59 protein-coding genes, 1 pseudogene and 1 riboswitch (2 of these 61 cut by a window edge) are annotated in these 55,379 nt (G+C 69.7%); of the genes and pseudogenes, 23 read left to right on the top strand and 37 right to left on the bottom strand.

The genetic code is table 11. The features are described from left to right. Window positions 1-559, top strand: the 3' portion of a protein-coding gene (locus tag ACWDU4_RS05080) for an ABC transporter permease (protein ID WP_450112762.1). 182 nt of this gene lie to the left of the window's left edge; only the last 559 of its 741 coding nucleotides appear in the window; its start codon lies beyond the left edge, outside the window; its stop codon occupies window positions 557-559. A gap of 64 nt (window positions 560-623) precedes the next feature. On the opposite strand, the gene ACWDU4_RS05075 is transcribed toward ACWDU4_RS05080, so the two are convergent. Next, window positions 624-2,015 carry a glycine--tRNA ligase gene (locus tag ACWDU4_RS05075; protein WP_450112761.1) on the bottom strand — a complete coding sequence of 464 codons (1,392 nt, stop codon included), beginning with the start codon at window positions 2,013-2,015 and terminating at the stop codon, window positions 624-626. A gap of 121 nt (window positions 2,016-2,136) precedes the next feature. Here ACWDU4_RS05075 and ACWDU4_RS05070 point away from each other — a divergent pair, with 121 nt between their 5' ends. From ACWDU4_RS05070 to ACWDU4_RS05060, 3 genes are read left to right on the top strand one after another with little or no spacing between them, the layout of a single operon-like run. Further along, window positions 2,137-2,568 (top strand): ArsR/SmtB family transcription factor, encoded by a 432-nt coding sequence (locus ACWDU4_RS05070; protein ID WP_450112760.1) that lies wholly within the window; start codon window positions 2,137-2,139, stop codon window positions 2,566-2,568. 1 nt (window position 2,569) lies between these two features. After that, window positions 2,570-2,986: a Fur family transcriptional regulator gene (locus ACWDU4_RS05065; protein ID WP_450112759.1), complete on the top strand. Its 417-nt coding sequence runs from the start codon at window positions 2,570-2,572 to the stop codon at window positions 2,984-2,986. A gap of 55 nt (window positions 2,987-3,041) precedes the next feature. After that, window positions 3,042-3,776 carry a Clp protease N-terminal domain-containing protein gene (locus tag ACWDU4_RS05060; protein ID WP_450112758.1) on the top strand — a complete coding sequence of 245 codons (735 nt, stop codon included), beginning with the start codon at window positions 3,042-3,044 and terminating at the stop codon, window positions 3,774-3,776. Between the two features lie 111 nt (window positions 3,777-3,887). Here ACWDU4_RS05060 and ACWDU4_RS05055 read toward each other — a convergent pair whose 3' ends face one another. The 6 genes from ACWDU4_RS05055 to recO form a co-directional block, all read right to left on the bottom strand. Beyond that, a complete protein-coding gene (locus ACWDU4_RS05055; RefSeq protein WP_450112757.1) occupies window positions 3,888-4,091 on the bottom strand; it encodes a hypothetical protein in 204 nt (67 codons plus the stop codon). Window positions 4,092-4,122: 31 nt separating this feature from the next. Next, window positions 4,123-4,344 (bottom strand): hypothetical protein, encoded by a 222-nt coding sequence (locus ACWDU4_RS05050; RefSeq protein ID WP_450112756.1) that lies wholly within the window; start codon window positions 4,342-4,344, stop codon window positions 4,123-4,125. A gap of 283 nt (window positions 4,345-4,627) precedes the next feature. Continuing rightward, window positions 4,628-5,059 (bottom strand): hypothetical protein, encoded by a 432-nt coding sequence (locus ACWDU4_RS05045; protein WP_450112755.1) that lies wholly within the window; start codon window positions 5,057-5,059, stop codon window positions 4,628-4,630. Between the two features lie 172 nt (window positions 5,060-5,231). Next, on the bottom strand, window positions 5,232-5,633 hold the full coding sequence (locus tag ACWDU4_RS05040) for a hypothetical protein (protein WP_450112754.1): 402 nt from the start codon (window positions 5,631-5,633) through the stop codon (window positions 5,232-5,234). Next, window positions 5,630-6,442: an isoprenyl transferase gene (locus ACWDU4_RS05035; RefSeq protein ID WP_450112753.1), complete on the bottom strand. Its 813-nt coding sequence runs from the start codon at window positions 6,440-6,442 to the stop codon at window positions 5,630-5,632. Before ACWDU4_RS05035 ends, ACWDU4_RS05040 begins: the two co-directional genes overlap by 4 nt. Beyond that, window positions 6,399-7,208, bottom strand: coding sequence for a DNA repair protein RecO (gene recO, locus ACWDU4_RS05030; protein ID WP_450112752.1), 810 nt, complete (start codon window positions 7,206-7,208; stop codon window positions 6,399-6,401). Before recO ends, ACWDU4_RS05035 begins: the two co-directional genes overlap by 44 nt. A gap of 136 nt (window positions 7,209-7,344) precedes the next feature. Between recO and ACWDU4_RS05025 the strand changes: the two genes are divergently transcribed. After that, window positions 7,345-8,805: an amidase gene (locus ACWDU4_RS05025; RefSeq protein WP_450112751.1), complete on the top strand. Its 1,461-nt coding sequence runs from the start codon at window positions 7,345-7,347 to the stop codon at window positions 8,803-8,805. A 1-nt stretch (window position 8,806) separates the two neighbouring features. Next, complete coding sequence (locus ACWDU4_RS05020) at window positions 8,807-9,364, top strand: TetR/AcrR family transcriptional regulator (protein WP_450112750.1); 558 nt, start codon at window positions 8,807-8,809, stop codon at window positions 9,362-9,364. Between the two features lie 19 nt (window positions 9,365-9,383). Here ACWDU4_RS05020 and ACWDU4_RS05015 read toward each other — a convergent pair whose 3' ends face one another. Beyond that, entirely contained in the window at window positions 9,384-10,028 is a 645-nt protein-coding gene (locus ACWDU4_RS05015) for a dihydrofolate reductase family protein (RefSeq protein ID WP_450112749.1), read from the bottom strand. 128 nt (window positions 10,029-10,156) lie between these two features. On the opposite strand from ACWDU4_RS05015, the gene ACWDU4_RS05010 reads away from it, so the two are divergent. Then, entirely contained in the window at window positions 10,157-10,453 is a 297-nt protein-coding gene (locus ACWDU4_RS05010; protein ID WP_450112748.1) for a putative quinol monooxygenase, read from the top strand. A 15-nt stretch (window positions 10,454-10,468) separates the two neighbouring features. On the opposite strand, the gene era is transcribed toward ACWDU4_RS05010, so the two are convergent. The 5 genes from era to ACWDU4_RS04985 form a co-directional block, all read right to left on the bottom strand. Next, a complete protein-coding gene (gene era / locus ACWDU4_RS05005; protein WP_450112747.1) occupies window positions 10,469-11,386 on the bottom strand; it encodes a GTPase Era in 918 nt (305 codons plus the stop codon). Next, the gene (locus tag ACWDU4_RS05000; RefSeq protein ID WP_450112746.1) at window positions 11,383-12,717 is read right to left on the bottom strand and encodes a hemolysin family protein; all 1,335 of its coding nucleotides are present in this window, start codon (window positions 12,715-12,717) and stop codon (window positions 11,383-11,385) included. The genes era and ACWDU4_RS05000 overlap by 4 nt, the downstream gene beginning before the upstream one ends. Window positions 12,718-12,723: 6 nt before the next feature. Next, window positions 12,724-13,266 (bottom strand): rRNA maturation RNase YbeY, encoded by a 543-nt coding sequence (ybeY, locus tag ACWDU4_RS04995; protein ID WP_450112745.1) that lies wholly within the window; start codon window positions 13,264-13,266, stop codon window positions 12,724-12,726. A gap of 63 nt (window positions 13,267-13,329) precedes the next feature. Beyond that, on the bottom strand, window positions 13,330-14,418 hold the full coding sequence (locus ACWDU4_RS04990) for a PhoH family protein (RefSeq protein ID WP_450112861.1): 1,089 nt from the start codon (window positions 14,416-14,418) through the stop codon (window positions 13,330-13,332). Window positions 14,419-14,557: 139 nt separating this feature from the next. Next, complete coding sequence (locus ACWDU4_RS04985; RefSeq protein WP_450112744.1) at window positions 14,558-15,202, bottom strand: TetR/AcrR family transcriptional regulator; 645 nt, start codon at window positions 15,200-15,202, stop codon at window positions 14,558-14,560. A gap of 173 nt (window positions 15,203-15,375) precedes the next feature. On the opposite strand from ACWDU4_RS04985, the gene ACWDU4_RS04980 reads away from it, so the two are divergent. Beyond that, window positions 15,376-16,956 (top strand): MFS transporter, encoded by a 1,581-nt coding sequence (locus ACWDU4_RS04980; protein WP_450112860.1) that lies wholly within the window; start codon window positions 15,376-15,378, stop codon window positions 16,954-16,956. Between the two features lie 13 nt (window positions 16,957-16,969). Further along, window positions 16,970-17,512, top strand: coding sequence for an AAA family ATPase (locus ACWDU4_RS04975; protein WP_450112743.1), 543 nt, complete (start codon window positions 16,970-16,972; stop codon window positions 17,510-17,512). 9 nt (window positions 17,513-17,521) lie between these two features. Here the strand turns inward: ACWDU4_RS04975 and ACWDU4_RS04970 are convergent, their stop codons facing one another. Together ACWDU4_RS04970 and ACWDU4_RS04965 are read right to left on the bottom strand one after the other, a co-directional pair. Then, entirely contained in the window at window positions 17,522-17,890 is a 369-nt protein-coding gene (locus tag ACWDU4_RS04970; protein WP_450112742.1) for an STAS/SEC14 domain-containing protein, read from the bottom strand. Between the two features lie 125 nt (window positions 17,891-18,015). After that, window positions 18,016-18,630, bottom strand: a complete 615-nt coding sequence (locus ACWDU4_RS04965; RefSeq protein ID WP_450112741.1) for a QsdR family transcriptional regulator — start codon at window positions 18,628-18,630, stop codon at window positions 18,016-18,018. Window positions 18,631-18,752: 122 nt separating this feature from the next. Here ACWDU4_RS04965 and ACWDU4_RS04960 point away from each other — a divergent pair, with 122 nt between their 5' ends. From ACWDU4_RS04960 to ACWDU4_RS04950, 3 genes and pseudogenes are all read left to right on the top strand, one after another. Continuing rightward, on the top strand, window positions 18,753-20,153 hold the full coding sequence (locus ACWDU4_RS04960) for a hypothetical protein (RefSeq protein ID WP_450112740.1): 1,401 nt from the start codon (window positions 18,753-18,755) through the stop codon (window positions 20,151-20,153). A 132-nt stretch (window positions 20,154-20,285) separates the two neighbouring features. After that, window positions 20,286-20,432: pseudogene (locus ACWDU4_RS04955) on the top strand (colicin E3/pyocin S6 family cytotoxin); the annotation flags it as partial. A gap of 4 nt (window positions 20,433-20,436) precedes the next feature. Continuing rightward, window positions 20,437-20,694 (top strand): DUF7683 domain-containing protein, encoded by a 258-nt coding sequence (locus tag ACWDU4_RS04950; RefSeq protein ID WP_450112739.1) that lies wholly within the window; start codon window positions 20,437-20,439, stop codon window positions 20,692-20,694. A 116-nt stretch (window positions 20,695-20,810) separates the two neighbouring features. Here the strand turns inward: ACWDU4_RS04950 and ACWDU4_RS04945 are convergent, their stop codons facing one another. The 6 genes from ACWDU4_RS04945 to ACWDU4_RS04920 form a co-directional block, all read right to left on the bottom strand. Next, window positions 20,811-22,952, bottom strand: coding sequence for a DUF222 domain-containing protein (locus ACWDU4_RS04945; RefSeq protein ID WP_450112738.1), 2,142 nt, complete (start codon window positions 22,950-22,952; stop codon window positions 20,811-20,813). Window positions 22,953-23,056: 104 nt separating this feature from the next. Continuing rightward, complete coding sequence (locus ACWDU4_RS04940) at window positions 23,057-23,506, bottom strand: GreA/GreB family elongation factor (RefSeq protein ID WP_450112737.1); 450 nt, start codon at window positions 23,504-23,506, stop codon at window positions 23,057-23,059. A 105-nt stretch (window positions 23,507-23,611) separates the two neighbouring features. Continuing rightward, window positions 23,612-24,385 (bottom strand): PASTA domain-containing protein, encoded by a 774-nt coding sequence (locus ACWDU4_RS04935; RefSeq protein ID WP_450112736.1) that lies wholly within the window; start codon window positions 24,383-24,385, stop codon window positions 23,612-23,614. Window positions 24,386-24,457: 72 nt separating this feature from the next. Further along, a complete protein-coding gene (locus tag ACWDU4_RS04930) occupies window positions 24,458-25,630 on the bottom strand; it encodes an AAA family ATPase (protein ID WP_450112735.1) in 1,173 nt (390 codons plus the stop codon). A gap of 171 nt (window positions 25,631-25,801) precedes the next feature. Then, on the bottom strand, window positions 25,802-26,563 hold the full coding sequence (locus ACWDU4_RS04925) for an alpha/beta hydrolase family protein (RefSeq protein ID WP_450112734.1): 762 nt from the start codon (window positions 26,561-26,563) through the stop codon (window positions 25,802-25,804). Between the two features lie 61 nt (window positions 26,564-26,624). Further along, window positions 26,625-27,305, bottom strand: coding sequence for an SDR family NAD(P)-dependent oxidoreductase (locus ACWDU4_RS04920; protein ID WP_450112733.1), 681 nt, complete (start codon window positions 27,303-27,305; stop codon window positions 26,625-26,627). Between the two features lie 102 nt (window positions 27,306-27,407). On the opposite strand from ACWDU4_RS04920, the gene ACWDU4_RS04915 reads away from it, so the two are divergent. Then, the gene (locus ACWDU4_RS04915) at window positions 27,408-28,286 is read left to right on the top strand and encodes a helix-turn-helix domain-containing protein (protein ID WP_450112732.1); all 879 of its coding nucleotides are present in this window, start codon (window positions 27,408-27,410) and stop codon (window positions 28,284-28,286) included. Between the two features lie 47 nt (window positions 28,287-28,333). Here ACWDU4_RS04915 and ACWDU4_RS04910 read toward each other — a convergent pair whose 3' ends face one another. From ACWDU4_RS04910 to hrcA, 3 genes are all read right to left on the bottom strand, one after another. Further along, window positions 28,334-29,095 (bottom strand): 16S rRNA (uracil(1498)-N(3))-methyltransferase, encoded by a 762-nt coding sequence (locus ACWDU4_RS04910; RefSeq protein ID WP_450112731.1) that lies wholly within the window; start codon window positions 29,093-29,095, stop codon window positions 28,334-28,336. A gap of 18 nt (window positions 29,096-29,113) precedes the next feature. Beyond that, complete coding sequence (gene dnaJ / locus ACWDU4_RS04905) at window positions 29,114-30,265, bottom strand: molecular chaperone DnaJ (RefSeq protein WP_450112730.1); 1,152 nt, start codon at window positions 30,263-30,265, stop codon at window positions 29,114-29,116. Between the two features lie 119 nt (window positions 30,266-30,384). Beyond that, on the bottom strand, window positions 30,385-31,410 hold the full coding sequence (hrcA, locus tag ACWDU4_RS04900) for a heat-inducible transcriptional repressor HrcA (protein WP_450112729.1): 1,026 nt from the start codon (window positions 31,408-31,410) through the stop codon (window positions 30,385-30,387). A 196-nt stretch (window positions 31,411-31,606) separates the two neighbouring features. On the opposite strand from hrcA, the gene ACWDU4_RS04895 reads away from it, so the two are divergent. Then, window positions 31,607-31,909 carry a type II toxin-antitoxin system VapB family antitoxin gene (locus ACWDU4_RS04895; RefSeq protein ID WP_450112728.1) on the top strand — a complete coding sequence of 101 codons (303 nt, stop codon included), beginning with the start codon at window positions 31,607-31,609 and terminating at the stop codon, window positions 31,907-31,909. A gap of 60 nt (window positions 31,910-31,969) precedes the next feature. Here the strand turns inward: ACWDU4_RS04895 and ACWDU4_RS04890 are convergent, their stop codons facing one another. Both ACWDU4_RS04890 and hemW read right to left on the bottom strand, forming a co-directional pair. Further along, on the bottom strand, window positions 31,970-34,867 hold the full coding sequence (locus tag ACWDU4_RS04890) for a UPF0182 family protein (protein ID WP_450112727.1): 2,898 nt from the start codon (window positions 34,865-34,867) through the stop codon (window positions 31,970-31,972). Window positions 34,868-35,221: 354 nt separating this feature from the next. Then, window positions 35,222-36,436, bottom strand: a complete 1,215-nt coding sequence (hemW, locus tag ACWDU4_RS04885) for a radical SAM family heme chaperone HemW (protein ID WP_450112726.1) — start codon at window positions 36,434-36,436, stop codon at window positions 35,222-35,224. Window positions 36,437-36,568: 132 nt separating this feature from the next. Here hemW and ACWDU4_RS04880 point away from each other — a divergent pair, with 132 nt between their 5' ends. The 6 genes from ACWDU4_RS04880 (at window position 36,569) to ACWDU4_RS04855 (ending at window position 42,261) form a co-directional block, all read left to right on the top strand. Then, a complete protein-coding gene (locus ACWDU4_RS04880; protein WP_450112725.1) occupies window positions 36,569-36,658 on the top strand; it encodes an Ms4527A family Cys-rich leader peptide in 90 nt (29 codons plus the stop codon). 136 nt (window positions 36,659-36,794) lie between these two features. After that, on the top strand, window positions 36,795-38,516 hold the full coding sequence (locus ACWDU4_RS04875) for a nitrite/sulfite reductase (protein WP_450112724.1): 1,722 nt from the start codon (window positions 36,795-36,797) through the stop codon (window positions 38,514-38,516). Further along, on the top strand, window positions 38,513-39,262 hold the full coding sequence (locus tag ACWDU4_RS04870; protein ID WP_450112723.1) for a phosphoadenylyl-sulfate reductase: 750 nt from the start codon (window positions 38,513-38,515) through the stop codon (window positions 39,260-39,262). Before ACWDU4_RS04875 ends, ACWDU4_RS04870 begins: the two co-directional genes overlap by 4 nt. Then, window positions 39,259-40,194, top strand: a complete 936-nt coding sequence (cysD, locus tag ACWDU4_RS04865; RefSeq protein WP_450112722.1) for a sulfate adenylyltransferase subunit CysD — start codon at window positions 39,259-39,261, stop codon at window positions 40,192-40,194. The genes ACWDU4_RS04870 and cysD overlap by 4 nt, the downstream gene beginning before the upstream one ends. A gap of 2 nt (window positions 40,195-40,196) precedes the next feature. Further along, complete coding sequence (locus ACWDU4_RS04860; protein ID WP_450112721.1) at window positions 40,197-41,483, top strand: sulfate adenylyltransferase subunit 1; 1,287 nt, start codon at window positions 40,197-40,199, stop codon at window positions 41,481-41,483. A gap of 31 nt (window positions 41,484-41,514) precedes the next feature. Next, window positions 41,515-42,261 carry a sirohydrochlorin chelatase gene (locus tag ACWDU4_RS04855; protein WP_450112859.1) on the top strand — a complete coding sequence of 249 codons (747 nt, stop codon included), beginning with the start codon at window positions 41,515-41,517 and terminating at the stop codon, window positions 42,259-42,261. 33 nt (window positions 42,262-42,294) lie between these two features. Here the strand turns inward: ACWDU4_RS04855 and ACWDU4_RS04850 are convergent, their stop codons facing one another. The 8 genes from ACWDU4_RS04850 to ACWDU4_RS04815 all read right to left on the bottom strand — a co-directional run bounded on the left by ACWDU4_RS04850 (window position 42,295) and on the right by ACWDU4_RS04815 (window position 49,784). Further along, window positions 42,295-43,449: a THUMP-like domain-containing protein gene (locus ACWDU4_RS04850; protein WP_450112720.1), complete on the bottom strand. Its 1,155-nt coding sequence runs from the start codon at window positions 43,447-43,449 to the stop codon at window positions 42,295-42,297. A gap of 7 nt (window positions 43,450-43,456) precedes the next feature. Continuing rightward, window positions 43,457-44,443, bottom strand: coding sequence for a class I SAM-dependent methyltransferase (locus ACWDU4_RS04845; protein ID WP_450112719.1), 987 nt, complete (start codon window positions 44,441-44,443; stop codon window positions 43,457-43,459). A gap of 98 nt (window positions 44,444-44,541) precedes the next feature. Further along, a complete protein-coding gene (locus ACWDU4_RS04840; protein WP_450112718.1) occupies window positions 44,542-45,321 on the bottom strand; it encodes an enoyl-CoA hydratase/isomerase family protein in 780 nt (259 codons plus the stop codon). Between the two features lie 140 nt (window positions 45,322-45,461). Continuing rightward, window positions 45,462-46,271, bottom strand: coding sequence for an NUDIX hydrolase (locus tag ACWDU4_RS04835; protein ID WP_450112717.1), 810 nt, complete (start codon window positions 46,269-46,271; stop codon window positions 45,462-45,464). A gap of 70 nt (window positions 46,272-46,341) precedes the next feature. After that, window positions 46,342-47,172 (bottom strand): ABC transporter ATP-binding protein, encoded by an 831-nt coding sequence (locus ACWDU4_RS04830; RefSeq protein ID WP_450112716.1) that lies wholly within the window; start codon window positions 47,170-47,172, stop codon window positions 46,342-46,344. A gap of 55 nt (window positions 47,173-47,227) precedes the next feature. Beyond that, window positions 47,228-47,842: a thiaminase II/PqqC family protein gene (locus tag ACWDU4_RS04825; RefSeq protein ID WP_450112715.1), complete on the bottom strand. Its 615-nt coding sequence runs from the start codon at window positions 47,840-47,842 to the stop codon at window positions 47,228-47,230. Next, window positions 47,839-48,444 carry a TenA family protein gene (locus ACWDU4_RS04820; RefSeq protein WP_450112714.1) on the bottom strand — a complete coding sequence of 202 codons (606 nt, stop codon included), beginning with the start codon at window positions 48,442-48,444 and terminating at the stop codon, window positions 47,839-47,841. Before ACWDU4_RS04820 ends, ACWDU4_RS04825 begins: the two co-directional genes overlap by 4 nt. Next, on the bottom strand, window positions 48,441-49,784 hold the full coding sequence (locus ACWDU4_RS04815; RefSeq protein ID WP_450112713.1) for a purine-cytosine permease family protein: 1,344 nt from the start codon (window positions 49,782-49,784) through the stop codon (window positions 48,441-48,443). The genes ACWDU4_RS04820 and ACWDU4_RS04815 overlap by 4 nt, the downstream gene beginning before the upstream one ends. After that, window positions 49,776-49,886, bottom strand: a riboswitch (TPP riboswitch). It overlaps the preceding gene by 9 nt. 248 nt (window positions 49,887-50,134) lie before the next feature. On the opposite strand from ACWDU4_RS04815, the gene ACWDU4_RS04810 reads away from it, so the two are divergent. The 3 genes from ACWDU4_RS04810 (at window position 50,135) to ACWDU4_RS04800 (ending at window position 52,773) form a co-directional block, all read left to right on the top strand. Then, entirely contained in the window at window positions 50,135-50,950 is an 816-nt protein-coding gene (locus ACWDU4_RS04810; RefSeq protein ID WP_450112712.1) for an ABC transporter permease, read from the top strand. Window positions 50,951-50,963: 13 nt separating this feature from the next. Then, window positions 50,964-51,704 carry an ABC transporter ATP-binding protein gene (locus ACWDU4_RS04805; protein ID WP_450112711.1) on the top strand — a complete coding sequence of 247 codons (741 nt, stop codon included), beginning with the start codon at window positions 50,964-50,966 and terminating at the stop codon, window positions 51,702-51,704. A gap of 64 nt (window positions 51,705-51,768) precedes the next feature. After that, on the top strand, window positions 51,769-52,773 hold the full coding sequence (locus ACWDU4_RS04800; RefSeq protein WP_450112710.1) for an ABC transporter substrate-binding protein: 1,005 nt from the start codon (window positions 51,769-51,771) through the stop codon (window positions 52,771-52,773). 24 nt (window positions 52,774-52,797) lie between these two features. Here the strand turns inward: ACWDU4_RS04800 and ACWDU4_RS04795 are convergent, their stop codons facing one another. From ACWDU4_RS04795 to ctaD, 3 genes are all read right to left on the bottom strand, one after another. Next, window positions 52,798-53,547: an aminoacyl-tRNA hydrolase gene (locus ACWDU4_RS04795; protein ID WP_450112709.1), complete on the bottom strand. Its 750-nt coding sequence runs from the start codon at window positions 53,545-53,547 to the stop codon at window positions 52,798-52,800. Beyond that, the gene (gene serB / locus ACWDU4_RS04790; RefSeq protein WP_450112858.1) at window positions 53,547-54,767 is read right to left on the bottom strand and encodes a phosphoserine phosphatase SerB; all 1,221 of its coding nucleotides are present in this window, start codon (window positions 54,765-54,767) and stop codon (window positions 53,547-53,549) included. Before serB ends, ACWDU4_RS04795 begins: the two co-directional genes overlap by 1 nt. A 149-nt stretch (window positions 54,768-54,916) precedes the next feature. After that, window positions 54,917-55,379: the 3' portion of an aa3-type cytochrome oxidase subunit I gene (gene ctaD, locus ACWDU4_RS04785; protein WP_450112708.1), read on the bottom strand. 1,268 nt of this gene lie beyond the right edge of the window; 463 of the gene's 1,731 nt are visible here — the last part of the coding sequence; its start codon lies off the right edge, out of view — the gene reads right to left on this strand; it ends in the stop codon at window positions 54,917-54,919.

Raw genomic sequence — 55,379 nt, 5'->3', positions numbered from 1 at the left:
ACATCTGTGGTCGGCGGCGGCGGTGCTGGTCGTGATGTTCGTTGCGGCCTCGGTCACCGCCGCCCGCCGATCGCGGTCCGGCCGATCCGGGATGTGGCTGACCGCGGCACTGGCGACGGGCATGGCGGCGGTCCTGCCCCCGATGCTGCTCAGCGGTGTGGTGCCGTTGGAGGGTGTCGCGCTGATCCCGATCGGCGGCATCGTCCTCGGTAACGCGATGACGTCCACCTCACTGGCCGCCAAACGCGCACTCGACGCGATCGGACAGCGGCGAGGCGAGGTGGAGGCGGCGCTCAGTCTCGGCCTGAGCGAACGGGATTCGCGGATGCTGGTGGTCCACGACAGCGCCGCGGACGCCCTGTTGCCGGGGCTCGATCAGACCCGCACGGTCGGGCTGGTGACGCTGCCGGGCGCCTTCGTGGGTGTCCTGCTCGCGAGCGGATCCGCGGTGCAGGCGGGGGCCGTGCAGATCCTGGTGCTCGTCGGAGTCCTGCTGGCGCAGACCTGCGCGGTCTCGGTGACGATGGAACTCGTCGCCCGCGGGGTGGTCAGGCGCTGACGCACCTGTGCGCGCTTTCGGTGGCTCCCGCCACCCGAAAAGCGCGCACAGGTGCCGGAGGCGCTTACGCGCCGATCAAGCGCTGCGCGAGGTAGCCCTCGACCTTGTCGAGGGAGACCCGCTCCTGCTCCATGGTGTCGCGCTCACGCACGGTGACGGCGTGGTCGTCGAGGGTGTCGAAGTCGACCGTGATGCAGAACGGGGTGCCGATCTCGTCCTGGCGGCGGTAGCGGCGGCCGATCGCGCCGGCGTCGTCGAACTCGACGTTCCAGTTCTTGCGCAGCGTCGCCGCGAGATCCTTGGCCTTCGGGCTCAGTGCCTCGTTGCGGCTCAGCGGCAGCACCGCCGCCTTGACCGGCGCGAGCCGGCGGTCGAGGCGGAGCACGGTGCGCTTGTCGACGCCGCCCTTCGCGTTCGGCGCCTCGTCCTCCTGGTAGGCGTCGACGAGGAAGGCCATCAGCGATCGGGTCAGGCCGGCAGCCGGCTCGATCACGTACGGCGTGTAGCGCTCACCGGTGGCCTGGTCGAAGTACTTCAGGTCCTGGCCCGAGGACTCCTCGTGGACGCGGAGGTCGTAGTCGGTGCGGTTCGCGACACCCTCGAGTTCGCCCCACTCGCTGCCCTGGAACTCGAAGCGGTACTCGATGTCGACGGTGCGCTTGGAGTAGTGCGACAGCTTGGCCTCAGGGTGCTCGTAGAGACGCAGGTTGTCCGGGTTGATGCCGAGGTCGGTGTACCAGGCGAGGCGGGTGTCGATCCAGTACTGGTGCCACTCCTCGTCCTCACCGGGCTTGACGAAGAACTCCATCTCCATCTGCTCGAACTCGCGGGTGCGGAAGATGAAGTTGCCGGGGGTGATCTCGTTGCGGAAGCTCTTGCCGATCTGGCCGATGCCGAACGGCGGCTTCTTGCGGGAGGTGGTGAGCACGTTCGCGAAGTTGACGAAGATGCCCTGCGCGGTCTCCGGGCGGAGGTAGTGCAGGCCCTCCTCGGACTCGACCGGGCCGAGGTAGGTCTTGAGCATCATGTTGAAGTCGCGGGGCTCGGTCCACTGACCGACGGTGCCGCAGTCGGGGCACACGAGGACGTCCATCGCGACGTCGTCGGGGTTGTCGAGACCCTTCTTCTCGGCGTACGCCTCCTGCAGGTGGTCCTGCCGGTGCCGCTTGTGGCAGTTCAGGCATTCGACGAGCGGGTCGTTGAAGACGCCGACGTGGCCGGACGCGACCCACACCTGGCGGGGCAGGATGACCGAGGAGTCCAGGCCGACGACGTCGTCGCGGCTGGTGACCATCGACCGCCACCACTGCTTCTTGATGTTCTCCTTGAGCTCGACGCCGAGCGGCCCGTAATCCCAGGCGGACCGGGTGCCACCGTAGATCTCGCCACAGGGGAAGACGAGACCTCGACGCTTGGCGAGGTTGGCGACGGTTTCGACCTTGGACTTGGGTGCCACTGGGGAAGCTCTCCATCTGGGTAATAGATGCTGTGTGGATAGGGACGTGCGTTCCCAGCCTATCGGCAGGCGCGAGCACACCCCAATTCACCGTTTGACATGCATACTCGTGCATATCAAAATGGATACGGTTTGCAATAAGGTCATCGTGAGCCCGAGCACGACACCCCGGACATCCACCGCGAAGGAGTACGCCGAAGTGAGCATCACCGACGCCGACGGTCTGCACAGCCCCGGCGCCGAAGCCGCTCCCCCCGCACAACTGCCGGGTCGCGAGACCATGGACGCCGCGGGCGACCTCCTGCGAGCCCTGGCCGCGCCGGTGCGGATCGCGATCGTCCTGCAACTCCACGAGGCTCCGCGGTGCGTGCACGAACTCGTCGACGCACTGGCGGTCACACAGCCGCTGATCAGCCAGCACCTGCGAGTCCTCAAGTCCGCGGGCGTGGTTCGCGGCGACCGCTCCGGGCGCGAGGTGGTCTACCGCCTCGTCGACGACCATCTCGCCCACATCGTGATCGACGCCGTCGCCCACGCCGAGGAAGGACACTGACGTGACCGACAAGCCCCGCATCCCGGTGGTGGTCGGCGTGCGCGCGACCAAGCAGCGCAGCGCGATCTCGGCGCTCCTGGACGAGATCGACGAGTTCCGGTCCGCCCAGGATCTGCACGACGAGTTACGCAAGCGCGGCGAGGGCATCGGCCTGACCACCGTGTACCGCACCCTGCAGACCCTCGCCGAGGCCGGCACCGTCGACATGCTCCGCACCGACACCGGGGAGTCGGTGTACCGCCGCTGCTCGTCGGGCCACCACCATCACCTGGTGTGCCGGTCGTGCGGGTTCACCGTCGAGGTCGACGGTCCGGAGGTCGAGCGGTGGTCACAGTCGATCGCGGAGGCCAACGGGTTCACCGACGCCAGTCACACCGTGGAGATCTTCGGCACCTGCCGCACCTGCGCCACCGCGTGACGACTCTCGTCAACCAATGGTTGACGATTTGCCATCGTCAACTTAGAGTTGACGCATGTCGGAACCCACACAACTCACCCCCAAGATCCGGCTCGACGACCTGATCGACGCGATCAAGAAGGTCCACGCCGATCCGCTCGAACAGCTCTCCGATGCGGTGCTCGCCGCCGACCACCTCGGCGATGTCGCCGACCACCTGATCGGCCACTTCGTCGACCAGGCCCGCCGCACCGGCGCCTCCTGGACCGACATCGGCCGCAGTATGGGCGTCAGCAAGCAGGCCGTGCAGAAGCGGTTCACCCCGAAGGATCCCGGCACGGCCGCCGACCTCGATCCGAACCAGGGCTTCAACCGGTTCACCCCGCGGGCACGCAACGTCGTCGCCGCGGCGCACAACGAGGCCAAGGCCGCCGGCTCAGTCGAGGTCACGCCCGCTCATCTGACCCTCGGCCTGCTCGCCGAACCCGAGTCGCTGGCCCTGCTGCTCCTCGGCAGGCAGTCCGTGACCGTGGACGCCGTCCGCGAGGGCGTCACCGCCACCCTGCCCGCGCCTGCCGACGAGACACCCGAACTGATCCCCTACGACACCGCCGCACGCAAAGCACTGGAACTGACCTTCCGTCACGCACTTCGACTGGGCCACAACTACATCGGCACCGAGCACGTTCTCCTCGCACTGCTCGAGGTCGAGGACGGCAACGGTCCGCTGTCGGGCCTGGGCGTCGACCGCGACCGACTCGAGGCGGACCTCACCGCTGCCCTCGCCGCACTCACACCGAAGGAGTCCTGAGCGGACGCCAACGGATCGGTCGGAACATCCGCCGCATCACCGCCTGCGCGCGGTCGGTGTACGGCGGGTAGGCGAACCTCGGGCCGGACTGCCCGACCACCGGCAGCGGGGTCAGCGGTAGGTGTCGCCGGTGATTGCGGAGATGACGTCGAGCAGGTGCACCACCACGAACCCGAACAGGCCGAGGCCCAGCAGCGCGAGTGACACGAAGGCAATCCAGGCGAGTGCACGCACCGCACCGGCGACCTCCACCCTGCCACCGAGGATCCGAAGGTACAGGACGCCGAGGTCTATCAGCCGAACCAGAAGGATCATCGACGGATCTCCGCTCGCAACCGACCATGCCTCACGTCATGCACACATTCGAGAAGGTGAGCACCGGCCAGCACACGACGGAACCGAGGAACGAGATCACGACGTCGAGTCCGTGCATGTCCCGCAGGTGATCGGTGTGCGTGAGCGTCCACACGACGCCCATGACGAAGTACGGGATGCCCACCAAGATCAGGACTCCGAGGAACTCGGAGACCTTCATCTCGTAGTGCAGGATTCGGTCGAGCGCATTCATCAGGCGACGCCCCCTCGTGATCGCTGTCGACAGGTCTGCGGCCGGACCGGATCGCAACCCCCTCGGGCACGTATGTTAACAGCGATTCGCATCTGCGCAACCAATGGATCCCCGCAAATCCGTTCGCACCGAATGACTCCCGAGTACGCATTCCTCACCCAGGCGCAGGAGTCCGACACCTCCCTCGCAGGAATGACCCTGCGCGGAGCCGTCACATGTCGGACATCGCGCACCTTTGACGCGCGCCCGCCTCGTCACGACGACGAGACGGGCACGTCGGCTCTCACATCCACATCCTCATGCGGGTTGGGTGATATGGCCCAGCTGGCTCAGGAGCGACAACTGGTCGCAGAAGATCCGGCAGGAGACGACCTTGCCATCCGATCCGAATCGCATTACCTCGCAGTACGATACGGTCCGTCGTCCGGCCGGTCGGCGGGAGGTCGCCCAGGGGACCGTCGTTGCGACCCCTTCCCTGGAACATGCACACCGAGAAGTCGGGCCCGTCCAGGTACTGCGCCTCCTCGATCCGGGAATCGGAGAACCCGGTCAGCCACCCCTGCAGCCACCCCTTGAACTCACCCAGGGTGTGCATTGCCAGGCCGCGTGGCACGTCCTCATAGGTGAACTTCGCATCGAGGTAGTCGTCCATTGCGTCGAAGTCGCGGCCGAGGAACAAGCCGTGCAGCTTCTGATGAATATCGCCGTTTCCCATGATGTTGTGTCACCTGATGCGCGGGCAACATCCCGCAGGGTCGAACGGAGGATCTCGACATTTCGCCTCACGCCCATGTCCCCAGTCTGTGCCGGCCCGATGCACGACCGGTACCCCCAAATCCTGGGGGTACCGGCGCGGGAGCCGGCCCGGGGGGGTCGGGCGACCTCCGCTACGGCAGCAGGCCCTGCCTGCTGTCATCCACCCCGGAAAGCACCAGCAGGAGCATCGTGGTCAACGCCTCGTCGGTCAGTCCGGCGGCCGGGAAGGTGTACCGGAGGATGACATCGGCGAACCGGCCGCGGGTGATCACGGAGACGAGTCCGAACTGCAGCGCCGCGTTCTTGTCGGCGACCCTGCGGTGCAGTGTGGTGCTGACCGGCCGGTCCCAGGCCAGCACCGCCGTCAGCGCCAGCACCTCCAGTCCCGGAGCCAGGGCCACCGCCCGCAGCGAACACAGCGCCCCGGCGTACTCGAATCCCAGTGAGCCGTCGTCGGTTTCGGTGACAGTCACGAAATGCGCGAGAGTGTCGCGGGCGCGGCCCTGCAGCACCTGTGCGGTGTCCTCGCTCACTGCTCCTTCACCCCACCGAACCTCCGGTCGCGGGAGGCGTACTCCACGCACGCCGCCCACAGGTCACGTCGGTCGAAGTCGGGGAACAGCTTCTCCTGGAACACCATTTCCGCGTAGGCGGACTGCCAGATGAGGAAGTTCGAGGTGCGCTGCTCGCCGGACGGCCGCAGAAACAGGTCGACGTCGGGCATCTCCGGCTCGTCCAGGAACCGCGCGACGGTCGCCTCGGTGACCTTCTCCGGGTTGATCTCACCCGCCGCGACCCGACGCGCGATCTCCCGTGCCGCGTCAGCGATCTCGGCACGGCCGCCGTAGTTGACGCACATGGTGAGCGTCATCACGTCGTTGTCCTTGGTCAACTCCTCGGCGATCTCGAGTTCCTTGATCACCGACGCCCACAGCCGCGGTCGCCGTCCCGCCCACCGCACTCGCACACCCATCTCGTGCATCTCGTCGCGGCGTCGCCGGATCACGTCCCGGTTGAAGCCCATCAGGAACTTGACCTCGTCGGGACTGCGTTTCCAGTTCTCGGTGGAGAACGCGTACGCGGAGAGCCACTTGACGCCCATCTCGATGCAGCCCTCGACGGTGTCCATCAGCACCGCCTCGCCGCGTTCGTGGCCGGCGGTGCGGGGCAGGCCCCGCTCCTGCGCCCAGCGCCCGTTGCCGTCCATCACCAGCGCCACGTGCCGTGGGATCAGTTCCGGCTGGATGATCGGGGCCCGGGCACCGGACGGGTGCGGGCTGGGGGGCCGGATCTCCCGGTCAGGCGAGGCTTGCGGTGCGCGTCGTCGGATCACGCCCTTCATCCTGCCCGACCGCCTCGTCGACGGCGGCATGCGGCCGGGACCGCTCGATCAACGGCAGCGTCCGCAACTGCCGTTCCAGGTGCCACTGCAGGTGGGCGGCCACCAGCCCGGACGCCTGCGAGCGCAGCGCCGGGGAGACGGTCTCGGTGTACGCCCATTCGCCGCGGTCGAGGGCGCTCATCAGGTCAAGCACGCCGGGTGACGGGGTGGCCGCACCGGGCGGGCGGCAGTGCACGCACACCGCTCCGCCGGCCGCGACGTGGAAGGCGCGGTGCGGTCCGGGAGCGGCGCAGCGGGCGCACTCGTCGAGTGCCGGCGCCCAGCCGGCGAAGCCCATCGCCCGCAACAGGAAGGCGTCGAGGATCAGCTCCGGCGGACGGATCTGGTCGCTGACCGCCCGCAACGCGCCGACGGTCAGCCGGTGCAGCCGCGGCGCCGGGGCCCGTTCCTCCCCGGACAGCCGCTCGGCCGTCTCGAGGATCGCGCACGCGGTGGTGTAGCGGCCGTAGTCGTCGACGATGTCGGTGGCGAATGCGTCGAGGGTCTGCACCTGGGTCACCACGTCGAGGCTGCGGCCGGGGTAGAGCTGGACGTCGACGTGCGCGAACGGTTCGAGCCGGGCGCCGAACTTCGACTTCGTCCGGCGCACGCCCTTGGCCACCGCCCGCACCAGGCCGTGCTGGCGGGTGAGCAGGGTGACGATGCGGTCCGCCTCGCCCAGCTTGTGCTGGCGCAGCACCACCGCATGATCCCGGTACAACCTCACCGGACCAGTCTCCCACGGGGCACCGACCTGGTTCGCACCCCTCGCCGTGAGTCCTCTTGGCCCGTATATGGGCCGAAAGGAGTCACAGGCGGCGCGGCCGCTGCTACCGTTCGTTCGAACGAACAGGGGGCTGGACATGAGCGTTGACACCGGTCAACAGGGGGCACCGCGGGCGGGCGCGGTCGGGAACGAGGGGTCCGACCGCGCCTGGCCGTCGCTCGAGGAGTGCGCGCGGTCACTGGCCGCCGGCGAGACCACCGCGGTCGCGATGGTCACGCGCAGCCTGGACGCGATCGCCGCCGCCCAGCCCACCCTGAACGCGTTCAAGGTCGTGCGCCGCACCGCCGCGCTCGCTGAGGCCGCCGACGCCGATCGCCGTCTCGCCGCAGGTGAGCGACTCCCCCTGCTTGGCGTCCCGATCGCCGTCAAGGACGACGTCGACGTCACCGGCGAACCCACCGCGTTCGGCTGCGCGGGCGACTTCCCCGCCAAGACCGCCGACTCCGAGGTGGTGCGCCGCCTGCGCGCCGCCGGCGCGGTGATCGTCGGCAAGACCCACAGCCCCGAGTTCGGCCAGTGGCCCTTCACCGGTGGCAGCTTCGGCCACACCCGCAACCCGTGGGCCCGCGGCCGCACCCCGGGAGGCTCGTCGGGCGGCAGCGCCGCCGCGGTCGCGGCGGGACTCGTGCCCGCCGCGCTGGGCTCGGACGGCGCCGGCTCGGTGCGGATCCCGGCGTCGTGGACCAACCTGGTCGGCATCAAGCCGCAGCGCGGACGGATCTCCACCTGGCCGGATCCCGAGGCGTTTCACGGCATCACCGTGATCGGCCCGCTCGCCCGCACGGTCGCCGACGCGGCGCTGCTCCTCGATCTCGTCGCCGGACCGCACGACGGCGACCTGCACACGCCACGACCGGTCACCGTCCGTGAGGCCGCCGACCACGACCCCGGACCGCTGCGAATCGCGCTGTCGCTGAAGCGGCCGTTCACCGCGACCCCGACCGCGCTGCACCCGGAGATGCTCGGCGCTGTCGGCGCCGTGGCACACACCCTGCGCCGGCTCGGGCACCAGGTGGTCCTCGCCGACCCGGACTACGGAATCACTTTGGGCGCCAACTTCCTTCCCCGGTCGATGGCCGGGCTGGAGCTGTGGCGACGGCGCGCACCCGACCCGTCGCTGCTCGACCCGCGCACCCTCGCGAACGCCCGCAACGGACGCCTGCTCGGCGGCCTGCCGCTGCGCGCCGCTCGCGCCGCCGAGCCGCGGATCCGGCGGCGGATCGGCGCGATCTTCTCCGAGTTCGACGTGATCCTCGCCCCGACCACCGCGACCCCGCCGCCCCCGGTCCACGCGATCGACCACACCGGACACTTCGAGACCGACAAGGTGATCACCGCCGCGTGCCCGTACACCTGGCCGTGGAACGTGCTCGGCTGGCCGTCCGTGAACGTCCCCGCCGGGTTCACCGGCGACGGGCTGCCGCGGGGCGTGCAGCTGATGGGTCACGCCTCCACCGAGCCGATGCTGGTGGCGCTGGCGGCGCAGCTCGAACGCGAACTGCGTTGGGACACGGTGCGTCCCGACCGGTGGTGGTGAGATGACGACGCAGGCGGCCCCGGCCCGGGACCGGATCCTCGAAGCGGTGCTGCACGTGATCGGCACGGACGGCGTCGCGGCGGTGACCAACCGGCGGATCGCCGCGCAGGCCGGCGTGTCGCTCGGCTCGATCACCTACCACTTCCCCACCCGGACGGACATGCTGCGCGACGCGCTGCTCGGTTTCGTCACCGACGAGACCTCCCGGCTGACGAACCTCGCGGAGAGCTATCGGGACCGGGGACTGAGCGTCGTCGACGCCGCGTCGCTGACCGAACAGGTGGTTCGCGACCTCGGCTGGTCGGCCGAGCGTCTCGCTCCGTTCGAGCTGTACATCCAGGCCGGCCGCGACCCGTCGCTGCAGGATGCCGCCGACGAGTGCTTCGCCGCCTACGACGCCCTGACCGTCACCATCCTCGAGGCCCTCGGGGTGCCGGATGCCGCCGCGGTCGCCCCGACCCTGGTCGCGACAATCGCGGGTCTGCAGCTGCGCCGCGTCGCGACCGGCGTGCCGCAGGACATCTCCGTCGCGATCCTGCGGCTGCTCGCCGGCCGCTGACCGCGGCGCCGGGGCGGCTTCAGTCGTCCGGCCCGGCACCACGGTCGGCTGCGGTCATGTCGCCCGTCGGCGGCGTGCCCTCGGCGAGCCCGTAGCGCAGGTACACCGTGCCCTTCGGACCGGCCACCGGCGGCGCGAGAAGCGTGAGGTTGGTCGGCACCGCGCCACCGTCGAACACCTTCTTCCCGACGCCGAGCACGATCGGATGCACCCAGAGGTCGAGGCGGTCGAAGAGCTTCTCGCGCAGGAGGGTCTGGACCAGGTTCAGGCTTCCGACGACCTTCACGTGTTCGTGCCGGTCCCGGACCTCACGCACCGCGGTCACCAGATCCGCGCCGAGCTGCGTGGACCCCGCCCACGAGAGGTCGGGCCTGCCGCGGGATGCCACGTACTTCGGGACCCGGTTGAAGAGCGTCGCGATCTCGTTGTCCTCGCCGCCCTCCTGATCAGGCCAGTAGGCGGCGAAGATGTCGTAGGTTCGTCGGCCGAGCAGGAGGGCGTCGGTGCCCTCGTACGCGGCACCGACCTGCGCCCCGGCGACCTCGTCCAGCAGGGGCGCCTGCCAGCCGCCGAAAGGGAACCCGACCGGGTCCTCCTCGGGGCCGCCGGGTGCCTGCCCGACGAGGTCGAGGGTTGCGAACAGCTCGATGTGGATGAGGCCCATGCCGTCCTCCAGGTGAGGTGGTTGTCTTCCTTGGAAGGTAGACCTCCGGGCGTCGGCGGACAGGCACCTTCCCAAGGTCACCCGACGGTGTGATGCTGGTCTTGGTCGACTGAACCGAGGAGGTTCCCATGACCACCAAGGCACTGCTGGTCCGGCTCGAAGCCAGGGCAGGCAAGGAGGATGCGGTCGAGGAGTTCCTACGGTCGGCGCTGCCGCTCGTCGAGAGCGAGCCCGACACAACGGCCTGGTTCGCGGTGCGCTTCGGACCGTCGTCGTTCGGCATCATCGATGCGTTCCCGGACGAGGCCGCCCGGGCGGCACATCTGGGTGGGGCCGTCGCGAAGGCCCTCGGCGAGCGGGCCGACGAACTGTTCTCCTCGCCGCCGGAGATCAGCAATCTCGACGTACTCGCCGACAAACTCTGAGCGGCGAGGAGTCGGTCAGAAACCGAGGCGGCCCAGCTGCTTCGGGTCGCGCTGCCAGTCCTTGGCCACCTTGACGTGCAGTTCCAGGTAGACCTTGGTACCGAGCAGCCGCTCGATCTGGGTGCGGGCCTTGGTGCCGACGTCGCGCAGCCGGGCACCGCCCTTGCCGATGACGATGCCCTTCTGGCTGGGGCGTTCGACGTACAGCAGCGCGTGCACGTCGAGCAGTTCGCCCTGCTTCTCAGTGCGCCCCTCGCGTTCGACGATCTCCTCGATGACGACGGCCAGCGAGTGCGGCAGCTCGTCGCCGAGTCCCTCGAGCGCGGCCTCGCGGATCAGCTCGGCCATCAGGGTTTCCTCGGGCTCGTCGGTGAGCTCGCCGTCCGGGTAGAACGCCGGCCCCTCCTCCATGTGCGAGGCGAGCACGTCGACCAGCACCTCGACCTGCTCCCCCGACGAGGCGGACACCGGCACCACGTCGGTGTCCGGTCCGAGGAGCTTGGAGACGGCCATCAGCTGCTGCGCGAGCTGGTCCTTGCTCACCTTGTCGATCTTGGTGACGATGCCGATCAACTTGGTGCGCGGCGCGACCTGCCGGACCTGGTCGAGGATCCAGCGGTCGCCGGGACCGATCTTCTCGTCCGCCGGGATGCACAGGCCGATCGCGTCGACCTCCGAATAGGTGTCGCGCACAAGGTCGTTCAGCCGCTGCCCGAGCAGGGTGCGCGGGCGGTGCAGGCCGGGGGTGTCGACGAGGATCAGCTGCGCGTGGTCGCGGTGCACGATGCCGCGGATGGTGTGCCGGGTGGTCTGCGGCCGCGACGAGGTGATGGCGATCTTGCTGCCGACCAGCGCGTTGGTCAGCGTCGACTTGCCGGTGTTCGGGCGGCCGACGAAACAGACGAAGCCGGAACGGAATTCGGTGGTGGTCATGCGTGCTCCTGGGTGTCGGTATCGGCGTCGTCGGGTTCCGGTGCGCGCCAGGCGAGAACGGTGGTGATCCGGACGCGGCCGCGCATGTCGCTGCCGCCCTCGGCTCGCAGCACGAGGCGCTCGGCGGTGTCCGAGTCGTCGCCGGCGGCGACCACGACCTCGGAGCCGGGCAGCGGCACGCGGCCGAGTTGGTAGCCGACCAGGCCGCCGACGGTGTCGACCTCGTCGCTGTCGATCTCGAGGTCGAACAGTTCGCCCAGGTCCTCGAGCGGCAGCCGCGCCGAGACGCGGTAGCGGCCGTCCTCGAGGTCCTCGACGGGCGGGATCTCGTCGGTGTCGTACTCGTCGGCGATCTCGCCGACGATCTCCTCGATCACGTCCTCGATGGTGACCAGTCCGGCGATGCCGCCGTACTCGTCGACGAGCAGCGCCATGTGGTTGCGGTCGCGCTGCATCTCCGCGAGGAGGCTGTCGAGGGGTTTCGAGTCGGGCACGAAAACGGCCGGCCGCATCACCTCGGCGACGGTGACGCCGCGGCCGCCGTCGGTGGAGTGGTACGTCTTCTGCACCAGGTCCTTCAGGTACACCACGCCGAGGACGTCGTCGGCGTTCTCGCCGATCACCGGGATTCGCGAGTGTCCGCTGCGCACGGCGAGCGAAGTGGCCTGCCCGGCCGACTTGTCGGCCTCGATCCACACCATCTCCGGTCGCGGCACCATCACCTCACGGGCCGGGGTGTCGCCGAGTTCGAAGACGGACTGGATCATCCGGCGTTCCTCGTCGGCGACGACGCCGCGCTCCTGCGCCAGGTCGACCAGCTCACGCAGTTCGATCTCGGACGCGAACGGTCCGTTGCGGAATCCCTTGCCGGGGGTGAGCGCGTTGCCGATGACGATGAGCAGCCGACTGATCGGGGTGAGCAGGACACCGAGCCACTGCAACGGCAGCGCGGCGGCGAGCGCGATCGAATAGGCGTGCTGACGGCCGACGGTGCGCGGCCCGACACCGATCACGACGTAGTTGACCAGCACCATCACCACTGCGGTGACCGCAAGCGCCCAGCCACGCGTGAGCAGTTCGAGCAGACCCGCCGCGAGCAGCACCGTCGCACTGATCTCCGCGGCGATGCGCAGCAGCACCATCAGGTTGACGTAGCGGGGCCGGTCCTCGACGACCGCAAGCAGCCGCTGGGCGCCCGGGCGTTCGTCCTTGGCCATCTCCAGCGCGCGGGCAGGCGAGACGGTGTTCAGCGCGGAGTCGAGGGCGGCGAACAACCCACCGAGGAGAACGAGGACGACAGCGAACAGGATCAGTACGACGGCACCGGTCACCGGTGATCACTCATCGGTCGGCCCGACGAAGCCGGTCTTGCCGAGCAGCCGGCTGTCGCGGGCGGCCAGTTCGGCCTCGCGCTGCTGCCGGTCCAGGTCCTCGTACCACTCGGCGAGCAGGCTGTTCTGCAGCGCGAACATCTCCTTCTCCTCCTCCGGCTCGGCATGGTCGTAGCCGAGCAGGTGCAGGACGCCGTGCACGGTGAGCAGCGCCAGCTCGTGCGCGGTGGAGTGGCCGGCCTTCGCGGCCTGGTCCGCGGCGAACGCCGGGCACAACACGATGTCGCCGAGCATCGCCGGACCCGGCTCGGGCGCGTCGGGCCGCCCACCGGGTTCGAGCTCGTCCATCGGGAACGACATCACGTCGGTCGGACCGGGCAGGTCCATCCAGCGCATGTGCAGGTCCGCCATGGTGTCCAGGTCCACGAGCACCATCGACAGCTCGGCCGCCGGGTGCACGTCCATGCGGGAGATCACGAACCGGGCGACGCTGACCAGCTCCGCCTCGGACACGTCCATCCCGGACTCGTTGGATACCTCGATGCTCATCTGTGCCGTTCTCCTCGGGCCGCGTTGACGTCGGTGCGGGGGCTCAATTTCGGTTCCGGTCCGTCAGCGCCGCGACGCCGCGCGCCGCTGGGTGGATTCAGCGGCTCGCCGCTGCGCCCGGTTGCCGAGCTTGACGTCGTCGAGCCGGTCGGAGTCGTACCGATCGTAGGCGTCGACGATGTCGGAGACGAGCCGGTGCCGCACGACGTCGGCGCTGGTCAGCTCCGCGAAGTGGATGTCGTCGATCTCGGTGAGGATCTCCGCCGCCGCGCGCAGGCCGGAGCGCTGCCCACCGGGCAGGTCCACCTGGGTGACGTCACCGGTGACGACGATCTTCGACCCGAACCCGAGCCGGGTGAGGAACATCTTCATCTGCTCGGCGGTGGTGTTCTGCGCCTCGTCGAGGATGATGAAGGCGTCGTTGAGGGTGCGGCCACGCATGTACGCGAGCGGCGCCACCTCGATCACCCCGGCTTGCATCAGCTTCGGGATCGCCTCGGGATCCATCATGTCGTGCAACGCGTCGTGCAGCGGCCGCAGGTACGGGTCGATCTTCTCGTGCAGCGTGCCGGGCAGGAATCCGAGCCGCTCCCCGGCCTCGACGGCCGGACGGGTCAGGATGATCCGGCTGACGTTCTTCGACTGCAGCGCCTGCACGGCCTTCGCCATCGCCAGATACGTCTTGCCGGTGCCGGCGGGTCCGATGCCGAACACGATGGTGTTGGCGTCGATCGCGTCGACATACCGCTTCTGGTTGACGGTCTTCGGCCGGATCGTCTTGCCGCGCCGCGACAGGATGTCGAGACTGAGCACCTCGGCCGGCGACTCCCCTGCACCGTCGGTCAGCATCGAGACACTGCGCCGCACCGCATCCGGGGTGAGCGTCTGGCCGCGGCCGACGATGGCGACGAGTTCGCCGAACACCCGCTCGGCGAGCGCGACCTCCTCGACGCGGCCGGTCAGCGTGACACTGTTGCCGCGCACGTGGATGTCGGCGGCGAGCAACCGTTCGAGCGCCTTGAGGTTTTCGTCGGTCGATCCGAGCAGTGGCAGCAGCGACTCGGGTGGAACCTCCATGCTGGATCGAACGGAGCGCTGTGCGGGGCGTTGTTGCCGGTCAGCCGTCCGCGCCGAGACACCGGATCCGGACATGGCGGACGACGACACCGTGGTCTCACCCATTTCGCTGTCTGCACTCACGTGGTTGCTATGGCCTGCTTCCCTGATCCGGCGATGGTGGTGTTCGCAGTCTATCTCGCTCGCGCGGGCCTTCCCACCGAGTAACCGGCGGTCAGACCCCGGGTGTGGCGGCGCTCTCACGCAGCCAGCGCAGGGCCTCGTCGACCACTTCTGCGGCCCGATCGGGCGTCAGGCCGACGATCACGAGCGACGCGACCGCGAACGACTCCCCCGCATCGTTGACCAGACCGCGGTTGGCCTCCTCGAACAGCGCGAGTGCCACCGCCTCGGTCATCGTGACCAGGACCGGTGCGGGCAGGTACGAGGAGAAGACCCCGTCGGCCTGACCGCGTTCGACCAGTGCCACGCTCGGCGCCCGGGCCGGTTCGAGCAGATCGCGGATGCGTTCCTCGCCGAGTTCCTTGCGGGCGAACGTGAGCAGCACCCGGAAGCGGTCGCCGATCGGCCAGGTCAGCAGCGCGAGCACCGCGGACGCCAGGTCCGGTCGGCCTGGCAGTGCGGGCACTCCGTCGAGAACTGTCAGCAGGGCCGCCGATGCCTCGTCGGCAATGCCCTCGACCAGGGCGTCCCGGCTCGGAAAGTGTCCGTACACGGTACGGCGGACCACTCCCGCCGCCCGTGCGACGTCGTCCATGCTCGCGTCCGGGTCGGCGGCGAAGGCCCCGATCGCGGCCTCGATGATGCGCGACCGGTTGGCGCGGGCCTGACTGCGCCGCGGCCGGACCGGCTCACTCACCCCACCAGCACCAACTTCCACACTCGCAGTGTTCCACGCCGCCGACGCGGCGTTCGGCGCACCGCGCGGGGGCGGTGATACCCGCCACACCGTCATTGCACACCACTGTGCAACAAACTAACTTGCACATCAGTGTGCAATCAATAGTCGTGACGCCCGGAACGGAGCCGACCGTGACCTTCCTCGCCACCCGACCGACCACCACCGACGAGACTCCCTATCGATGGAGATGGGCGGCACTGGGCGTGCTGTGCCTCTCGCTCCTGATCGTGGTCATGGCGAACACCGCGCTGATCGTCGCGGCGCCCGACATGACCCGCGACCTCGCGCTCACCAGCTCGCAGCTGCAGTGGGTGATCGACGGCTACACCGTCCCCTACGCGGCACTGATGCTGCTGTGCGGCGTGATCGGCGACCGGTACGGCCGCCGCGGCGCGCTGCTGACCGGACTGCTCGTGTTCGGCGCCGGCGCCGTCTACGGCAGCCTCGCCGACACGACCACCGCGGTGGTGACCGCCCGGATCACCATGGGCGTCGGCGCGGCGATCATCATGCCGGCGACCCTGTCGCTGCTGGTCGCGACCTTCCCCCGAGCCGAACGCTCCCGCGCCATCGCGGCGTGGGCCGCGACGTCCGGTCTGGCCATCGCGTTCGGGCCGCTCCTGGCGGGATGGATCCTCGAATCCGGTTCGTGGAATGCCACTTTCCTGATCAACGTGCCGATCGCCGCGGTCGCAGCGGTCGCCGCGCTGATCCTCGTGCCGCCGTCGAGGGCCGAGAAGGCGGGGCGGATCGACTGGGTCGGCGGACTGCTCTCGGTGGTCGCGATCGGCGCCCTGGTGTACGCGATCATCAACGGCTTCCACTTCGGGTGGACTGCCGGACCGGTCGCCGCCGCGGCCCTCGCGGCCTGCGCCCTGGCCGCGTTCGTGGTCTGGGAACTCCGGCATCCGCAGCCGCTGCTCGACGTCCGCAAACTCGGTGACCGCACGATCGGCGGCGCCACCCTGGCAGTGCTGCTGCTGTTCCTCGCCGCGTTCGGCGCGATCTACTTCGTGGCCCAGCAGTTCCAGTTCGTCCTCGGCTACGGCCCGCTCGAGACCGGAGTCCGGCTGCTGCCGCTGGCCGCGGCGGTCTCGGTCGGCGCGCTCGCGGCCGGGCGGGTCGCCCCACGAGTCGGCGTGCGGTGGGCGATCGTGGCGGGCATGGCGATCGCCGCCGCCGGGGTCCTGCTGCTGGTCCGGGTGGACGCCGGCTCCGGCTACCTGGACTTCGCGATGCCGCTGGTGCTGCTCGGTCTCGGCATCGGCCTGGCCGAACCTCCCGCCACCGACGCGATCATGGACCGCTTCCCCGACGACGATCTGGGCGCGGCCGGCGGCCTGAACGACACGGCCATCGAACTCGGCGGCTCGCTCGGCATCGCGATCCTCGGCTCGATCCTGGCCGCCGGATACAAGGAGTCGATCGCCGGGTTCATCGACGCGGCACCGCTCCCGACACTGACCGGAGACATGGCCGCCCAGGCCGACTACGCGATGCAGGTCGCGGGCGAATCCGTCGGTGGCGCAACGCTGGTCGCACAGGAGCTGTCGGCCAACCCGCTGGCCTCGTCGTTCGCGGAGCCGCTGCGGGAGGCCGCGGGCGTCTCGTTCGCCGACGCCATCGGGCAGGCCAGCCTGGTCGGCGGCCTGGCACTGGCCGTCGGGGCCCTGGTGGTCGCCCTGATCCTGCCCGGGCGGTCCGCGAACTGACACACTGGCCGACATGTTCGTGCTGCTGCTGACCGGACCACCGGGCGCGGGAAAGAGCTCCGTCGTCACCGAACTACACGACGGCCTCGGGGACGCCGGCGTCGCCAACGCGCTGATCGAACTCGACGAACTCGAACGCTGCTACCCGCCGCTCGACGTCCGGCGCCTGATGCGCAACGTGGCGATGCTCGCCGACTCGTACCGCGAGGCCGGCCACACGCTCCTCCTCGTCACGGCAACCGTGGAGGACGACGCGTACGGCGACGCACTGTCGGCCGCGACCGGCGCGGACGATCACCTGACCGTGCGTCTCGACGCCGAACCGGAGACCGTACGACGCCGGGTACTCGACCGGGAGCCCGAAACCTGGTCGGGAAGAGAGGAACTGGCTGACGCCGCCCACCGGCTGGCGACCACCATGCGCGCACTCACCGGCGTCGACCTGGTCCTGAGCACGGAGGGCACCGCTCCCGCCGACGTCGCGGCACGGCTGGAGGCCGTGCTTCGCGCCCATCCGACGGTCCCGCTGACTTCAATCGACCGGATCGCCGGGTGACCGACGCCCTCAGCCGCCAGACACCCACCCGATCGCGTCGGCCTCCCGGTCCGTCGAAAAGACCCGCAGCTCACCGGGAAACAGGAAGGCCAGCAGGTGAACGGCCTCGCCGAGTCCGGTGTGATCGGTGACCAGGGCCAACCGTCCCCAGATGTCGCGCGGGACGCCGACCAGCCGCGAGTCCTGCCACATCGCGCCGAGTGAGTACCGATCGAAACCGTCACCGAGGACGTAGACGAGGTTGACCCGCTGATGGGCGGCGGTCGCCTCCTCGATCGCGGGGTCGAGCACCGTCCGGTAGTCGTCCGCGGTCACCACGCCAAGTCCGCGATACCCGAGAGTGCCGGCCGGAAGTCCGGGAATCTTCTCGATGGTCATCCGTCGACTGTGGTCCACCTCGTCCGCCGATGCCCGGAGGCTCGCCGCGACGGATCCGGAACTCGCCCGGGACCTGCCCCTTCCGGGTCGGTGCGCTCACCGCTGGACGCGAAGTCCACCGGAACCTACGGTCGACCCGGTTCCGCGCCGGGGGATCCCGCATCCCGCACGTGTGCGGCGAGCACGGCACGCATGATGGCGATCGTCGCGTCGATGTCGGGTTCACGGCTCGCCGCGACGTGGGCCCAGAGCAGCGCGGTGGCGGTGAGCGCGAGCACGCCGTAGGTCTCCTCCGGAACGGCGATATCCGGGGCCGTCTCGGCAATCTCGCGAGAAAGGTTGCGCGCGAGCGCCTTCGTGACGAGACCGTCCGGATCGAGCAGGACCCGCAACGCCAGATTCGGCTCACGTCGCGCGAACGTCGCGAGCGGCTCGAAGTCGACACAGCCCTGCATGAAGCGCCGAGTCGCGTCGAGCGCGCGGTCGATCCCCGCGCCCTCGGCGGCGCCGCGCGAATCCTCCCAGATGTCCCCGATGGACGCGAGAATCACCTGGTCCATGAGCTTTTCGCGATCCCCGACCCACCGATAGAGCGTCGACCGGCCGATGTCGAGATGCGACGCGACGGTGTGCATGTCCACGCGCTCGCCCCGCCGGAACAGCCATGTCGCCATGGCGCGGGCATCGCTCGCGGTCGGCTTACGGAACGACGGCGGCCCGTCGACAGGCTGGGAACTCACGGTCGGACTGTAACGCATGGGACGTTTACTTCTACCTTTCCAAATGAGACGTTATTGACTTTTGTTCCATATGGCCCCTATCGTCAGCGCACGTTTTGTTACCCAGATCACAAGGAGCACGGATGCCCGCCCTCGCCAGACTCGTGACAGCGGCGGCACTCGCCGCGGTCGTCACCCTGCTTCCGACCGGTGCCGCCCAGGCGCTCGGCCCCCTCGACCTCGGCTCCTCGGGCTCCGGCGCCCCGGATCTCGGGTCGAGCGGGGGGTCGACCGGCGACCAGAACCACCCCACGTCCACGTGCTTCTGGTTCGGTCCGACGTTCTCGGCGACGAACCAGGACCTCAACTACGCCTTCCCCGACTCCGGGGCGCTGTACTGGGCAGCGCAGTTCGCGATCCCGGACGGCGCGCGCCTCGTGCTGCGGGGCGACTACGCGCATGCCCGGTACCAGTCGCTCAACTCCTACGACATCAGCACCAACTCGCCCACGGCCGCGCTGAACGACGTGTCGACCGCGCCCGACGAGGGCTCGACGAACCCGTACCTGCCCGGGGCTCCCCGCAACGGGCACGGCCCCCGCTCGTACACCGCGACCGTCGTGAACGAGACACCGCCCACGGATCCCGGGACCGCCGCGCCGAACACCCTGTACGCGGGAGTTCCCGGGCAGGAACGAACCACCCTGCTCTACCGCCTGTACCTGCCCGACAACGGCCGCGACGTGACCGGTGGCGTCGGACTGCCCGAGCCCGAGCTGCACCTGACCGACGGGCAGGTGCTCACCGGGGAGTCCCTGTGCAGCGCCGTTGCCGCCGCGACGACCACACCGGCAGTGGACAAGCTCCCGCTGGACACCTACCTCTCGCTGCGGGACCAGCCCGGGAGGCCCGCGACATTCCCCGCCGAGCAGCAGCCGGCGTGGCGAACCTTCTACAACGTGCCGTTCGGCCTCCAGTGCAGCTACCTCGGGCAGTGCAGCGGGACCCCCGCGCGCACCGGCGGCCAGTACTCGAACAAGGACAACAATTACGTTGCGGCGCTGACCAACCGCGGCTTCGGCGAGGTTCTCACCCTGACCGGGACGATGCCGGTGACGCCGCGCACCCTGAACGGTCAGGATCGCGTCGACGACGTGGACATGCGCTACTGGTCGCTGTGCAACAACGAGTCGATGGCCACCACGAAGGTGGTCGGATGCCTCCACGACGAGCAGGTGCCGCTCGACTCGGCACGCCGATTCACCATCGTCGCCACCCTGCCGGAGGACCGCCCGGTGAACGCCACCGAAGCCTGCGGCGTCGCCTGGCTACCCCTCTCGCCGACCGGCGACGGTGCGGGCCACCACGATGACGGCTACCTCATCCTGCGAAACATGCTGCCGTCGGCCGGGTTCGGCCACGCCGTCCAGGACACCCGGACACCGGGCGACGAAAAGGCCGTGATGGGACAGTACCTGCCCGACGGCGTGTACTCCTCCAAGGCCGATTTCGAGGCCCGGGGTTGCTCGCCGTTGCACCGCTGAGCACCGGCCCGTTCGACGGGTGGTACCCGGCGGGGTGGGTACCACCCCGCCGGGCCGCCGCATCCCGAGGAGCACGTCGCCAACCTTCAAGAATGCGTTCGCCGGAGCTACCGGCAGTGCACCAGATCGCAAGACAACAAGGGCAATACGTACGTGTGGGACTATCAGCACGGCGCGGTCGAGAATACGACAAGGGCGGGAGGGCACCGAGGCGAGTCCGACCCCCACGCGAGTGCGCTGACAAGGCCGGCTGATCCGACACGTCGATCGGAGCGATGAACGTATGTGGTACTTGGAGGCTTTCGACAAGGACTCCGAACTGCAAGTTCGTGACTATCCCATGCCGGGATTGAGTACGGAAACTCTCAAGGATCTATTGAACCTCGGAGACACCGTGAGGATCGGCGGAGTGGAATACCCACTCGAAGCGGGCGGCTACGACATTTCACCGGTAATGCTCCACACCTTCGCGGAGTACATCGGCGAACCATTCACGATCGACGACTCGTGGGACTATCAGGTCGGCTTCTATGGTGAATGACACCGACTACTTCAGGCCCGCCACGGACCACTATTCCTGCGCGCCAACTGTTCGGGTGGAACGCCAGGACCGCGTGCCGGCGAGTCGAAGTGCATGCGAATATTCACGCACCGCGGTCAGAACGGTGCCGGTTCGTCGTCGACCGGGACCGTGACGGGCCGGTCGAGGTCGTAGACCTTGATGTTGCAGGCTCGGTCGACTATGGCAAGCGGCTTGGGCCAGGAGTCGAGCAGGTATTTCAGATCGGCCTCTACTCCCCTACCGCGTGGTTGTCCGAACAATCGGACGAGCTCGTGCGGATCGGTGAGCGTCACACCCCATGCCGCTGCAATCTCCGCGTTCGAGCGCCCATCGTCACCTGGCGGTACCGCCGGGCCGGCGCTCTTGAGCGAGGTTGCCGCGGAGCCGTCCATGTCGGGCGGCTGCACCGACGAACCTGCACCGTCGAGCGGCCGCACAGCAGAGCCCGCAGCTCCCGCCGACGGCACATCCGGGTTCGCTGTGCCCGCGTCGAATGGTGGTGCGGTCGCATCGGCACTGAATTCACCGAGGGGTTCTGTGATGACGAGTTCACCTGAGGGAGTGGTCCATTCGAGTCGGCCACCGCCAAGTTGCCGCACCTTCCACCGCCCGATCGTCTTCAGGCGGTGGTGCCGACGGCAGAGGCAGGCCAGGTTCTGCTCGACCGTCCAGCCGCCCGAGGCCGGGTTCGCGTGGTCATACGGCACCGTGTGGTCGATGTCGCAGGAAACCGCCCGAACGCTGCATCCGGGGAATCGACAGATTCCGTCCCGGGCGCGCACGATCTCCGCCAGCCGCTGAGACGGCCGGTACGTCAGCTGTTCTCGTCGACGCCTGCTGCGTTTTCGGATGGCCGACGGCGTGATCCTCGCGGCAGTCAACGCGCGGCCGATTCCCAGTATCGTTCCTTGCGGGAGTGTTTCGATTCGACGACGCGACAACCACACCTCGCCCGAGAGATCATCGGCCGCAACTTCGCCTGCCCCGCGGCCTTGCCCCGAGTGGCCACACAGGGCGTCGAGCAGAGCCTCCCGATCCGTGTCGGTCAGGGTCAGGACCTTCTTCCACGTGCCGTCCGCCGCGATGTCCCGCGCGAGGTCGGCGTCTATCCACCCCTGTCCGGCGAGGTACGCGGGCAGATCGTCGAGTCCCAGCAGCGTCGTCAGGTTCACCCCGACATGGATGGTCGCCGCCGGCAGGGGCGGCAGATTCGAACCGCCGCGAGCACACCCGTCACCGTCGGCGGGCCTACCGGAATCACTGGAGCGCTTGCCGGAGTCACCGGAAGGCTTTCCGGAGTAGCTGGCTGTCTTGCCGGAGTCGCCGGAGGACTTGCCGGAATCGCCGGAGGGCTTGCCGGAGTTGTCGATTGCGGACCCGTGGCTCGCGGACTCGTCCGTGCCTCGCCGACCAGGGACAGCCGCGCAGGTCGACGTCGGCTCGGTCGCCGCCGATGCCGCCGCACACCCTCTCGAGTCGACTGTCCGAGCGCCGGCCCTCGTGGGTTCCGTCACACTCACTGTTTGCGTGCAGTGGGTGTGACCACAGAGGCATCGCAGTCGACCAGACCCGTCCGCCAATGCCACCAATGCATCCGCCCGACGCTGCGCGAATGTGCGCGGATCGTTCCCACAGACCTCGAAGCACATCGTCCGCAGCCGCATCGCGACCACCTGACCCGCCGGACCGGGCAGCGTGCCCTCCATCGAGCACGTGCCGTCGTCGTTCGCGCGGAACCGCACGTCACGATCGGCCTCGCCCTGTTCCCGCCGGGCTTTGGCACCGGCCGGATCGTGCCGAGCGACCAACCTGCGCGCGGTGCGACGGATCGTCGACGTCGTCGCCCCCTCGATCCCGTCCAGAAGGAGTCGCTCCACCAAATCCACCTTGTCGGGTGAGACGTTCGCCAACGCATCCGAAATGGCCTGGGCCCGAGACTGATCGATGCGACCGGTCGAGAACGCCAGCGACGTCGCGTGCAGCCGCCACCGCAAGTCCAAGCCCAACCCGATCCACCGCCGCGCCACCGGCTCGGTCACGGTCAGCATCACGCCGACCTCAACGTGCGCGAACTCGCCCTGAAACGCCTCATTACAGCCCCGCCGGGCGTCCTCTGCGCACCGCGCCAAATACACCGATGCGACAGCATCCACCTCGAGGAACTGGGCCCGGGCGATCCCGGCGTGCCGCTCGCGCAGCACCGCCGTCCATTCGACCTCCGGGACGCCCGACAGCACACCGGGAGCCTCCGCCCCGGCCTGCATCGAACCCCCCGACTCGAACATGAGTTCTATCGTACATATGTTCGATATTCTTGGCCAGTGTTCGGAGATCCGATGCGCTAGACGATCAGGTCGATGATCGTCACGGAGCGTGCACGGCCGTCGACGGTGTAGGAGAGAGTGTCGCCGCGCCGACGCCCCACAAGCGCGCTGCCGAGTGGCGTGTCCGGCGGACACGGCTCGATCGTCTCATCGTGACTGTGCGGGGCAACGATCATTCGCAATGGTTCACTGCCACTGAACCGCACTGTGACGACCGAACCTTCCCTGACTGCGAACTGCGGCATGTAGGTCGGCATAGCCGTGAGGCGCAGGAGGTCCCGGAGTTCTTCGATCCGGGATTCATTGTCGCGGTGGGCTTTGAGCGCGACGCGGGAGCCTTCGCTCTCGGCGGGGTCGAAGCCGCACCGTTCGTCCCTGATGCGCGCGGACAGCGCGGAGCGACGAGCCCGGCACTGCGCCAGTTCGACCTCCCACCGTTCGCGCTGGGTGTCGATCTGCAGATTCACCGCATGTCGAGCACGCAGCCCCGAGGGGAGGAGCCCACGTCGCGGATCCTTACGGCCACGGCCCGCCGGAGCCCGCTCAGCATGCCGACCGCTCCGGCTTCCTGGTCACGAGCAGTCTCCCGGCTCGCCGACCTTGACGACCGACAGCATCGCCTCTCCCTCACCGACGGCGCTCCCGGCGGGCGGCGATTGGCCGACCACGACCCAGTTGCGGTCGACGACCTGGTTGCGGCCCTCACCGGTCGCGTCCCGGCTGCGGGAGTAGAAGACGCCCGCCGCCTGGATGGTGTCCTGCGCGTCCTGCAGGTTCATGCACGTCACGTCCGGCATGGTCGCCGGGGCTGCGGGAGCCGCGGCCGCCGTGACCGTGGTGGTCGGCGCGGCCGAATGGACCGACTGCGCTGCCGCCGCCGTCGGCCTGGCGGTCGAGGGTGCGGGCACACCGAACGCGGCGGTCGCCGCCGCGGACGTCGCGGTGAGCTCCGAGTCGGAGTCGTCGTCGAGGCCGTCGCTGACGTCCCCGATGATCCCGATGAGCACGAGGATTGCCGCGACCGCGGCCGCGATGATCACTCCGCGGCGCACCGGGCGCTTCTCGGGTGCGGGCGGCGGCGGCGCGAACGCGGCCGGGTCGCCGGCGAGGAACGCCTCGTGCCCCGCCTGCGCACGGGCAGCGAGCGCCGCGTCCTCCGCCTTCCTGCGCCCGAGACTGTCGCAGATCGGCTTGCCGACTGCGAGGTACCACAACCCGGCCGCCAACAGAACACCGACGAGCGCATCCCCGAACCTGCCGTGGACGAGATCCAGCACGACCACCCAGGTTCCGACCGCCGCGAAGAACCCGGCGGCGACCCGCCAGTACGGCGCGAACTTCTTCACGTGTAACTCCCGAAGCGCCAGGCCAATACGTTGTGTCGGGCCCATGATGGCATGGACCGCCGACACGAATTGCTACTCCTCCGTGCGGATGAAGTCGTCGAAACCGGGGACGGTGAACGCGAGTAGTCCTCGTTCCGGGGCGTAGACGAGCCCCTTCTTGATCAGCTCGTCGCGCGGGACCGACAGTGCGGTGGTCTTCTTCCCCAGCGCCGCCGCGAGACCTTTCATCGTCGCCGTTCCAGCGACTCCCGTCTCCGCGAGGGCGTGCAGCAGCGCTCGCTGCGCCGGCGTCGCGCGGTCCCACCTTGCGCGGTACAGGCCCGCGTTCACCTCGTGCCGGGCCACGTCGACTCCGAGTTGCGCATCGTCGACCGTGAAGACCGGACCGACGGCGTTGTTCCACACCGCCTTTCCGACCTCCTGCAGGAAGTACGGGTAGCCGCGGGCCGCGTCCAGGACCACCCGCAGCGCGTCCGGTTCCCAGTGCGCGTCGCGTTCGATCACCGGCTGCGTGAGCGCGGCCCGCGAGTCCGATTCGCTGAGCAGGGTCAGTTCCCGGAACTGGTACAGCCGCTCCGCGTAACTGGTGGCCGAGGCCAGCAGCGCCGGAAGCGACGGCAGGCCCGCGCCGACGAGGAAGAGTGGCAGCGCCGGCGACGTCTGACCCACCTGATGCACCGCGGCGCTCACCGCAGCCATCTCCTCGGCCGTGGCCTCCTGCAACTCGTCGATCAGGATGAGGGTGCCGATGCCGAGGTCGCGGGACGACTCCCCCAGCGAGACAAAGAGGTCTGCCAGATCCAGCGAGAGACGCCCGCTGTCGGCGTACCCCTTGGCGGGGTCGATGTCCACACCGAGGGAGACCACCCCGAGGTTGAGCTTCGCGGTGAACGACCGAAACACCCCGAGAAGCCGCGCGAGCTTGTCGATCGCATGACGGTGCGTGGTCGCACGCAGACTGACTGCCAGCTTCGAGGCGAGCTCGTCGGTGAGCGGATGCGTCTTGCGGACCTCGAGCTTCGCCACGATCCAGCCGGTGTTGACGGCGATCCGTTCGAGTTCGCCGAGCAGCACGGTCTTGCCGACGCCCCGCAACCCCACCAGCATCCAGCCCCGGTCGCCCTCCCCGAACTCGGTGATCCGGCGGCTGACCACATCGAAGTCGGCGAAGAGACGGTCCCGACCTGCGAGAATCGGGGGACGCAAGCCGGCGCCCGGCTTGAAGGGGTTCAGCACCGGATCCATGCATCACACCTTATCCAGGTTTATATGAGCTTTGCAGATAATATCCGATAAAGTCTGATGGGACCGGGACGTGGTCAGGGAGGACAGCTCCTTCACCTACGACACCCAGGCGGGCGGCTGAACCACCGTGCCGAAGCTCGAGGTCAACATCGTCGAGGCCACCGGCTCGGTCTAAGCCGACCAGGGATCCTCGCCGAGGACGGCGTCCAGGGTCAGCGCCCAGCTGCGGGTGGTGCGGTCGAGGAAGGCGTTGTGCCCTTCGCCCGGCACCTCCCACAGCACGGCACGGTCGCAGGCGGCGCGGGCCGCGTCCACGTAGGCGCGGCTTGCCGCCACCGGCACCTGCACGTCCTCGACCCCGTGGATGCACACCGTCGGCACCCCGGTCGGGACGCGGTGCAGTGGTGACGCGTCCCGGTAGACCTGGGGGTCGTCCGCGTAGGACACCCCGAACAGTGCTTCGAGCGCGGCGCCCCCGCTGCGGGTGGCGGCACGGGCGGCGAGGTTGAGCGCGCCGGCCTGGGAGATCACCCGGGTGGGCCGCACCGGACAATCCCGTTGCCCCGCAACCCACATCGCGAGCTGCGCTCCCGCGGAGTGGCCGACGAGCCGGACGTCACCGACGTCGAGCGGGACCGTCGAATGCTCGGGCAGCAGCGTCGCGGTCGCGGCCAGCGCGGCCTCGACGTCGGCGCTGGTCTCGGCCCACCCGCCGCCCGCGCCGACCCGCCGGTACTCGACGTTCCACGCCGCCACGCCGCGTCGCGCCAACTCCGAGGCCAGGGTCGTCGCCAGGTTGAGATGGAAGTCGGCGCTCCAGTAACCGCCGTGCAGCAGCATCACCACCGGCACCGGCCCGTCGGCACCCGTGGGGGTGTAGAGATGCCCGAACTGGGCGGGCTCGGGTCCGTAGTCGATGCGGAGGCGTGGCATGAACCCATTGTCGCGGTCGCGCCGACGCCGGCCTCACCCCGCCCACGCGAGCACGCCGTGGTCAGTAGTAGATGAGCCCGTCGCGGTTGAAGAACTTCCCGGTGGGTCCGTCGGGGCCCAGCCCGGCCAGCATCACCGTCGCATCGGTTCCTTCGGTCACGGTCTGGTGTCCGCGGTGCCCGTTGAAGTCGGTGCTCGTGTATCCCGGGTCGCTCGCGTTGACCCGGAATTCCGGGAGGTTCTTCGCGTATTGGACCGTCATGGCGATCACGGCCGCCTTCGAACTCGCATACGGAACCGCCCGGACGAAGTGCTCGTCGGTGCCGGGGGTGCTCAGCGCCCGGGCGAAGCCGACGCCGGAGGCGACGTTGACGATCACGGGGTTCGCCGAGCGCCGCAGCAGTGGCAGCGCGGCCTGCGTGACACGCACGACGCCAAGGACATTCGTGTCGAACACCTCCTGCATGGCGGCGACATCGAGGTCGTCGACGCCGAAGGACCTGCCGAGGACGCCGGCGTTGTTGACGAGGACGTCGAGCTCGGGCAGCTGGGCGAGCGCCGCGTCGATGCTGCGCTGATCCGTGACGTCGAGTTGCACGGGATGGGCGCCGAGATTCTGTACCTCTGCCGCCGAAGCGAGGTCGCGCATGCCTGCGTAGACGGTGTGGCCGGCGTCGATGAGTCGGCGTGCGGTCTCCAGGCCGAGGCTGCGGTTGGCTCCGGTGATCAATGTCGTGGTCATGTCCACAACACTCCCGCGGCTCCGGCGCGCACACCAGGCACCGATCGACAGTGGGACCGGCAGTACCACCCACCGCGCACCGGCAGCGAGCAGGATGGGGGCATGGACGAGTTCGCGCGCGTGCTGCGCGCCTGGCGCGACCGCGTGCAGCCCGAACACGTCGGGCTGCCGCCCGGTACGGGTCGTCGCGCCCGGGGGCTGCGGCGGGAAGAGCTCGCAATGCTCGCCGGCGTCAGCGTCGACTACATCGTGAGGCTGGAGCAGGGCCGGGCAACCAATCCGTCGGCGCAGCTGCTCGGTGCGCTCGCGAGGGCGTTGCGCCTGACCGACGAGGAGCGCGACCACCTGTACCGGGTCGCCGGTGTCGCCGTTCCGACGTCTGCCTCGTTGCCGCGGCACGTGGGGCCCGGCGTCCAGCGGATCGTGGACCGTCTCGGTGACGTGCCGGTCGCCGTGTACAGCGCCGCACACGACCTCCTGCTGTGGAATCCGCTCTGGGCGACGCTCCTCGGTGACCCCTCGACGCAGTCCGGGTTGCGGCGCAACCTCGTCTGGCGGGTGTTCACCGGAGGGGCCATCCCCGTCAGCCACACCACCGTCGGCGAGGACGAGTTCAGAGCGGACCTGGTCGCGGATCTGCGATCAGCCGTGGGGCGCTACCCCGAGGATGCTCCGCTGCGGGCCCTCGTGGACCGTCTCCTCTCGGAGTCCACCGAGTTCGCGGCGCGCTGGGCACAGGCGCACGTGGCCCTGCACCGGTCGAGCCGAAAGGTCCTGCACACCAGGGCTGTCGGCGACATCACGGTGGACTGCGATGTCCTCGGCGCGCCGGGTAGCGGCGACCTGCGGATCGTCGTCTACACGGTCGAGCCGGGATCCGCCGACGAAGAAAAGCTCGACCTGCTTCGGGTCACCGGTCTGCAGGACCTGTCGGACCATCGGCGCCCACTGGCGGTGACGAGAACGGACACCACCGGGTGAGCCGTTCCGGAACCGCCCGGTGCATACCGAGGTGGGCCGGGTGTTCGCTACTGCAGCGGCGCCGCGGACCAGCGGTCGGTGAGCACGCCGAGCGCGCCGAGTGCCACCGCGGCCGCCGTCGAGGTGCGCAGCACGGTCGGGCCCAGCCGCACCGCGGTCGCGCCGGCCTCGGTCGCCGCGGCGACCTCCTCCTCGGACAGTCCGCCCTCCGGCCCGACGACGAGCACGATCTCCGGGACCTCACGCAGGTCGAGCGTCGCCAGTTCCGCGGTGGCGGACTCGTGCAGCACAAGCACGACCCCGCCCTCCGCGACGACAGCGCGCACCCGGTCGAGCACGGCCGGGGTGCGGTGCAGCTCCGCGACCTGCGGAATGTGCGCTCGCCGTGACTGTTTCGCAGCCGCGACCGCGACCGCCTGCCACCGCGCGACACCCTTGACGGCCTTGGGGCCCTCCCACTTGGCGACGCAGCGGGACGACTGCCACGGCACGATCTCGTCGATCCCCGCCTCGGTGGCGAGTTCCACGGCGAGCTCGGACCGCTCTGCCTTCGGCAGGGCCTGCACCAGGGTGACGGTCGGAGCCGCGGCCGCCACCTCGTCGCGGGCGGTGACCCTCAGGTCGAGCCGATCCTTGCCGACCTCGACGACCTCGGCGCGGGCGACGCCGCCGCGGCCGTCCGCGAGCACCAACTGCTCACCGACTCGGATCCGGCGCACCGTGGCGGCGTGCCGGCCCTCCTTGCCGTCGAGGACCGCGATCGCCCCGACGTCGGGCAGCGGATCGAGGTAGAACACCGTGGCGGCCATGCGTTCTCCGGCCGCCCGTCAGCGACCGCTGAACGCGTCGCGCAGCCGCGAGAACAACCCGCCGCTCTGGTGCGACCCGCTGCTCACGACCTCCGCCTGATCGCGGTCGCGCAGGTTCTTGAAGTCCTTCAGGACGGCGGTCTGCTTGCCGTCCAGCTTCGACGGGACCACCACCTCCAGGTGGGCGTGCACGTCGCCGCGCACTCCGGACCGCAACTTCGGCATGCCGTGGCCACGCAGCACCGCGACCGATCCGGGCTGGGTGCCGGCGTCGACCGTGATCTCGGTGGGGCCGTCGATGATGGTGTCGACGGTGACCGTCGTGCCCAGCGCCGCGTCGACCATCGGCACCCGGATGGTGCAGTGCAGGTCGTCGCCGTCCCTCACGAACACGTCGTGCGCCTGCTCGATGACCTCGACGTACAGGTCACCGGCCGGTCCGCCGCCGGGGCCGACCTCGCCCTGCGCGGACAACCGGATCCGCATGCCGTTGCCCACACCGACCGGAACCTTGACGGCGATGTCGCGGCGGGCCCGCACCCGGCCGTCACCACCGCACTTGTGGCAGGGATCGGGGATGGTCTCCCCGGCGCCGCGGCAGGTGGGGCACGGACGCGACGTCATGACCTGGCCGAGGAACGACCGCTGCACGGACTGCACCTCGCCGGCGCCACCACAGGTCTCACAGGTGACGGGCTTGGAGTCGCCGTTGGTGCCGGATCCGGTGCAGACGTCGCACAGGATCGCGGTGTCGACGGTGATGTGCTTGGTGACGCCGGTCGCGCACTCCTCGAGCGTCAGCTTGGTGCGCAGCAGCGAGTCGGCACCGGGCTGCACGCGGCCACGGGGGCCGCGCCGGGTGCCGGTGCCGCCACCGAAGAACGCCTCGAACACGTCGCCGAGACCGCCGCCGAAGCCGGCTCCGCCGAAACCGCCTGCCCCGCCGCCGCCCTGCTGCAACGGGTCCCCGCCGAGGTCGACGATGCGACGCTTCTCGGGGTCGGAGAGCACCTCGTACGCGGTGGAGATGTCCTTGAACCGTGCCTGCGCGTCCTCGTCCGGGTTGACGTCGGGGTGCAGTTCCCTGGCGAGTTTGCGGTACGCCCGCTTGATCTCCTGATCGGTCGCCTTGGGTGAGACACCCAGCAGTCCGTAGTAGTCCCGTGCCACGTTACGTCTCTCGTCCTCGTTGCTGTCTTGCTCGTCGTCTGTCTCTGGCGTCGTTCGTCTGTCGATCAATCCCGGCGCGACGCATGACCGGCCACCTCGTGGCCGTCACCGGGCACACCTCACCGCTCGGCAAGCACCTCGCCGATGTACCTGGCAACCGCCGCGACGGACGCGATTGTTCCCGGGTAGTCCATGCGCGTGGGACCGAGCACACCCATGCCGCCGAAGATGTTGCCGCCCGCGCCGTACCCGGTGGTGATCACCGAGGTGCCTCGGATCTGCTCGACCTGCGTCTCCTCACCGATCCGCACGGTCACCGAACCCGGCGCGCCGGTCGCCGCCAGCAGCTTGAGCACCACCACCTGCTCCTCGAGGGCCTCGAGGACCGACCGCAGCGAACCGGGGAAATCGCCGGCGTTGCGGGTGAGGTTCGCGGTGCCACCGAGCACGAGACGATCTTCGGGGTGCTCGACGAGCGTCTCGATCAGCACGGTCGAGGTGCGCACCACTGCATCGCGCAGGCCCTCCGGGGCGGCGTCCGCCAGCTCCGAGACCGCGATCGACGCCGCGGCCAGTCGCTTGCCCTCGAGGGCCCCGCCGAGCAGATCCCGCAGCTTGGCCAGGTCGTCGTCGCCGATCACGTCACCGAGCTCGACGATCCGCTGGTCGACGCGGCCGGAGTCCGTGATCAGGACGAGCAGCAGCCGCGCCGGCGTCAACGCGACCACCTCGAGGTGCCGCACCGACGACGCCGACAACGTCGGGTACTGCACGACCGCGACCTGGCGGGTCAGCTGCGCCAGCAGCCGCACCCCGCGGCGCAGCACGTCGTCCAGGTCGACCCCGGAGTCGAGGAACTCGAGGATCGCGCGGCGTTCCGCCGGGGACAGCGGCTTGACCTCGGCGATCCGGTCGACGAACTCGCGGTACCCCTTGTCGGTGGGGACGCGTCCGGAGCTGGTGTGCGGCTGGGTGATGTAGCCCTCCGCCTCGAGCACGGCCATGTCGTTGCGGATCGTGGCGCTGGAGACGCCGAGGTTGTGCCGCTCGACGAGCGCCTTCGACCCGATCGGCTCCTGGCTGGCGACATAGTCGGCGACGATCGCGCGCAGCACCTCGAAGCGTCGTTCCTCGGTACTCGCCATGCCGATCACCTCCGTCTCGCCCTGTGCCCCTCGACCGGTGTCGCAGGGCGATGCTCGCGCCGGGCACGCATGTAAACCCCCGGCTGACCGCATTCTAGTCGTCTCGTGACCACCGGCCGTGCAGGCCTTAGGGTGGTGGCGCCTCACCGACATGCGGTGCCATCGAGCACCGCCCGACCACGAGACGGATGCCCAGATGATTTTCAAGGGAGTCCGGGACGGCAAGCCGTACCCGGACCACGGACTGTCGATCCGCGACTGGTCGAAGATTCCGCCGCGCCAGGTCCGACTCGACGAGATCGTCACCACTACCAAGGTCCTCGAACTCGACCGGCTGCTGTCCGAGGACTCCACGTTCTACGGCGACCTGTTCCCGCACGCGGTGCTCTGGCAGGGCGTCATCTATCTGGAGGACGGGGTGCACCACGCCGTCCGATCCGCACTGCGCAATCGGGTCGTGCTCCACGCCCGCGTGTACGAGCACGACACGGTGCACTGACGCGCCGACGGTTCGAGTTCACCCCGGACGGGGTACGGGTCGGGCACAGGCCCAAGCCGGCTATCGCGGGGCGTTCTGATAGGAGTCGACCGCCCGCTGCAGCCGGTCCAGCGCCTCCCGCAGCTGCGCCAGCGCCGCGTTCAGGTCGGCGAGGGCCGGGTTCGGGGGCGCGGCCACAGGGGGCGCAGGCAGGGGCGCACCGGTGTCCGGCGACGGCTGCTGACCGCCGGTCTCCGGGGCGGTCGCCAACCCGCCGACACCGGGTCCGAAGATCTGGTCGAGCGCCTCGGCCAGGGTCGGGGCGTACCCGACCCGCACACCACCGGTGACACCCGGTTCCCGGTAGCTCACCAGCATCCGGGCCAGCTGCGGGAACGTGGAGGTGTTCTGCGCCGACGCGATCCGCTCGGTGAACAGCGGCTCGACGTACAGCACGCCGCCGTCGGCGATCGGCAGCGTCAGCAGGTTGCCGTACTGGATCCGGTTCGATCGCTCCAGCAGCGTGCGCTCGGACGCCACCCGGGTGTCCGAGATCATCGAGTTCTGGATCTGCTGCGGGCCCTGGGTCAGCGTGTCGGTCGGCAACTCGAGCACGGTCAGCTTGCCGTAGTCCTGCGGATCCGAGTGCGCCGAGATGTAGGCGGAGAGGAACTCGCGCCGGAAGCCGACCATCGCGCTCGCCAGCCGGAACGACGGCTCCGCCGTGGCCTGGTCGCCCACGAGCACGTAGAACGGCATCTGGTACGGGTTGGTCTCGACCGTCGGGTCGCTCGGCACCGACCAGAATGCATTGGTGGTGAAGAACTCCCGTGGATCGTCGACGTGGTACCTCGCCAGCATGTCGCGTTGGATCTTGAACTGGTCCTCGGGGTACCGGAAGTGCGCCCGCAGCTCGTCGGGGACGGCGCTCGCCGGTTGCACGGTTCCCGGGAACGCCGCCATCCACGCCTTCAGCACCGGATCCTGCTGATCGACCTGGTACAGCGTCACCGTGCCGTCATAGGCGTCGACGGTGGCCTTCACCGAGTTCCGGATGTAGGACACCTCGCGGCCCTGTTCCGTTCCGGCGCCCTCCGGTGCGGCCGCGAGGTCGTCGAGCGAACTCCGCTGCGCGTAGGGATAGTTGCTCGCGGTGGTGTAGCTGTCGACGATCCACACGATCCGCCCGCCGACGACGGCCGGGTAGGGATCGTGATCGGTGGTCAGCCACGGGGCCACCAGGCGCACCCGCTCGGCCGGGTCGCGGTTGAAGACGATCTTCGAGTCGGACCCGATGGCCTTGGAGAAGATGATGTTCCGCTCGGTGTACCGGACGGCGAAGGCCACGCGGTTGAGCCAGTTCCCGATGGGAACCCCGCCGGTCCCGGCATAGGTGTAGGTGGAGTTGTCGGTGTCGTACTCGCGCGGAGCCGATCCCTGCGGACCGCCGACGATCGCGTAGTCCGGGTCGGCTCTCGCGATCATCTCCCCGAAGTAGATGCGCGGCTGATCGACCCGGATGATCTGGCGCCCGGATTCCTGACTGGCGATGTCGCTCACCATGTAGACGGGATAGCCGCTGTTGCTGCTGGCCGTGTCCGTCGCCGCTTCGCGGACCGCGGCGTTGACCCGGTTCGCAGGGGCCGCCACGAACCCGTCGCCGTGCGTGTAGACGGTGTGCATGTTGACCCACTGGGTCTGGTTACCGCTCAGGCTGCTCGGCGTCAGTTCGCGGGCAGCGACGACGTAGTCACGCAACTGACCGCCGACGGAGTAGCGGTCCAGGTCCAGTGTCGGCGGGAACGTGTAGAAGTTCTTGAGCTGCTGCTGCTGGATGAACGTGTGCGAGAGCACATTCGGGTCCAGCAGCCGGGCGTTTGCGATCGTGGTCACGTCGGCGGGCACGTCCGGTGGCGACCTCGTCCCGATGCCGGGATAGGGCTGGAACTCGACCTTGTCGGCACCGATGCCGTAGGCCTGTCGGGTGGCGGCGATGTTGCGTGCGATGTACGGGCTCTCCCGATCGGCGGCGTTGGGACGCACCGAGAACTGTTCGACCGCCAGCGGCCACACCGCACCCACCACGATCGAGGACAGCACCAACAGGATCGCGGCCATCGCAGGGATGCGCAGGTCCCGCACCACCACGACGGCGAAGAACGCGACGGCGCAGATGACGGCGATGGCCAGCAGGATCAGCTTGGCCGGAAGCAGCGCGTTGATGTCGGTGTAGCCGCCGCCGGCGAAGGTCGGTTCCTTGCGCGAGCTCGACAACAGGGCGTACCGATCGAACCAGTAGGCGATGGCTTTGAGCAGGATGAACGTGCCGACCAGCACCGCGAGCTGCACGCGGGCGGCCCACGTCACGCCACTCGCCTCCTCGGACACCCGGATTCCGCCGAACAGGTAGTGGGTCGCCAGCGAGGTCACGAAGGCCAGGATGATGGCCGCGAAGAGCCAGTTCAGCACGGCGCGGTAGAACGGCAGGTCGAACACGTAGAACCCGACGTCCAGACCGAACTGGGGGTCGGTGACGCCGAACGAGCCGCCGTGCAGGAAGAGCTGGATCGTGGTCCAGTTCGTCTGCGCGATCAGCCCGCAGAGCAGCCCGACGATGACCGGGATCCCCAGCCCGAACAGCCGCGGCCGCCGCAGCACGATCATCCGGATCACCTGGATCGGGTCGTCCGACCCGTTGCGGGGAGCGACCACCGGCCGCGCCCGGAACGCCAGAAGCGCCGCCAGTGCCATCGCACCGCCGACCAGCGTGGACACCGCCAGGAACGTCAGCGCTCGGGTGACCAGCACGGTCGCCCAGACCCTGCGGAAGCCCACCTCACCGAACCACAGCCAGTCCGTGTACGCGTGCACCAGCGGCGGGACGAAGACCAGCGCCACGAGCAGGAACGCCGCGGCCAGCAGCAGGATGCGACTGCGTCGCGACAACCTCGGTAGATCCTTGGCGGCGGGCATACCCACTTTCCTGCCCTCGTCGGCACTCGGCCGTGTGCCCCAATTCTACGTAGCCGGACCGGGCCGGGAACGCCGTCTTCGACCCGTGACGCCGCGGCCGGGCCACCGCAGGCGATCGCGGACCGCATCTGGACCCGCTCCGGCCCCCCAGACAGCCGGCGAGCTCGTACACGACGTCAGCCTTGCGTGCCTCGTCCACAGAACTCTGGATCGCCCGGGTGTGGGTGCCGAAGACGTTGACGAGGGTGCCAGCAGCGGCGGACCGCCATCCACCGATCGACGCGGCGTGTCGTATTTGCCCTAAATCTCCTGCGCAACGACCCGGCGGCGACTCACCCTCCCGAATGGCGAAAAGTCCACTCACGCAACGATGTCGCGGATCACCCCGTCGGCGAGCAACCGCCCGCGATCGGTCAGCACCAGCCGATCGGCATCCGCCACCGCGAGCCCGTCCTCGACGACCCGCGCGGCCGCCGCGCGTTCGCTGTCCGACAGCTCGGACAGCGGCAGCCCGGTCCGCAGGCGGACACTCAACATCACCCGTTCGACGTGCCGATCCTCGGCGGTGAGGACCTCGCTGTCCGCGACCGGCAGCACACCGGATGCCAACCGGTCCGCGTAACGGGCCGGATGCTTGACGTTCCACCAGCGCACGCCGCCCACGTGACTGTGCGCGCCGGGCCCGGCGCCCCACCAGTCCCCGCCGTCCCAGTACCCGATGTTGTGCCTGCAGGCGGACTTCTCACCGGCCGCCCAGTTCGACACCTCGTACCAGTGCAGGCCCGCGTCGGCGAGCCGAGCGTCGATGCGCTCGTAGCGAGCGGCGAGGACGTCGTCGTCGGGAGCGGGAAGTTCGCCGCGGCGCACCCGGCGGGCCAGGGCGGTGCCGTCCTCGACGATCAGCGCGTAGGCGGAGACATGGTCGACGCCCGCGGAGAGCACCGCATCCAGGGTGGCGTCGAGATCCGCGTCGCGTTCGCCGGGGGTGCCGTAGATCATGTCGAGGTTGACGTGCTCGAACCCGGCCGCACGCGCCTCCCGGGCCGCCGCGACAGCCCGGCCCGGGGTGTGGGTGCGATCGAGGATCCGCAACACGTGCTGCGCGGCGGACTGCATTCCGAGCGACACCCGCGTGAACCCGGCGTCGCGGATCGCCGTGAAGAACTCCGGCGACGTGGACTCCGGGTTGGACTCGGTGGTCACCTCCGCGCCGACGGCCAGACCGAAGCTGGCACGCACCGCGTCGAGCACCTCGGCCAGCCCGTCGCCGCCGAGCAGCGACGGAGTGCCGCCTCCGACGAACACCGTCTGCGCCGCGGGCACCGCTCGGCCGTCGCGGCCGAGCATCGCGGCGCCGGCGTCGAGCTCGCGGCGCAACCCCTCGAGCCACGACTGCGGTGACGCGGAGGTGCCGAGCTCGCCCGCGGTGTAGGTGTTGAAGTCGCAGTAGCCGCAGCGGGTGGCGCAGAACGGGACATGGACGTAGATACCGAACGGCCGCGAACCGACACCGACCAGCGCGTCGTCGGGCAGTGCGAACTCCGCCGCGGCCGGCTCGGTAAGGGGTGTACTCACCCCTCCAGTGTTCCACCGACCCGGGAGTGACCCATCCCACACCGGCCGCTGCCCTGCGCATTTCCCCCCAATCCGGGGGAAATGTCCGCCGGGGTGTCGGAATCGGCGGTGTGATCTGGCACAATCGTCGGCGTGACCGGACTTGGGATTGTGCTCGTGGCTCGCCGCCATGTCGATCTCAAGCGCGTCTGTAGCTGTTGCTGTCTTCCCTCTTCTGCGTAGACGCATTCCCAGCACCCCGCCAGTCCCGGCCGGTCTCGAATGTGGGCAACGCGGGGACAGCCCTCCCCGCCTCAGCCATGCCCCGGTAGACCGGCGCCCGTAAAGATCCACCTGAAGCAGATCTTGGAGCGCCCTGATGTCGCAGTCCGTCGACTCGTCACCCCCCGCGGATACCGAGGCCGCACCCCGCGCCCGCACCCCGCGGCCGGTCAAGCGTCGCTCCGAGGGCCAGTGGGCCCTCGGCTACCGCGAGCCGCTCAACGCCAACGAGCAGACCAAGAAGGACGACAACCCCCTCAACGTCCGCGCCCGCATCGAGGACATCTACTCGAAGCAGGGTTTCGACAGCATCGACAAGTCCGACCTGCGCGGCCGCATGCGGTGGTGGGGCCTCTACACGCAGCGCGAGCAGGGCTACGACGGCACCTACACCGGTGACGAGAACATCGACCTGCTCGAGGCCCGGTACTTCATGATGCGCGTGCGTTGCGACGCCGGCGCCCTGAACGTCGAGCAGCTGCGCACCCTCGGCGGCATCTCCACCGAGTTCGGCCGCGACACCGCCGACCTGTCCGACCGGGAGAACGTCCAGTACCACTGGATCGAGATCGAGAACGTCCCGGAGATCTGGCGCCGCCTCGAGTCCGTCGGCCTCAAGACCACCGAGGCGTGCGGCGACTGCCCGCGCGTCGTCCTCGGCTCCCCCCTGGCCGGCGAGTCGCTGGACGAGATCCTCGACCCGACCCCGGCGATCGACGAGATCGTCCGCCGCTACATCGGCGACCCCGCCTACTCGAACCTGCCGCGCAAGTTCAAGACCGCGATCTCCGGCCAGCAGGACGTGGTCCACGAGATCAACGACGTCGCGTTCATCGGCGTCAACCACCCCGAGCACGGACCCGGACTCGACCTCTGGGTCGGCGGCGGCCTGTCCACCAACCCGATGCTGGCGCAGCGGGTCGGGGTGTGGGTGCCGCTGGACGAGGTGCCGGACGTGTGGGAGGCGGTCGTCTCGATCTTCCGCGACTACGGCTACCGGCGCCTGCGCAGCAAGGCGCGGCTGAAGTTCCTGATCAAGGACTGGGGCATCGAGAAGTTCCGCGAGGTGCTCGAGACCGAGTACCTGAAGCGGAAGCTGATCGACGGCCCCGCCCCGGAGAAGCCGGCCCGTCCGATCGACCACATCGGCGTGCAGAAGCTGCGCAACGGGCTCAACGCCATCGGCTTCTCCCCCATCGCAGGCCGGGTCTCGGGCACCATCCTGACCAAGGTGGCGGACGCGGTGGCCGCCGTCGGCTCCGACCGCGTCCGCTTCACCCCGTACCAGAAGCTGATCGTGCTCGACGTGCCCGACGACAAGGTCGAATGGCTGATCGACGAGCTCAAACCTCTTGGTCTGCACGGACGGCCGTCGCACTGGCGGCGGAACCTGCTGGCGTGCAGTGGCATCGAGTTCTGCAAGCTGTCCTTCACCGAGACCCGCAAGCGGTCCCAGGTGCTCGCGCCGGAACTCGAGGAGCGGCTGGCAGACATCAACGCCTCCCTCGACGTGCCGATCACGGTGAACATCAACGGCTGCCCCAACTCGTGCGGCCGCTCCCAGATCGCGGACATCGGGTTCAAGGGCCAGCTGGTCGACGACGGCGAGGGCAACCAGATCGAGGGCTTCCAGGTGCATCTGGGCGGCAGCCTCGGCCTCGACGCCGCGTTCGGCCGCAAGCTGCGCCAGCACAAGGTGACCAGCGAAGAGCTGGGCGACTACATCGAGCGCGTGGTGCGGCAGTTCGTCAAGCACCGCAACGAGGGCGAACGGTTCGCCGAATGGGCAGTCCGTGCGGACGAGGAGGATTTGCGATGACAACAGGTCTCGACCTGACCGACGCCACCGAGGCCGATCTCCGCGACCTTGCCGCGCAGGGGGCGGCAAGTCTCGACGGCGCGTCCGCCGAGGAACTCCTGCGCTGGACCGAGGACACCTTCGGGGCGGCGAGCGTAGCGACGGGGAATCAGCGCAGCCAGTACATCGTCGCGTCGAACATGCAGGACGGGGTGCTCGTGCACCTGGCGGCGCAGGTGCATCCCGGCGTCGACGTGCTGTTCCTCGACACCGGCTACCACTTCGCCGAGACGATCGGCACCCGCGACGCCGTCGAGGCCGTCTACGGGGTCAACGTGATCAACGCCAAGGCCGAGCAGACGGTCGCCGAACAGGATGCCCTGCTGGGCAAGGACCTCTTCGCCCGCGACGCCAACGAGTGCTGCCGGCTGCGGAAGGTGGTGCCGCTGAAGAACACCCTCGCCGGATACAAGGCGTGGGTCACCGGCATCCGCCGCGTCGAGGCACCCACCCGGGCCAACGCACCGCTGATCTCGTACGACGAGGGCTTCGGCCTGGTGAAGATCAACCCGATCGCCGCCTGGTCCGACGAGGACATGCAGAACTACATCGACAGGCACGGCATCCTCGTCAATCCGCTCGTCGACGAGGGTTATCCGTCCATCGGGTGCGCGCCCTGCACCTCCAAGCCAGCTCCCGGCTCCGATCCGCGCAGCGGACGTTGGGCCGGCAACTCCAAGACAGAATGCGGGTTGCACGCCTCATGACTGCTGAACTGACCGACATCCGACCGCTTCTGGACGGCGCCGACTTCGACACCCTCGCGGCCCTCGAATCCGAAGCCATCCACATCTTCCGCGAGGTCGCCGGCGAGTTCGAGCGCCCGGTGATCCTGTTCTCCGGCGGCAAGGACTCCACGGTGCTCCTGCACCTGGCGATCAAGGCGTTCTGGCCGGCCCCGATCCCGTTCGCGCTGCTGCACGTCGACACCGGGCACAACCTGCCCGAGGTGCTGGCGTTCCGGGACCACGTCGTCGAGAAGTACAACCTGCGCCTGCACGTGGCCAACGTCGAGGACTACCTCGCCGACGGCCGGCTCACGGAGCGGCCCGACGGCGTCCGCAACCCGCTGCAGACCGTGCCGCTGCTCGACGCGATCGCCGAGCACCGCTTCGACGCGATCTTCGGTGGCGGGCGCCGGGACGAGGAGCGCTCGCGGGCCAAGGAGCGGATCTTCTCGCTGCGCGACTCGTTCGGCCGCTGGGACCCGAAGAAGCAGCGCCCGGAGCTGTGGAACCTGTACAACGGCAAGCACTCCCCCGGCGAGCAGGTGCGGGTGTTCCCGCTGAGCAACTTCACCGAGCTCGACATCTGGCGCTACATCGCCCGCGACGACATCGAACTGGCGAGCATCTACTACGCCCACCAGCGCGAGGTGTACCAGCGCGACGGCATGTGGATGACCTCCGGCGTGTGGGGCGGACCGCGCGAGGGCGAGCAGGTGCAGACCCTGTCGGTGCGCTACCGCACCGTCGGTGACGGCTCCACCACCGGCGCGGTGCTGTCCGAGGCCGCCGACAACGACGCCATCCTGGCCGAGGTCGCGGCGTCGCGGCTGACCGAGCGCGGCGCAACGCGCGGCGACGACCGAGTTTCCGAGGCGGCCATGGAAGACCGCAAGCGAGAGGGCTACTTCTGATCATGAGCGACCTGTTGCGCCTGGCTACGGCCGGCAGCGTCGACGACGGCAAGTCCACCCTGGTGGGCCGGCTGCTGTACGACACGAAATCCGTTCTGGCCGACCAGATCGACGCCGTCACCCGCGCGTCGGTCGACAAGGGCCTCGACACCCCCGACCTCTCGCTGCTGGTCGACGGCCTGCGCGCCGAACGCGAGCAGGGCATCACCATCGACGTCGCGTACCGGTACTTCGCCACCCCGAAGCGCAGCTTCGTGCTGGCGGACACCCCCGGTCACGTCCAGTACACCCGCAACACCGTCTCGGGCGCCTCGACCGCGCAGCTGGTGGTTCTGCTCGTCGACGCCCGCAAGGGTGTGATCTCGCAGACCCGCAAGCACGCGGCCGTCCTCGCGTTGCTCGGTGTGCCGAAGCTGGTGCTGGCCGTCAACAAGATCGACCTCGTCGAGGATCCGGCGACGGTGTTCGCGGACATCTCCCGCGAGTTCAACGAGCTGACCTCGTCGCTGGGCTGGGCGGACGAGGACGTCGTGGAGATCCCGGTCTCCGCGCTGCACGGCGACAACGTGGCCGTGCGCTCGGAGAACACCCCGTACTACGACGGTCCGACGCTGATCGAGCACCTCGAGTCGGTTCCGGTCGATTCCGAGCCGCACCGTGTGGGCCTGCGCTTCCCGGTGCAGTACGTGATCCGGCCGCGCACCGCCGAGTTCCCCGACTACCGCGGGTACGCAGGCCAGGTCGCCGCGGGCGAGGTCCGCCCGGGTGACGAGGTCGTGGTGCTGCCGTCCGGCATCCGCACCACCGTCGCGCGGGTCGACACCGCGGACGGGGAGCTCGCCGCCGCGCACGCGGGCCGCAGCGTCACGCTGGTGCTCGAGGACGAGGTCGACATCTCCCGCGGCGACACCATCGCCTCGCCGCAGGACGCCCCGGAGCCGCTGGGCGAGTTCGAGGCGACCGTGTGCTGGCTGGCCGAGAAGCCGCTGCACCCCGGTGCCCGGCTGCTGCTCAAACACGGCACCCGCACCACGCAGGCCATCGTCGGCGCCATTGTCGAGCGGTTCGACGAGCAGGAGCTGACCACGGAGCCGAGCCCGGCATCGTTGCAGCTCAACGAGATCGGCAAGATCTCGGTGCGCGTCGCGGAGCCGATCGTCGCGGACGACTACCGCGTGAACCGGCACACCGGGAGTTTCCTGCTGATCGACCCGGCCGGTGGCAACACCCTCGCTGCCGGGCTGGTCGGCGACGCGATCGCCGCCGTCGAACTGGGCGAGCGGGTCTAGCTCGGTGACACCGCCCCTGATCGCCGCGGCGGTGCCGCCGATGATCCTCGTCGCCCACGGCAGCCGCGACCCGCGCTCGGCGCGGTCCGTCGCGGCGGCCGTGGCGGCGGTCAGGGGCGCCCGGCCGGATCTCGACGTCCGGCTCTGCTTCCTCGACCTGTCCGCCCCGTCGGTGGACCAGGTCGTCGACACCGTCGCCGCGGAGGGCCATTCGTCGGCCGTGGTCGTGCCGTTGTTGCTGGGCAACGCCTTCCACGCCCGCGTGGACCTGCCGGGACTGCTCGCGGCCGCGCGGGCGCGGCACCGCGGCCTGGATCTGGTGCAGGCCGACGTCCTCGGCGACGACGACCGCCTCGTCGGCGCGGTCCGGGACCGTGTGCGCACTGCCGGCGTCGCGCTCGACGACCCGCAGGTCGGGGTGGTGCTCGCCGCGGTCGGCTCGTCCCGCGCCGAGGCCAACGACCGCACCGCCGCAATCGCGCCACGGCTGCTCGCGGGCACGTCGTGGTCCGGTGCGCGGGCATGCTTCGCGACCACCGATCCGTCGCTGTCGCAGGCGGTCTCACGACTGCGGGCGGACGGTGCGCGGCGCATCGTCGTCGCCCCCTGGTTCCTGGCACCCGGGCTGCTCACGGACCGCATCGACACTGCGACGGACGCGGTGGCCCCGGATGCGCTGCGCGCCGGCGTGATCGGCGACCATCCACTGCTCGTGGAGGTCGTGCTGGATCGGTACCGCGAGGGCCTCGAGCTCGTCGCGACCACCCGCGCCGCCTGACACCGCTTCGCCGGCACCCGCCCGCAGGGAGAGTTACGCGCGGGCGCCGGGCTCGCAGACGAACGCCGTGGGCGTGCGGCCGATCCGCGTGAGCACGACGCTCAGCGAGCGGCCGCCCTTCAGTTTGAGCTTGGGCCGCAGCACCGCCGGGTCGACGTCGACACCGCGGACCAGGATCTCCGCGACACCGCAGTCCATGCGGGTCAGTTCCTGACGCAGCGCCTTCTCGGAGTACTTGAGCTGCGCCAGAATCCGGAAGCCGCGCACCCCCGTCGGAACCGTGTCGCCGGTGAGGTAGGCGATCCGCGGGTCGAGCTGCCAGAGCCCGTGCCGGGCGGCGTAGTGCCGTACCAGCCCGGCCCGCACCACGGCACCGTCCGGGTCGACGATCCACTCCCCCGGCTCCCTTTCCGGGATCTCGTCCGGTTCGGCGTCGGTGATCTCCCAGCCGGTGCCGTCGGCGGCGAGGACCGTCGCACGCCGGTGCACCCCGGCGCCCGCCAGACCCGGCGACCACAGGCATGCCTCACGCACCCCGCCGGACAGGGAGACGATCTCCACCTCGCCGTCCCAGCCCAGCTGGTCGTAGTCCAGGCCGGGTGCACACTTGACCGCGATGTCACGTCCGGAGTACACGTCCAGCAGGTCCGGCAGCGGCGGCATCAGCGCGGCCGGGTCGTGCCTGCGTTTGCCCCCGGACCGCCGGGCGGGGTCGGCAAGCACGACCGTGCCACGACTGCACGGCGCCAGCGCGTCCGCGCGGATCACGGTGGCTCCGGGCACGTTCCACGCCGCCATCGCGAGGCGGACGGGGTCGAGATCGCTGCCGAGCACCACGCCCGCGATCCCGACGAGCGCGGACAGTTCCGCCCCGATGGAACAGGTGACGTCGTGCACGTCCCGGCCGGCGAGCCGCAGCGCCCGCCGGCCCGCGACCACCGTCGGTGTGGCCTGCTGCAACGCGTCGTCGGTGAGCAGCCAGTCGTGTCCGGCGAGCTTGCCCTCGGCGCGACGTCGCAGCAGCACCGTCTCGACGAGCGCACCGGCCCGGTCCCCGAAACGCGTACGCACCCGGCCGATGTCGGCCAGGTGCGTACGCGGCGAGAACTCCAGACGATCCACCTCGGCGAGGTCGGCGGCGGCGGCGCTCAGATACCGGACATCCGAGGTGGTGAAGTCGTATCCCACCGGTGAGTCAGGACTCCTTCTCGCCCGGCTTCACGCCGGTGATCATCGCGTTGTAGAAGAAGCCGCGAGGGACGACGCGCTTCATGATCTTCTCGTCCACCCAGCTCAGGGCCTTGAAGCCACCGAACGCGAACTTGGCCCAGTTCCAGCCGAGCTTCCCCTCGGGCACCGCGGCCTCGAAGGTGCGCACAGGCCATCCGAGCATCGCGGCCGTGAACTCCTCGGTGGCTGCGTGCACCTGCACCGCCCCGGCGGAACGCGCCATCTTCTCGAGGTCGTCCGGGTCGAAGGTGTGGATGTCGACGACCGCCTCGAGCGCTGCGGCACGGGAGGACTCGTCGAGTTCGGCCTGCGGGCGACGCCAGCCCTGCAGCGGACCCAGCTTCGTGACGTTCGTGGTCACGTACCAGGTGGCACGGCTGAGCCAGCGGGCGTAGAAGTCGCCGACCGTGGTCGGCTCACCGGCGAACACGAAGCGCCCGCCGGGCTTGAGCACCCGGATGACCTCGCGCAGCGACTGCTCGACGTCCGGAATGTGGTGCAGGACGGCGTGCCCGACGACGAGGTCGAAGGTGTTGTCGTCGTAAGGGATCCGCTCCGCGTCGGCCACCCGGCCGTCGACCGGCAGGCCCAGGCCCTCGGCGTTGCGCAGCGCGACCTTGACCATGCCCGGCGACAGGTCGGTGACCGACCCGGTCTTCGCGACGCCGCCCTGCATCAGGTTGAGCAGGAAGAAGCCGGTGCCACAGCCCAGTTCGAGCGCCCGCTCGTACGGCAGCGGCTGGTCCCCCGCGACCGCGTCGAAACGCCCGCGGGCGTATTCGATACAGCGCTCGTCGTACGAGATGGACCACTTCTCGTCGTAGGTCTCGGCCTCCCAGTCGTGGTAGAGGACCTGGGCCAGCTTGGTGTCCTTGAGCGCCGCCTCGACCTCTTCGGCCGTGGCGTGCGGGTTCGGCGCCGGGTCGACGCCGTTGTTCGGGCTTGCAGTCATGGAGGAGAGCCTACCCTGCAGTAAGCAATGAACAAGTTCTAGTTTTTCAAATTCCCGGGCCCCGGGCGGCACGCCACGCACCGCCCGGGACACCGGCGTCACTTGCCGACGAACTTCGCCTTGCCGGGGCCGTTCTCGATGAACGAGGCCATGCCGATGGTCCGGTCCTCGGTCGCGAACAGGGCGGCGAACTGGGCGGCCTCGATCTTCAGGCCGGTGTTCAGATCGGTGTCCAGCCCCTGGTCGATGGACGCCTTCGCGGCGGCCAGCGCACGGGAGGCGCCCCCCACGAACTGCGACGCCCACGTACGGGCGGCGTTGTACACCTCGTCGGGGGCGACCATCTCGTCGATCAGGCCGATCTGCAGCGCCTCCTCGGCGCCGACGAAACGGCCGGTGAACACCATGTCCTTCGCCTTGGCCGGGCCGATCAGCCGAGCCAGGCGCTGGGTGCCGCCGCCGCCGGGGATGACGCCGAGCAGCACCTCGGGGACACCGACCTTGGCGTTGTCGCCGGCGATCCGCCGATCCGCGCCGAGCGCGATCTCGAGTCCGCCGCCGAGCGCGTAGCCGGTGATCGCGGCGACCGTCGGCTTCGGGATGTCGGCGATCGCGCCGAGCGCCGACTGCAGTTCACCGGCGATCGGAGCCATGTCGGCATAGGTCATCTCCGCCATCTCCTTGATGTCCGCGCCGGCCGCGAACACCTTCTCGCCGCCGTACACGATGACGGCCTTGACCTCGTCGTTTACGGTGGCCTCACGTGCCGCCGCCCGCAGCTCCTCCTGCAGCTGACGATTCAGGGCGTTCATCGGGGGACGGGCCAGTCGGATGGTGCCGATGCCGTCGGAAACTTCGAGGGTTACGAACTCAGCCATGAGCGGAAGGCTACCGCCTGCGCCTGAACCGAATCCCGGCGGCGCCACCGCTCGCTCCGAACCCCATCCGACGGCGCTACCGCTTGCTCCGAACCCAATCCGACGGCGCTACCGCTTGCTCCGAACCCAATCCGACGGCGCTACCGGTTGCTCCAGGGATGGACTCCGGCGGCGTAGTAGGGGTCCTGCCCCGGGAAGCGCACCCGCAGCTGACCTTCCTCCTGGTAGAGCGTCGGCAGGATCCGCGGGATCTCCGGTTCGGCCGCGAGAACCGCATCCACCGACCCGAACTCGGCGATCGACCGGAGCTGCGTCCACGTCGGCGGCAGCAGCATCGTCCTGCCTGTCCGCCAATCGGCGATCGCTTCCTCGGGCGTCTGCCACGCGACCTCGGCGGCCTCCGACGTCTCGCCGTCCGCGGTCTGTCCCGTCGGCGCGGCGGCGACGAAGAAGCGGGTGTCGTAGCGGCGGTGCTCACCGACCGGGGTGATCCAGTTCGCCCACGGGCGAAGCAGATCCGCGCGCAGCACCAGGCCCTCCCGGGAGAGGAACTCGCTGAACGAGAACTCCCGCGCCTCGAGCTGCTTGCGCGCCTGCGCGTAGCCGGCGGTGTCGGCGACGACCGTGTCCGCGGTCGGGCCGGCGAGCAGGACCCCGCACTCCTCGAACGTCTCCCGCACCGCCGCGCAGACCAACGCCTTCGCCCGCGCCTCGTCGACCCCGAACCGCTCGGCCCACCACGACACCGGGGGCCCGGCCCACGCGACGTCCGCGGTCGCGTCCTGCGGGTCGACGCCGCCGCCGGGGAACACCGTCATCCCGCCTGCGAAGGCCATGCCGGCCACGCGGCGCAGCAGGAACACCTCCGGACCGGACGCGCCGTCGCGCACCAGGATGACGGTAGAGGCGTCCTTCACCGAGACGTCGGGATGCAGTTCGTTCGAAGCCATGTGACGCAACTTACGCCCCGCGAACCACCCTCCACCGTCAGCCCCTCCCCGACATGGGAAGGGGGTGGGGTCAGCGGCGGTGCTGGCCGGGCAGGCGGCTGCGGCGGGCGAAGAACCGGCCGTCGACGCGGTCGAGGGCGATGGATTGGCTGAACGCGGTGGTCAGGTTCTCGGCGGTGATGACGTCGTCGATCAGACCCTGCGCGACCACCTCACCCTCCTTCAGGAGCAGGGCGTGCGTGAAGCCCGGCGGGATCTCCTCCACGTGGTGGGTGATCAGCACGGTCGCCGGCGCATCCGGGTCCGCGGCCAGGTCACCGAGGCGGGCGACGAGTTCCTCGCGGCCACCGAGGTCGAGGCCGGCGGCGGGCTCGTCCAGCAGCAGCAGTTCGGGGTCGGTCATCAGTGCCCGGGCGATCAGCACCCGCTTGCGCTCGCCCTCGGAGAGGGTGCCGTAGGTGCGATCGGACAGGTGCTCGGCGCCGATGCTCTCGAGGATCTCCACCGCACGGTCGGTGTCCATCGCCTCGTATCGCTCACGCCAGCGGCCGAGGACGGCGTAGCCGGCGGAGACGACGAGGTCCTTGACCAGTTCGTCGGCGGGCACCCGGTGTGCGAGCGCCGAGGACGACAACCCGATCCGGGGCTTGAGTTCGTTGACGTCGACCCGTCCGAGTGTCTCGCCGAGCAGATTCGCATTGCCCGACGTCGGGTGGACCTCGCCTGCGGCGATGCGCAGCAACGAGGTCTTGCCCGCACCGTTCGGGCCGAGCACGACCCACCTCTCGTCGAGCTCCACCTTCCAGGTCACCGGACCCACCAGGGTCACGCCGCCACGGCGGATCAGGACGTCGTCGAAGTCGATGAGCAGATCGGGATCAGGTTCGGACACGGCAGTCATCTTCCCGCACCGGTGTTGCGGGAGTGAAACGGGATCAGAAGCGCGTGTCGCGGGGTCACACCAGCGCGTCCCAGAACTGCTCCTCGAACACCGCGACCCGCCCGAACGCGGTGCGCTGCGCGTCGGTGGGTTCTCCCTCCCCGAGCAACGCCCCCAGGTCCTCGACGTACGTGGCGAACGGCGCCGCGCTCCAGTTGTCGATGAACTCGCGGTACCGCGACTCGGCGTCGGCGGCACGTTGCCGCACGGTCGTCCAGGCGTCCAGGTAGGCCTTCTCGATCCCGTACAGCACGGCGGACGCGACGTCGTAGCCGTCGTGCAGGCTCGCCAGCATGAACGAGGTGTATGCGATGCACCCGTCGCTCGGCCGGTGCCCGTGTCGATCCAGACCTCGCCGCTCGAGCTCCGCACGAAACAGGTCGAGCTCCGAAGTCAGAGCGGCGATTCCGCCCGCGATGACGTCCCGGGAACGCTCGTCGGGGGCGAGGCTGAGCACCCCGCCGAGGAACCGCCGGAACTCGACGACGAAGGCGTGGTCCTCGAGCAACCAGCGGTCGAAGGCCGCCTCCGGCAGGGTGCCGTCCGCGGTGGCGAGCACGAACGGGTGCTCCGCCGACCGCTGCCACCGCTGCGCCTCGCCCAACAGCAGGGCCTGCGCCGTCGTACTCACCGCGCGTCCCAGAACGCGAGCTCGTGCCGCATCGCCGTCATGAACGCCTCCTCCGCGACCGCCGCGTCCGGCGCCGCCTCGTCCAGCATCTCCGCACACCGGTCGGCGAGCGCCGCGAATCCCGGATCCGCGTAGGTGTCCACCCAGCGGCGGTAGCGGGGATCGGCGGGCGGGTCCTGCGCGAGGGCAAGGCCCAGCTGCGAGTACCCCCACATGCACGGCAGCAGCGCCGCCAGCCCACGCCCGTAGTCCGCGGCCGACTCGAGCAGGAACTCGGTGTACGCCGCGCACTGCGGGCTCTTGACCGCGGTGCCGAAGTCCGCACCGAACGGCTCGGACAGCTCTCGGTGCAGACTCAACTCCTCGTGCAGCGTCGAGTGCGCCAGGTCCACCAGATAGCCGAGGTGCCCGTCGGGGGCCTGCCACGCCAGGCGCGCGAACACCCGGGTGTAGTCGAGCAGGTACAGGTAGTCCTGCTCGAGCCAGCCGCGGAACAGTGCCGGATCCAGGTCGCCGCGCGCGATCCCCACGACCGTGGGGTGGGCGAGCTGCTCCGCGAGCAGCGCCCGCCCCTTCTCCTGCAGTCGGGACGAGAGAGTCACGCCCGCACCACCTTTCGCTTGTCGATCAGGCCGAGCAGCAACGCCAGCCCGGCGGCGACCACCAACGCGGCGAGCGACGCGGACCAGCCGGAGGCCGGGATCCCCAGCGACGACTGCAGATTCGTCCACCAGCGCGTCCAGCCGGCACCGAAGCCGGTGAAGTAGGTCGGCGTCACCAGCTGGTAGACGACGAACCCGGCGACCCACGGCACCAACATCACCCAGCGGGTGGGCGACTGGGCCGACACGTCCCAGTGGCCGCGCCGGAGCAGGTAGAACGACGCCAGGAAGGTTCCGGTCAGCGGCACGAACACGGCACCGATCAGGAACAGGAACGGCTCGTAGCTGTACGCGTCGACCGTCAGCGCGAGCAGTGTCGCGACCACGCCGACCCCGATCACGAGGAATCGGCGGTCCAGGTTCGGTCGCAGGTTCTGCGCACTGATCGCGGTGGAGTAGATGTTCGCGAACGCCTCGTCGACCTCGTCGACGAGCAGGATCAGCAGCGCAACCCCCGCCAGCGGCAGGACCAGCAGGCTGCCGATCACCTCGAAGCCGGGTTCGAGCCCGAACGCGACGAACGCCAGGACGCCGAGCGCGAAGAAGGCGACCGTGGCGCCGCCGTAGCCGACAGTGGCGCCGAGGAACGCCGCCCGTGGGGACCGCGAGTGCCGGGCGTAGTCGGCTGCCAACGGAACCCAGGAGATCGGCATCGCGATCACCAGGTCGACGCTGGTCCAGAACCCGGCGAAGCTGCCCTCGGTCAGCGACGGCAGATCCTTCATCAGCACGTTCACCAGCAGGTACACCGTGGACGCGAGCGCCGCCCAGACCGCATACCGGGCCAGGATCTTGACCACCCGCAGCGGGTACAGCGCCATCACCGTCGCCAGCACACCGCCGAGCAGCACGAACGGCCACCGCTGCCACCCGGTCAGCCGGGCCGCGGTCTCCGCGATCACGAACACCTCGAAGGTCGCCCAACCGACACACTGCACCAGGTTCAGCACCGTCGGCAGCGCGGAGAGCCGGGTACCGAGCAAGCCGCGCATCATCACCATCGCGGGGGCGCCGACCGAGGCGCCGGCAGCCGCACACAGCCCGAGCAACGCCGACCCGATCAGCGCACCGACGACCACCGCGAGCAGCGTGGCGAGCAGCGACTGTCCCTGCAGCACCGCGAACGTCGCAGCGACCGGCAGCAGCAGGGAGATTCCGAGATTGCCCCACAGGCCGACCTGCGCGCCGAATCCCAGGGTGCGGGTTGGTGATTCGTCCAGGGTGAAGGACGGCTCGGCCTGAGCCGACCCCGGTGACGGACGTGTCGGTACGACGGACATCGCACTGCTCCCTACGCCGGAATGACCCGGATCAGGTGTGACGGTCGGAGCAGCCGTGCTCCCTCTCAGCCCTACGACGCCAGGGCTCCCGTGCTGGATGGACGACGCTCACACTAGGCCGTCGTCACGGCGCAGTCCAAGCCGCCCCCTGCCCCACAAGAACGCCGACCCGGCTGCGCCCATCGAGCCGACCCGGCTGCCCAACCCGAGCCGACCCGCCTGCCCACCCCGAGCCGACCCGGCTGCGCGACGGTATCGCTCGCGCTGATTCCAAACCTTCCCGACGTCGGCCCGCCCGCGCACCATGACGCCCTGACCCGCCGTGTGCGGGGCCATCAGAGGGGGTTCCGTTGTCCGTGACCACTGCCGCAGAGGCGCCGGTTGCGCCGTCCGCCGGGTCGCAGGCGCACCACCGCCGCCACGGTCTGCTGCGGGCGCTTGCACCGCTCACGCTGCTGCTCGTCTGGCAGATCGGCAGCCGGACCGGACTGCTGTCCGAGCGGGTGTTGCCCGCGCCGTCGGTGATCCTCGAGGCCGGCGTCGAGGTCTTTCGTTCCGGCGCGCTGACCGACGCCCTGCTCGTGTCCGGGCAGCGGGTCCTGATCGGGTTCGCGCTCGGCGCCGTGCTTGGCGTCGGCTTCGGCGTCGTCGCCGGTATCGGCCGGATCGGCGAGTACATCGTGGATCCGCCGTTGCAGATGCTACGAACCGTACCGCTGTTCGGCCTGATCCCGCTGTTCATCATCTGGTTCGGCATCGGGGAGGAACCCAAGGTCTTCCTCATCGCGCTCGGCGTTGCATTTCCCCTGTACCTCAACACCTTTGCCGGGATCCGCCAGCTGGACCCGAAGCTCCTCGAACTCGGCCAGGTGTTGCGGCTGAGCCGGACCGAGCGGCTGCGCCGGTTGGTGATCCCCGGTGCGCTGCCGCACATCCTGGTCGGGTTGCGTCAGAGCCTCGGCGTGGCATGGCTCTCGCTGATCGTCGCCGAGCAGATCAACGCCGGCAAGGGTCTCGGGTACATCGTGAACAACGCGCGCGAGTTCCTGCGCACCGACATCGTCATCTTCGGACTGCTCGTGTACGGACTGCTCGGGCTGGTCACGGATGCACTGGTACGCGGGCTGGAGCGGCGGGCGCTGCGCTGGCAGCCCGCCGCGGCCTGAGGAGGACCACGTCATGACAGACACCATCACCGCCTCACCGGTGTCCACGGCTCCGGCCGCCCGAGTCACCGGTCTGCGGAAGAACTTCGGTGGCCGGCCCGTACTCGACGGGATCGACCTCGAGATCCGCCGCGGCGAGATCGTCGCCCTGCTCGGACGCAGCGGATCGGGCAAGTCGACTCTGCTGCGGGCCCTGGCAGGCCTGTCCGGCGACCACGAGGGGCAGGTCACCACCGACGGATACCCCACCGTCGTCTTCCAGGAACCCCGGCTGGTCCCGTGGCTCGACGTGACCACGAACGTCGAACTCGGCCTGCCCGACCCCCGCCGTGGTCCGGGACGCCGTGACCGGGCGGCCCGGGTGCTCGGCGAGGTCGGTCTCGGGCATCGCCGGGACGCGTGGCCGTTGACGCTGTCCGGCGGCGAGGCGCAGCGAGCAGCCCTGGCCCGGGCGCTGGTCGCGGAACCGACGCTGCTGCTGCTCGACGAGCCGTTCGGTGCGTTGGACGCGCTGACCCGGCTCTCGGTGCACGACCTGTTGCTCGGCCTGTTCACCGAGCACGGATTCGGCGTCCTCCTCGTGACCCACGACGTGACCGAGGCGGTGGCACTGGCCGACCGGGCCCTGATTCTGGACGGCGGCCGCATCGCCCACGAGGTGCCGATCGCCCTGCCCCGCCCGCGCAGACGCGCCACCGCCGAGACCGCCGAGTACTCCGCCCGACTGCTCGAACTGCTCGGCGTACCCACCTGAGCCCGACTCCACCGCCGCCGTTTCCCACCGCCGACCGCTCCTCACCGAAACAGGACCACACCCAATGAAACTCAGCACCTTCGGCCGTCGACGACTCGTCGGACTGGCCGCGATCACCGCCACCGCGCTGGCACTCACCGCGTGCGGCGGATCCGACGGCGACGCCACCGAAGCGGCAGCGACCGGACCGGTGGACCTGTCCACCGTCACCCTCGAGGTCGGTGACCAGAAGGCCACCTCCATCGAGGTTCTGCTGCGCGCGTCGGGACAGCTCGAGAACCTGCCCTACAAGATCGAGTTCTCCTCGTTCACCGCGGGACTGCCGCTGATCGAGGCCGCGAGCGCCGGCGGCATCGACCTCGCCCAGACCGGCAACACCCCGGTGATCTTCGGTGCCGCGTCGAAGGCGGACATCAAGATCGTCGGAGCGCTCGAGGCGACCGGTGAGGGCGACGCGATCCTGGTCGGCAAGGATTCCCCGGCGACGTCGGTGGCGGATCTGAAGGGCAAGAAGATCGCGACGTTCAAGGGCAGCTCGGCGCACGCGAACCTGCTGCTGCAGCTGCAGAAGGCGGGTCTGGACCGCACCGACGTCGAGACGGTGTTCCTCTCCCCCGCCGACGGATACACCTCGCTGACCAAGGGCGACGTGGACGCCTGGGCGACATGGGATCCGTACACCGCGATCGCCGAGAAGGAATCCGGCGCGCGGGTGATCGCGACCGCCGACCAGGCCGCCAACGGCTACAACTTCTGGGCCGCGTCCGGCGCCGCCCTCGACGATCCGGGCAAGACCGCGGCCGTCGACGACTTCCTCGGCCGCTACGCCGCGGCGACCGCGTGGTCGCAGGACAACCTCGACGAATGGTCCGCGAAGTACGCCGAACTCACCTCGATCAGCCCCGACGCGTCGCGAACCACCTGGACCCGGTCGATCAAGCAGCCGATTCCACTGACCGATGCCGTGGTGGCCTCCGAGCAGGAGATCGCCGACGCGTTCACCGCGGCCGGGGAACTGCCGGGCACGGTCGACTTCGCCGGGGCGGTCGACCGGAGGTTCGAGGGCTAGGACGCCGCTCCCCGGCCGGACGGGTCAGAGGACGGCGATGACCGTCATCGACCCGGGTGCGACCTCGGTGAATCCGGCGTCACGTACCGCCACTGCCCGTCCGGCGTCGACCTCCGCGGCCAACGCGGACCAGCGCTGCGGGTCGGCGTCGCGGACCGAGCAGCGGAAGCCGTTCGCGGCCCATTCCGCCGCCTGCCGGGCGCTCATGGCACCGGCCAGCAGCATCGCCGCGTGCCCGACCTGGGCGGCGGCCTTGCCGACGGTCATTCCGAGTTCGGCGTTCAACCACAGCACCGGCACGCCTGCGACGGGGTCGCCCGGGTCGTCGTGGTCGAGATCGGTGCCCCCGATCTGCAGTTTGCGGATCCGCGTGTCGAGGGCGCCGACCGGTCCTGGCACGAAGGCCCGGGCCTGCGCACCGTCGACCTCCACGGTCACCCCGTCGACATCCTGCGCGGCCAACCACTGCGCACCGCGCGCGCGACGGGCCACCTTCCGGATCCGGGCGTCGGTCCAGGCGAGGTAGTCGCGCCGCCACGGCCCCGCCTCACCGTCCGGTCCGACCCCGACGCGCTCGTCGAGGCACAGCGCTGCGGTCGCGGCGGCCGCCGCCTCCAGCAGCGCACTCCGAGCGGGCGGGTCGACCTTCGGGATGTGCAGCACCAGCGGCATCGCCAGCACCTGCGCCGGATCGTCCGGGTCGGGCCGGTGCCCGTAACCCGCCGCGAGGACCGCGTGCCGGGCCGCGAAATGGGCGTCGAGTTCGGGCACCATCAGAGCGGCACTCGGCGCACCAGCCCGTCGACGGCGTCGGCTGCCTCGACCTCGTCGCGGGTCACACCGAGCACGAACAGCACCGCGTCGAGGAACGGGTGCGAGAGCGCGGTGTCGGCGACCTCGCGCAGCGCGGGCTTGGCGTTGAACGCGACACCGAGACCGGCGGCATTGAGCATGTCGATGTCGTTGGCGCCGTCTCCGACTGCCACGGTCTGTTCCAGCGGCACACCGACCTGGGCGGCGAACTTGCGCAGCGCGACGGCCTTCGCGGCCCGGTCGACCACGTCGCCGACAACCCGTCCGGTGAGCTTGCCGTCGACGATCTCGAGGGTGTTGGCCTCGACGAAGTCCAGTTCGAGCTCGTGCGCGAGACCTTCGATCACCTGACGGAATCCACCGGACACGACGCCGCAGTGGAATCCGAGGCGGCGCAGCGTCCGGATCGTGGTGCGGGCGCCGGGGGTCAGCTCCAGCGCCCGGCCGACCTCGTCGATCACCGACGCGTCGAGACCCGCGAGGGTCGCCACCCGCTGGTGCAGGGATTCGGTGAAGTCGATCTCGCCGCGCATCGCGGACTCGGTGACCTCGCGGACCTTGTCCTCGACGCCGGCGTGGGCGGCGAGCATCTCGATGACCTCGCCCTGCACGAGGGTGGAGTCGACGTCGAACACGATGAGCCGCTTGGCCCGGCGCGCGAGCCCGGCCCGTTCCACGGCGATGTCGACGGACTCGACCATCGCCAGCTCGGAGAGCCCGGTGCGCAGCCGTCCGTCCGTCTCGCCGCTGGTGTCGGCCGCGGTGACCATCAGTTCGAGGCCGGTCACCGGGTAGTCGGCGACGCCACGAATGGAGTCGATGTTGGCGCCCTGCTTGGCCAGTTCCCGCGCGATGTGACTGAAGGAGCGGGCGGTGACCGGGCTGCCGAGCACCACGACGGCATGCGTCGACGGCGCGACACGATCCCCGGCGTCGGCGCCGATCTCGACGTCCACGGCCATTCCGACCGTGGCCATGGCGTCCTCGAGCGCCTCCTGCAGCGCCTCCGGGTCCGCCGGGCACTCGACGAGCACACCGAGCGTCAACCGTCCACGGATGACCACCTGCTCGACGTCGAGCAGGCTGACCTGGTGGCGCGACAGCGCGGCCAGCAGCACCGAGGTGACACCGGGCCGGTCCTTACCCGTCACCGTGACCAGAACCGTGGTCCCCGACTTCATCGAGGCATCCGAACCCACCGAGAATCTCCCTCCATCCCGCGGGCGCAGCCACGGGTATCGCCATTCATTGTGCCAATCGTGCTCGCGTGGCAAACCAAAGGCCCCGCCCGAATCTCGGGCGGGGCCTCGTGGTCACGCGTGTGCGACGCCTAGTGCGCGTCCTCCAGGACCGCGGTGGCGTGCTTGTGGCCGGGGCCGACGTGCGCCTCGGCGCGCATCCGCTCGACCATGTGCGGGTAGTGCAGCTCGAACGCCGGGCGTTCGGAGCGGATCCGGGGCAGCTCGGTGAAGTTGTGCCGCGGCGGCGGGCAGGTGGTGGCCCACTCGAGCGAGTTGCCGTAGCCCCACGGGTCGTCGACGGTGACGACCTCGCCGTAGCGGTAGCTCTTGAAGACGTTCCACAGGAACGGCAGCGTCGAGGCCCCGAGGACGAACGCGCCGATCGTGGAGACCGTGTTCAGCGTGGTGAAGCCATCGGAGGGCAGGTAGTCGGCGTAGCGACGCGGCATGCCCTCGTTGCCGAGCCAGTGCTGCACCAGGAAGGTGGTGTGGAAGCCGAGGAACGTCAGCCAGAAGTGCCACTTCGCGAGGCGCTCGTCCATCATCCGTCCG

The sequence above is a fragment of the Rhodococcus sp. NPDC003348 genome (assembly GCF_053589375.1).
This window is presented reverse-complemented; position numbering and strand designations above follow the sequence as displayed.

Coding starts and splice junctions, on each gene's coding strand:
- ACWDU4_RS05070 (WP_450112760.1), top strand. CDS start 2,137: ATGGATACGGTTTGCAATAAGGTCATCGTGAGCCCGAGCACGACACCC.
- ACWDU4_RS05060 (WP_450112758.1), top strand. CDS start 3,042: ATGTCGGAACCCACACAACTCACCCCCAAGATCCGGCTCGACGACCTG.
- ACWDU4_RS05055 (WP_450112757.1), bottom strand. CDS start 4,091: ATGATCCTTCTGGTTCGGCTGATAGACCTCGGCGTCCTGTACCTTCGG.
- ACWDU4_RS05050 (WP_450112756.1), bottom strand. CDS start 4,344: ATGAATGCGCTCGACCGAATCCTGCACTACGAGATGAAGGTCTCCGAG.
- ACWDU4_RS05045 (WP_450112755.1), bottom strand. CDS start 5,059: ATGGGAAACGGCGATATTCATCAGAAGCTGCACGGCTTGTTCCTCGGC.
- ACWDU4_RS05035 (WP_450112753.1), bottom strand. CDS start 6,442: ATGAAGGGCGTGATCCGACGACGCGCACCGCAAGCCTCGCCTGACCGG.
- ACWDU4_RS05025 (WP_450112751.1), top strand. CDS start 7,345: ATGAGCGTTGACACCGGTCAACAGGGGGCACCGCGGGCGGGCGCGGTC.
- ACWDU4_RS05020 (WP_450112750.1), top strand. CDS start 8,807: ATGACGACGCAGGCGGCCCCGGCCCGGGACCGGATCCTCGAAGCGGTG.
- ACWDU4_RS05015 (WP_450112749.1), bottom strand. CDS start 10,028: ATGGGCCTCATCCACATCGAGCTGTTCGCAACCCTCGACCTCGTCGGG.
- ACWDU4_RS05010 (WP_450112748.1), top strand. CDS start 10,157: ATGACCACCAAGGCACTGCTGGTCCGGCTCGAAGCCAGGGCAGGCAAG.
- era (WP_450112747.1), bottom strand. CDS start 11,386: ATGACCACCACCGAATTCCGTTCCGGCTTCGTCTGTTTCGTCGGCCGC.
- ybeY (WP_450112745.1), bottom strand. CDS start 13,266: ATGAGCATCGAGGTATCCAACGAGTCCGGGATGGACGTGTCCGAGGCG.
- ACWDU4_RS04990 (WP_450112861.1), bottom strand. CDS start 14,418: ATGTCCGGATCCGGTGTCTCGGCGCGGACGGCTGACCGGCAACAACGC.
- ACWDU4_RS04975 (WP_450112743.1), top strand. CDS start 16,970: ATGTTCGTGCTGCTGCTGACCGGACCACCGGGCGCGGGAAAGAGCTCC.
- ACWDU4_RS04970 (WP_450112742.1), bottom strand. CDS start 17,890: ATGACCATCGAGAAGATTCCCGGACTTCCGGCCGGCACTCTCGGGTAT.
- ACWDU4_RS04960 (WP_450112740.1), top strand. CDS start 18,753: ATGCCCGCCCTCGCCAGACTCGTGACAGCGGCGGCACTCGCCGCGGTC.
- ACWDU4_RS04950 (WP_450112739.1), top strand. CDS start 20,437: ATGTGGTACTTGGAGGCTTTCGACAAGGACTCCGAACTGCAAGTTCGT.
- ACWDU4_RS04930 (WP_450112735.1), bottom strand. CDS start 25,630: ATGGATCCGGTGCTGAACCCCTTCAAGCCGGGCGCCGGCTTGCGTCCC.
- ACWDU4_RS04925 (WP_450112734.1), bottom strand. CDS start 26,563: ATGCCACGCCTCCGCATCGACTACGGACCCGAGCCCGCCCAGTTCGGG.
- ACWDU4_RS04920 (WP_450112733.1), bottom strand. CDS start 27,305: ATGACCACGACATTGATCACCGGAGCCAACCGCAGCCTCGGCCTGGAG.
- ACWDU4_RS04915 (WP_450112732.1), top strand. CDS start 27,408: ATGGACGAGTTCGCGCGCGTGCTGCGCGCCTGGCGCGACCGCGTGCAG.
- ACWDU4_RS04910 (WP_450112731.1), bottom strand. CDS start 29,095: ATGGCCGCCACGGTGTTCTACCTCGATCCGCTGCCCGACGTCGGGGCG.
- hrcA (WP_450112729.1), bottom strand. CDS start 31,410: ATGGCGAGTACCGAGGAACGACGCTTCGAGGTGCTGCGCGCGATCGTC.
- ACWDU4_RS04895 (WP_450112728.1), top strand. CDS start 31,607: ATGATTTTCAAGGGAGTCCGGGACGGCAAGCCGTACCCGGACCACGGA.
- ACWDU4_RS04875 (WP_450112724.1), top strand. CDS start 36,795: ATGTCGCAGTCCGTCGACTCGTCACCCCCCGCGGATACCGAGGCCGCA.
- ACWDU4_RS04870 (WP_450112723.1), top strand. CDS start 38,513: ATGACAACAGGTCTCGACCTGACCGACGCCACCGAGGCCGATCTCCGC.
- cysD (WP_450112722.1), top strand. CDS start 39,259: ATGACTGCTGAACTGACCGACATCCGACCGCTTCTGGACGGCGCCGAC.
- ACWDU4_RS04860 (WP_450112721.1), top strand. CDS start 40,197: ATGAGCGACCTGTTGCGCCTGGCTACGGCCGGCAGCGTCGACGACGGC.
- ACWDU4_RS04845 (WP_450112719.1), bottom strand. CDS start 44,443: ATGACTGCAAGCCCGAACAACGGCGTCGACCCGGCGCCGAACCCGCAC.
- ACWDU4_RS04840 (WP_450112718.1), bottom strand. CDS start 45,321: ATGGCTGAGTTCGTAACCCTCGAAGTTTCCGACGGCATCGGCACCATC.
- ACWDU4_RS04835 (WP_450112717.1), bottom strand. CDS start 46,271: ATGGCTTCGAACGAACTGCATCCCGACGTCTCGGTGAAGGACGCCTCT.
- ACWDU4_RS04830 (WP_450112716.1), bottom strand. CDS start 47,172: ATGACTGCCGTGTCCGAACCTGATCCCGATCTGCTCATCGACTTCGAC.
- ACWDU4_RS04815 (WP_450112713.1), bottom strand. CDS start 49,784: ATGTCCGTCGTACCGACACGTCCGTCACCGGGGTCGGCTCAGGCCGAG.
- ACWDU4_RS04805 (WP_450112711.1), top strand. CDS start 50,964: ATGACAGACACCATCACCGCCTCACCGGTGTCCACGGCTCCGGCCGCC.
- ACWDU4_RS04800 (WP_450112710.1), top strand. CDS start 51,769: ATGAAACTCAGCACCTTCGGCCGTCGACGACTCGTCGGACTGGCCGCG.
- ACWDU4_RS04795 (WP_450112709.1), bottom strand. CDS start 53,547: ATGGTGCCCGAACTCGACGCCCATTTCGCGGCCCGGCACGCGGTCCTC.
- serB (WP_450112858.1), bottom strand. CDS start 54,767: ATGAAGTCGGGGACCACGGTTCTGGTCACGGTGACGGGTAAGGACCGG.